We start from the raw sequence: 56115 nt of genomic DNA on the forward strand, positions 1-56115 counted from the left end.
CATCACCACCAACGTGGGGATCAGCGGCTGGGGCAGGGTGTTCGGGGACGACGTGGCGGCGAGCGCGATCGCGGACAGGGTGTGCCACCACTGCCACCTGGTCAAGATAACCGGCAGGTCCTACAGGCTGAAGGACCTGCCGAGGGACGGTCCCGTCAAGCCGTGACCGGAATCGGTGAAAATACGTTAGCGCAACCGGTGAAACCGCCTTTGCGCGAACGGCGCGCCTGTTTAGCGAAACTGGTGAAAAATAGATTGACGCTAACAGGAGTCGCCACTCGACCTCTGACTCGGCGCGAGGCCGAAATAGGCCGTGACCTGCCTTCCGGAACGGAACCTCGTGAAGTCGCCGACCTCGGCCGAGAAGGCCGCGGCCAGCGCGAAGGCGCAGCCCTTGATCGACTGGAGGGCGGCCACCTCCGCGGCGATCGGGCTGGCATCCACGGCGGCCCTGTACTCGGAGAGCAGGTCCGCCCGGGCCTCCGCCGCGGCCTCGACCTCGTTCCTCAGGGCGGCGAGCGTCCGAGCCCCGCCATCGTCCTCCGGCCTGACCTTGTCGAGCCATCTCAGGAAGTCGTAGGTCCAGTACTTCCTCGGGTTGCCGGCGGGCGTGGTGCCGCCGTAGACGAACCCCCGCTTTGCGAGGAAGGCGAGCAGCCGCTGCTTGGCGGTCGCCAGGCGCGCGGTCGCCCCGTCGTAGGCGCCGGCGAGGTCCCTGATGCCTTCGACCTCGGGGGAGGGGACCCATACGGGGGAGATGTCGTGGGCGAGTATCGCCTTGGCCATCCTGGCGGCGTCGTTCCTGTCGTTCTTGGAGGCCGAGTCGGCGGCCGACCTGGGGATCTTCGAGACCGCGGCGACGACGCACTCGACGCCGAGCCCGGCGAGCTCCCTTTGCGGGGCGAAGCCGAGGTAGCCGCTCTCGTAGGCCGCGAGCGACGGCCCGGGGAACCCATCCATCCACCCGGCGATCTCGCCCCAGGGGTTGCCGGGGAACCTCCTCGTCACGGCCTCGCCGGTGTCCGCGTCGAGGGCGCAGACGGTGGTCGACCTCAGGTGGACGTCCATCCCGAACGCGGTAGAATACTTTGGCATGGGAGCCTCCCAACCTCGTTGCGGCGCGGCTGCGCCTATGGCACTTCAACATCATTGTCGCAGCCCCGACCCGCGGTCACGAGCGGGGGCTCCTATCTTTTTAGTGCCCTCGGATTGGGTCATAGTGTCTGTCGTTGCCAAAACATCGGCGTTGCCTTGATCCAAACCTGCCAAAAAGGGACAGGTTTATTTTGGTCGGTATTATCTGGGCAAACGTGGCCGTCTATCGCAATGTAGTCGTTGAGAACGTCCCCAACGACTACATAGTATGAGAGTGGATAATCTCCCGGTTTGAGCCTGCATCCAAGCTCAAAGTGCGAGATTTCCACTCTCATTTGCTATGCGTCCGAAAATCCACGTACGTTTGTTTTCTGCCTACATTTGGAGGAAGAGCTCGTGGAGGCGGGTGTCGTCGTCGAGCTCGGGGTGGAAGGTGACGCCGAGTTGATTGTCTTGACGGGCGGCGATGATGCGGCCATCGACTTCGGCAAGGGCCTTGGCATTGCCGTGCACCTCGACGATGCGGGGTGCACGGATAAACGTTAACGGCACTTCACCGTCGATACCGCCTACCTGCCCCTGGGTGCGAAAACTGCCGAGCTGCCTGCCATAGGCATTGCGCTCAACGAGTATATTCATGGTTGCCAAGCGCGGTGTTCCCTTGTCATCGTGGGCGGCAAGGTCGCGCGCCAACAGAATCAGACCGGCACAAGTTCCCAGTACAGGCATGCCTTCAACAATGCGGGTACGAAAATCCTCGAGCATATCGAGTTCGGCAAGTAGCTTGCCCTGAACGGTGGACTCGCCGCCGGGAAGTACCAGACGGTCAAAGTTCTGCTGCAAATCGGCCGCCTGCCTCAGCTCAATACAGTGTGCGCCCAGCTCGGATAGTCTTGCTTCGTGCTCGGCAAAAGCGCCTTGGACCGCCAGCACGGCGACCGTTTGGTCTGCATAATCGCTCATGGGCGATCCTTTCTGCCGGACTAGCGCCCGCGCTCCTCCATGATAATCTCGATCTCGTCGGCGTTGATGCCCACCATGGCCTCGCCCAGGTCCTCCGAAAGCTCGGCAATGAGTTTGGCATCGGTGAAGTTTGCCACGGCCTTGACGATGGCGGCGGCGCGCTTGGCCGGGTTGCCGCTCTTAAAGATGCCCGATCCCACAAAGACGCCCTCGGCGCCCAGCTGCATCATCAGCGCGGCGTCGGCGGGGGTCGCTACGCCGCCGGCGGCAAAGTTCACGACGGGAAGCTTGCCCGTGGCGTGGACCTCGCGCACCAGCTCGACCGGAACCTGCAGTTGCTTGGCTGCCTCAAAGAGCTCGTCATCGCGCAGGGCAACAACGTCGCGGATCTGCTTTTGGATCTTGCGCATGTGACGCACGGCCTGGACGACATCGCCCGTACCCGGCTCACCCTTGGTGCGAATCATTGTGGCGCCCTCGGCAACACGGCGCAGCGCCTCGCCCAGATCGCGGGCGCCGCAGACAAACGGCACGTCAAACTGGGTCTTGTCGATGTGATAGACGTCGTCGGCAGGGGAGAGAACCTCGGACTCGTCGATGTAATCGATCTCGATGGCCTGCAGGACCTGCGCCTCGACAATATGGCCGATGCGGCACTTGGCCATAACGGGGATGGAGACGGCCTCTTGGATGCCCTTGATCATCTTGGGGTCGCTCATGCGCGAGACGCCGCCTGCGGCACGGATGTCGGCCGGGATGCGCTCGAGTGCCATGACGGCGCAGGCCCCCGCCTCTTCGGCGATGCGTGCCTGCTCGGGCGTGGTGACGTCCATGATGACGCCGCCCTTGAGCATCTGCGCGAGCTCGCGATTGAGTTTGACGCGATCTGCCTTGCTGGTCTGTTCTGCCATGGTTGCTCCCTTGGTTGGCATGTGCATTGCTTGACGGAACATCCTATCGGGGAGCTGGGTATGGCGAAATACTCAGTTTTAGAGATAATAATAAGGCCAGACTAATACCAGATTGAATGACTCAATAAGGTCAGGTGATAAACTCATGCTTGACTACAATTTGGAAAAACGCGGCGAAGCATCGCTCTATGAGTATATTTACCAGCAAATTCGAGATGATATCGTTGCTGGACGCATTGCGGCGGGGGAGCATCTTCCGTCTAAGCGCGCCTTTGCCAATCATCTGGGAATCAGTGTCATTACCATCGAGAATGCATATAGCCAGTTACTTGCCGAGGGCTATATTTGCTCAATGCCGCGTCGTGGCTACTACGCTTGCGAGCTTCCGGATGCACCGGTTTTGGCTTCGGCTGCAGAGGGCATCGACCGGGATGCCGTCTCTGCGGGTTCCGGCGCGCATGATGTCAACGGACAGGTCGAGCGATTCGATGCACTTTCTCCTTCTGCTTTGGAGGCGGCGCGGCTTTGGCAAAGCGCGCTGCGGGCGACGCTGGCATCCGAAGACGAGCGCGAAATCTTTTCGACCGCGCCGGCACAGGGCACCACTCGGCTACGACGCGCAATTGCCCACCATCTGCGCGGGACAAGGGGTATGAATGTCGACCCCAACAACGTTGTTATCGGTGCGGGCGCCCAGCTGCTCGATACCATGTTGGTTCAGTTGCTTGGCGCCGACAAGGTGTATGCCGTTGAGGACCCGGGCTATTTGCGCCTGACGCGCATCTATCAGGCTATGGGTTGCAAAGTTCGACATATCCCGTTGGATGATGAGGGCGTAGACTTGAGCGCTCTGCGGAAAACGGGGACCGATGTCCTTCACCTGATGCCGTCTCATCAGTATCCGACCGGCCTTGTGACGAGCATTGCGCGTCGCTATGCGCTGCTGAGCTGGGCCGCCGAGCGACCAGGTCGATATCTCATCGAAGATGACTTTGATTGCGAGTTTCGTCTGGCCGGCAAGCCGATTCCCGCGCTTACTTCGATCGATGCCGCTCAATCGGTTATCTACACCAACACGTTTTCAAAGAGCCTTTCATCGGCGTTGCGTCTAGCGTACATGGTGTTGCCCGATGAGCTGATGAAGCGGTTTAGGTGCAACCTTGGTTTCTACGCCTCGTCGGTGAGCTCTGTCGACCAGGTCGCTTTGGCTCGTTTGCTGGAATCGGGTGATTACGAGCGACATGTGAACCGCGTGCGCGTTCGTGCTCGTGAGGCGCGTGATGGCCTGGCGGCGCTTGTACGGAATGCGTTTACAGCAGGAGAGGTTTCGATCGAGCATGCAGACGCAGGTCTTTACTGCACCGTGGTTGCGGAGCGGGGAACGGGCGGAAGCTCTTTTGCGCAGGCCCTCACGCGCTCGAGCATCCCTTTTATCGATATCAGTAACTGTTATTGGTGTGCCGATGGCGCATCTGTCCCTGAAAACTCAACTCATATTCTTGTCCAGTATGACGACCTGAGTCCGGAGGTGCTTAATACCCTGGAATCACAGCTAATGGGGCACTCTGTAACCTAAGTGAGTAGACTTTTGGCACTTTGGCGGCCAGACAGTTTTGTAACAAGCTATCTACCTGTGGTTTTGAGAAGTGGGATCATCGGTCTGCTCGGGATGTCCCAAAAAGTCTACTCACTTGCCGCGCAAAGCTTCGCATGAGAAAAAAATGGGGTTTTCAACAGGGCTTCGTCCAGTTCTCGGTAAGCTTTTGGCCAGTTGGGGAGGGCTGTTGAAAACTTTGCAGTTCGTTCGGCGCCATTTTTGGTGCGTTCGCGCCAATGAGAGACCGACTGGGTTGAAATTCGTGCTTTCCTGTGCCTATGAAGGATCTACTTTGTGACATATCGGCTTTTAGGTACTGGCGTTTGCCCCCTCAAGTCCGCGCTTTGTGTCCTCCGCTTCCGCGGCCGGATGAAGACCGGCAGCGATATGACCTCGTCCGCAACCCGACGGCTGCGGTCGCGCTCGGTTTTCCGTTGTATACATTGGTTCGGACGAGAAACAAGCGGACTTGCCCTGCCAACATTAGGCAGCGGCTGTTTCTTGGTGAACTCCCCAGGGAATCCGTGCTGGAAACGGAGCATGGATTTTTGGTCACGTCTCCTCTGCTGACGGCATTTATCATGTCTCGACATCTGACGGATCTCCAACTTCTTCTGGTATTGGCGGAGATGTGCGGCTTGTTTGCGGTATGCGCCCTGCCGGCGGCACTTGAGGTGGAGCTTTCGCGTGCAATTGATTCGGGTGCGATTTCGACAACGTTGGGTTGGGTGCGCTGCCCGTCCGAGGGCGGCACCGCCTCAAATTTATGGCGTCGCGACGCTTTGGTTTTGGATGGGGACCTTGACCGTTTTTGTTCAGATATTTGCGGGATGCGTTACGGCAATCGATTTATGGCGGTATCGTATCTCGTTCCATTGGGTGCCGCCTCGCCTTTTGAGGTCGAGGCGTATTTGTTGCTTGGACTGCCGCGAGCCCTGGGAGGTGAAGGGTTTTGCGGCATAGAGCTCAATGTCAAAGTGGTGCTAAGCACAAGTGCTCGAGCGATTGTAGGAAAGACCCGCGTATATATCGACCTACTTCTTTCCTCGCCGGACGGGAGGCGGCAGGTGGCCATTGAATGTCAGGGAAAGGCCTCGCACGGGCGCGCGGGGGATGGCTTGCGTGACGCTGACCGCATGACGGCGCTTCAAGCCATGGGCTACGACGTGCTTCTCCTGACACACGGACAGATATCCGATGAGGATAGATTCCGTGCAATCGTTAAGGCCGTATGCAGGATGCTCGATGTTGAATATCGCGATAAAAGCTCGGATGAGCAAAGGGCTGAGGCATTACTCCGGTCTGAACTATTCGTTGACTGGACAAAATTGGGAGTAATCGACGGAAAGATGTCCATTGGACACAAAACAGCTCGATCGTGGACGGCGCGGATCTAAGTGAGTAGACTTTTGGCGTGATGGCGACCAGGCCGTTTTGCAACAAGTCATTTACCTGCTGCTTTATAGAGCAATATGGATGGTCTGCTCGGCAAGTTCCAAAAAGTCTACTCACTTAGTTTTTGACGAGAAGTCGATGCCGAAGGTGGCCCTATTTCAGGGCGTTAACGAGTTCATGAGACACGAAAAAAGCCCGAACCATGCGGTTCGGGCCCTTTAAAGTTAGAGATTATCTCTCAGGCGGTTGGCTTAGCCAAAGTAGCGCTTGAGCAGGCCGGCGAAAGCCTTGCCGTGGCGGGCCTCGTCGCGAGCCATCTCGTGCACGGTGTCGTGGATGGCATCGAGGCCAGCGGCCTTGGCACGCTTGGCAAGATCGGTCTTGCCGGCGGTGGCGCCGTTCTCGGCCTCAACGCGCATCTCGAGGTTCTTCTTGGTGGAGTCGGTCACGACCTCGCCCAGGAGCTCGGCGAACTTGGCGGCGTGCTCGGCCTCCTCGTGGGCAGCCTTCTCCCAGTATAGGCCGATCTCGGGATAGCCCTCGCGATGGGCGACGCGAGCCATGGCCAGGTACATACCGACCTCAGAGCACTCGCCCTCAAAGTTGGCGCGCAGGTCGGCAACAATGTCCTCGGAGACGCCCTCCATCTTGGCGACGCCCACGACGTGCTCGGCAGCCCACTCGAGCTTGCCCTCCTCCTGCTTCAGGAAACGAGAACCGGGAACGCCGCACTGGGGGCACTTAAAATCCTCGGGCAGCTGGTCGCCGTCGAACTCTTCCACATAACCGCAAACGGGGCAAACAAATTTCATGATTCGATCCTTTCGATGGATGGCGATGGGGCGCTTGTCCGATCCCGTAAGGGCCCTCTCCGGACGTGCGTCTTGACGAGTTCTATTATCCATAAATGCAACAAAATGTGAAGCCTATTAGGAATGATTTTTGATAAAACAATTTTGAGAGATGAAGATGTTGATTGATTAACGATTGGCAGGCCGCCTGCGACCTCTGATGAGTACAATCGGTCGAACAAATGTTGACCAATCAACAAATGAGGGGTTTCCTTTATGCATCTAGCCCGCCGCTGCGCCTGGTGCCGAACGTATCAAACGGTTTTTCGCATCGCATTGCCGGTGCTGCCCTATACCGAGCCACGCATTCTGGAGCATGCTGAGAGAGCGCCTGCCAGGCCATTATCGGCTTTGGCGGTGGCTCGGCCATGGACTGTGCCAAGGGCGTGGGAGCACGCATCGCGCAGCCAAACAAGCCCATCAACAAGATGCGCGGTCTGCTGCGCGTCCACCGTCTCCTGCCGCTGCTTATTGCGGTTCCCACTACCGCCGGTACGGGAAGCGAAGTCACGCTTGCGGCGGTTATCACCGATAACGAGACGCACTACAAGTACCCCATTAACGACTTTGTGCATATCCCACGCTTTGCGGTGCACGCCCCCGAGTTCACGCGCGGTCTGCCCGCCTCCATTACGGGGCAGACGGGCATGGGCGTCCTGACGCATGCCGTCGAGGCCTTTATCGATTGGGTCGATCGAATGAACGCCGCCTTGGACATTCCCAAATATGTGACGGGCATTCGCCGCTCCGACATTCCCGAGATGGCGGCGCATGCCGATGCCGAGGCCAATCCGCTGTACCCCGTTCCACTTTTGATGGACCGTTTGGAGCTGATGCGCATGTACGAGGTCGTCGCGGGTGGTATGTTTGAGGGCGAGAACTAGGAGGGTCCATGAACACCGAGGAAATTGCACGCATCGTCGGAGACCAGCGCGTCTACTTTAAGACGCACGCCACGTTTGATGTCGATGCTCGACGTCGTGCGCTCGTGAGTTTACGCGATGCGGTGCGGGCCCACGAGGCCGATATTGCCCATGCGCTCAAGACCGATTTGGGAAAGTCGCATGACGAGGCGTATATGTGCGAGATCGGCACGTCGCTTTCCGAGATTCGTCATCAGATCGCACATGTGGCTCGATGGAGCCGTCCGCGCCTGCGTCCGTGCGACCTTGCCAACGCCGTGAGTGTGTGCAAAACGCAAGCCGTGCCCTATGGCGTCACGCTCATCATGGCCCCGTGGAACTACCCGTTTTTGCTAACGCTCGAGCCGCTCGCCGGCGCCCTTGCCGCGGGCAATACTGTGGTCATCAAGCCGAGCGCCTATGCTCCAGCATCGAGTGCGGTGCTCAAGCAGATCTGCGAAGAAGCATTTGATCCGTGCCTGGTGACAGTTGTCGAGGGCGGGCGCGCCGAGAACGAAGCGCTGCTCGATGAGTGCTGGGACAAGATCTTCTTTACCGGTAGCGTTCCGGTCGGCAAGCTCGTCATGGAGCGCGCAAGTAAAAACCTTACGCCCGTGACGCTTGAGCTGGGTGGAAAGAGTCCCTGCATCGTGGATGCGACGGCAAACTTGAAGGTCGCGGCACGGCGTATCGCCTTTGGTAAATGGCTCAACGTGGGGCAGACCTGTGTGGCGCCCGACTACCTGCTGGTCGATACGCGCGTGCACGACGAGTTGCTGGGCCTCATCAAGGAAGAGGTGCGCCGTATGTTTGGCGAGCATCCGCTCGACAACGAGGATTACGGGCATATCGTCAATGCCAAGCATTTTGCGCGCGTGCACGGGCTAATCGATTCCGATAAGGTCGTGCTTGGAGGTGCTGCGCGCGAGGCTTCGCTCAAGATTGAGCCGACAATTTTGGACGGCGTGGCCCCCGATGACGCCGTGATGCAGGAGGAGATTTTCGGTCCCATCTTGCCGGTGCTGACGTTTGAGAGCCTAGACGAGGCCGAGACGTTTATTACGGATCGTCCGACGCCGCTGGCCCTGTATATCTTTAGCCAGGACCGTGAGGTTCAGCAGCGCTTTGTGCGTTACGTGCCCTTTGGTGGCGGTTGCGTCAACGACACGATCATGCATCTGGCTACGAGCCATATGGGCTTTGGCGGCATGGGAGCGAGCGGTATGGGGCAGTACCATGGACGCGAGAGCTTCGATACGTTTAGCCACAAGAAAAGCATCGTGAACAAGGCAACGTGGCTGGACGTGCCATTCCGCTATGCCCCTTACGCAAACTGGAAGCACAAATTCGTGCGCATGTTTGTGCATTAGAATCAGATGACATAGGGACAAACGGTCGAAAAGGCGCAGACAGGATGAATTTGTGTCCGCACGGACCCGTAGACTTCTCGGCAAGGTTAAACGCCGTTTTATCCGGCCGTTAGGGGAGTTGCTATGTACGAGCCTTCACGCGTTCTTCTGTCGTTTCACATTGCGGGATTTCAGTATGCCGACGGCGCTTTGGTCCTAGGAGATCTTAAAGTGGGCGATAAACTGACGCTGTGCGCCGAGCGCGATAATCCCCATGATCCCGAGGCGGTTGCGATCTACTACGGCAACACCAAGCTTGGCTATGTTCCGGGAAACGAGGTCGGTCCGCTGTCCTTGATGATGTATTACGGCCATGAGGACGTATTTGAAGCCCGCGTGCAGCAGGTTGCCCCCGAGCGTAGCCCGTGGCACCAGGTGCGCGTTGGCCTCTATGTGGTGGATGCCCGCTAATCGGTAAGGGAGGCTGCCATGTTTGATGACGATGACCTGTTCGATTTGACGGACGATCAGTTTGAGTGGGATATGCTACTCGACGACGATGAACTGGAGCAGGATCGTAAGATGCGACAGGACAAGAAAACTCAGGGTGATGCGTCGAAAAAGAAAGACAAGCGCCGTCGCGGACTGTTTGGCGAGCTCTTTGGGTAACTGCCGCATCGCTGCGTCTGTATACTTAGCACGAGTTGGACGCGTTGCGAAATGAGGACTGAGACGATGATGTGGTTTACCGCCGACCTGCACCTGGGCGACACGAATATCTTGCACGACATGGACCGACCGTTTGGCTCGGTTGAGGAGATGAACCGCAAGGTCATCGATGCCATCAATGAGTGCGTGGCTGCGGATGACCGCCTCTATATTCTGGGTGACTTTACCTATCGTTTGCCCCTGGCGGAGGCGGTGCGCCTGCGCGAGCGCATCGAATGCCAGAACGTGACGCTCATCCGTGGTAACCATGACGGCGACTGGGAAGATCCCGACGTGCCGCAGATTTGGGAAGACGTGCGTGATTACCTGGAGATTGCCCCCGGCTATGCCAAGGGTCATCGTCTGGTTATGAGCCACTACCCCATGCTCAGCTGGAATGGCAAGGCACGTGGTGCCATCATGCTGCACGGGCATATCCACAGCAGGGGAGACCGCACCAATACGCGCAACCGCGATCGCGAACGTCCTATCTTTCGCTACGATGTCGGCCTCGATGCCAACGAGTACAAGCCCGTAAGCCGTGACCAAATCCTAGGCTTCTTTGGATTGTGATTCTCGAACCGTCACACAAAACGCCACAAAGGGGACGGGCACCTTTGTGGCGGTTCTGGTGCCGTTGCCATTATGGCGGCGGCACCTTTTTTGTCCGCGCAGCGCGGTAGAGTGTAGGCGGTTGAAATTTGCGTCCAGCGAGGAGCTGCTATGAACGAGATCAAGTGCCCGCATTGTGGCGAAGTATTTAAGGTCGATGCATCCGGCTATGCGGATATCGTCAAGCAAGTGCGCAATGCCGAGTTTTCGCGCGACCTGGATGAGCGTGTGAAGGCGGTCCAGCGCGAGGGCGAGCAAGCGCTGGAGCTTGAGCGCTCGCGTTCGATGGCTGCCTTGCAAAAGGCAGAGTCCCAGCGCAACGCTCAGCTTACCGAGCAGAAGAACGCTGCAGCTCAACAGCTGGCACAAGAGGTTGCCAAGCGCGATGCTGAGCTCGCCGAGCTGCGCGCCAAGCTCGAGGGCGCTGCCGCAGAGCGCGAGAGTGCAAGCCAGCGCGCGGCGGTAGAGGCACGAGCCAACGCTCAAAAGGAGAATGCCGAACTCCAGCGCGAGATCGACAATTTGCGTGCGCAGCTGGAGCGCAAAGATGACGAAGCCAAGCTCGTCGAGTCGGCGGCGCGCAATGCCGCTCAAAACGATTTAGCTGCACGTGATGCTCAGATTGCCGAGCTGCAGGCCAGGCTTGCCGCGGCGGACAAGGCCCAGGAGATGGCGCTTGCCGCTGCCGCGGCAGAGTCGCAGCGTGAGCTCGATGCCGCTCGCAGCGAGGCCGAGCGCGCGCTTGCTGACTATCGCGCGAAGGTACAAGAGAGGTTTTCCGCCGCAAAGGCTCAGTCTGAGCGCGAGGCCGAGGGCCTTCGTGCACAGCTTCGTGAGCAAGAACTTTCTGCAAAAATGGAGCTGTCGAAGGCGGTCGCCGCGGCGGAGCGAGAGCGCGATGAGGCGCGTGCCAAACTGACGAGCGAGCTGGCGGTGCGCGATTCTCGCGAGGAACAGGCCAAGGCGGCACACGAGCTCGAGCTTGCGCAGGCCAAGCGCGCGAGCGATGACCTGATTCGCTACAAGGATGAAGAGATCGAGCGCCTTAAGGACATGAAGGTCCGTCTGTCCACCAAGATGGTGGGCGAGTCGCTCGAGCAGCATTGCGAAACCGAGTTTAACCGTCTGCGCATGACGGCATTTCCCAACGCGTACTTCGAGAAGGATAACGATGCGTCCGAGGGTACCAAGGGCGACTTTATCTTCCGCGAGTGCGACGCGAGCGGCAACGAGGTCATTTCGATTATGTTCGAGATGAAAAACGAGAACGACGAGACCGCGACCAAGCATAAAAACGAGGACTTCTTTAAGAAACTCGATCACGATCGTCGCCAGAAAGGCTGTGAGTACGCGGTGCTCTGCACGCTGCTCGAGCCCGAGAGCGAGCTCTATAACGTAGGGATAGTCGACGTGAGCTATCGCTACGAGAAGATGTACGTGATTCGCCCACAGTTTTTCATTCCCATGATCACGCTCCTTCGCAACGCCGCCATGGGCTCACTGCGCTATAAGCAGGAGCTAGCGGAGTACAAACAGCAGAATATCGACGTCACGAACTTCGAAGCCAAGATGGAGAAGTTCAAGAATGATTTCGGTCGCAACTACGAGATCGCGAGTCGCAAGTTCCAAACGGCAATCGATGAGATCGACAAGACGATTAGCCATCTGCAGAAAACCAAGGAGGCATTGCTGTCCTCCGAGAACAATCTGCGCCTAGCCAACAAGAAGGCCGAGGGTCTGACCATCAAACGCCTCACGCGCGGTAATCCCACTATGAAGGCGGCATTTGACGAGGTGGAGACCATGCGAAAGGACGGCGACGCCTAGTCTTTTTCAACGCCGCTATGCAGCTTTGGGGTGCGGGAGAGCAGTCTTCACGTTCCAAAAATATGACAAAACAACCCATGGGCTTCTGCTGTGTTCCGGACCGTGTCGTGCGCGATGCGGTCCTTTTATTGTGTGCTGGTTTCAACACTTTAACGTTAGGCAATTGTTTTTAAATTGCTTCGCAATGTGAGGGGAATCCTCACTTGATTTGCGGTCGATTATCACTTTTAACAGGGAGAATCTTAGCTTCCATTAGAGAAGCCCTCGGTTTGCCAGGGGGGATTTAATGTGTGTGCACCTTGGCGTGAGCGATAGTCTTGCTACCGACAAATGATATGAGAATGGAAGCACTTATGCCGTTTGCGGCAGTTTTTGACCGTTCATGAGCGCCAAACGGTCAAAAAACGCAGGATAATGCCGTTCACGGAATGCAAACGGTCGACTTCTTTCTTTCACGCTTGCGTCAATTTCTAGCATTTCAATCATTGAACGCCATGGGAGTCGACACCTGTGTCCAACAAACGATCGATGATGGAAAGGACTGCTTGCATGGAAACAACCGCAACAGCTCCGGCAGATCGCGCGCTTGCGATCAAAAAGAAGAAGGCGCTTGACGCGAGCTTCTTCAAGAAGGGCATCGCCATCGCGGCGCTCTCCAGCATTATGTACGCGCTATACACCGCTTTCGTTACCGGTGGTCAGCTCTTTGGCGTCTGGGGCAATTGGTTCGGTGCACTCGCATCTACCAGCCTGGTCGTCGTCTTCATCCTGCCTACGATCGCGTCGGGCATCAACGATACCCTGAGCGCCATCTGGGCCACGCTCGTCACCCTCAAGCAGGGCAAGATTGCCGACCTGGGTCGCTGCATCGCCTCCAAGCCCGGCCGCATCGTGATCCTCGCTGCCTTCATTGGCGGCCCCATCGCCTCTGCTGCCTACGTTATCGCGCTTTCCCAGGCCGGCACCCTTGCCGTGCCCATCGCGGCTCTGAACCCCGCAATCGGCGCGATCCTCTCGCGTATCCTCTACAAGCAGCCGCTTGGTCCCCGTGTTATCGCCGGTATTGTGATCTGCGTTATCGCAGGCGTCATGATCGGTAGCACCGGCCTCACCGGCGAGGCTGCTCCGGGCATGGCGCTTGGCCTGGGCCTGGCTCTTCTCGCTGCCCTGTGCTGGGGCATCGAGGGCTGCGTGGGCGGCTACGCCACCTGCATGATCGATTCTCAGATCGCCATCAACATCCGCCAGCTCGTCTCCGGCATTGGCAATCTGGTTATCGTCCTGCCGATCCTCACCCTCGTGTGCGGTGGCACCTTGGCGCAGAGCTACACCTACGTTGCCCAGGCTCTCACCGACGGCTCCTCCGTCATCTTCTTCGCCGTCTCCGGCGCCGCCGCCTACCTCTCCTTCATGAGCTGGTACCGCGCCAACGCCATGTGCGGCACGGCTCTGGGTATGGCCATCAACGGCACGTACACCTTCACCGCTCCTCTTGCCACCTGGATCATCCTCGGCCTAATCATGGGCTTCGACGGCTACGCGCTAGCTCCCATCGCCTGGGTCGCAGCCATCGTTAACCTCATCGGCATCTTCTTGATCGCCGTGAACCCGATGGACCTCTTGAAGAAGGACGGTGAGTAACGTGCTGCCTTTGAACTATGCCATGCTCAAGTACTTTACCTGTCATGACGAGGCTTGCGCCGACGACGTCATGGAGGTCCTCAAGGGTGAGTACTCCTCGTTTAGCGCTTTCACCAAGCCCAAGATGCAGGAGGCCCTGATGACCGCCGAGAAGAACGGTCTGATCAGCGAGTCCCGCTTTGACCTGGACGGTGCGGGTGAGGTCCGTGTCTACTACAGCGCTGACCAAGAGCAGCGCGGCACCATCAATTCCTACATCAAATAGGAAAGGAGCTACCCCATGCGCTATACCGGCGAGGAGGCTATCGGCCTCATTGAGACCCTCGGCATGGTTCCGGCTCTGGAAGCCGCCGACAAGATGCTCAAGGCGGGCGACTGCGAGCTCGTGAGCTACGAGAACGTTGGCTCCACGCTCGTCACCGTCATCGTCAAGGGCGATGTCGCTGCATGCGAGGCCGCTGTCAAGGCAGGCGTCGAGGCCGCATCGGCTATCGGCAAGGTTACGGCGCAAAACGTCATGAAGCGCCCCGTTCCGCCTATTGGCGATGTTGTTTCCGTCCACGACGTAGATTTTTAGGAGGTCCTGATGTCTGAAAGCAAAGGCAACGCATTCGGTGCCATCGAGACCTTCGGCCTCGTGTGGGTTCTTGAGGCGGGCGACGCCATGTGCAAAGCCGGCGATGTGAACCTGATCGGTTACGAGAACACCGCATCCGGTTACATTTCCATCCTCGTCGAGGGTGATGTCTCGGCTGTCGAGGCGGCTGTCCATGCGGGTGTCGAGGCCGTCGAGGCCCTGGGCGCCGAGGTCTACAGCTCGGTTGTCATCCCGCGCCCGCACCCCGACCTGAAGAAGATCACCGACCGCTACCGTCTCGAGAACCTGCTTCCCTACTAAGGAGGTGTGCCATGTCCCTTGTTGACACCGATCTTCGCTCCGTTCAGGAGGCGCGCATCCTGCTGGAGCACGCCGAGGAGTCGAGGGAAGTCCTCGAGGGTTTGCCCGGCACGCTTGTTGACGGTTTTTTGCAGGCACTGCGCGAGCAGTTGCTGCCCAATGCCGCTTCGTATGCCCAGCTGGCAGTAGCCGAAAGCGATTACGGCAACGCTGAGGACGAGCAGGCGCTTATCGAGTGGGTGCTCACCGAGCTTCTGGACGATGTATACGCCCAGGCGCCCACGCAAGAGCTCTACTCGCGCAGCACCACGCATTCCGTCGAGGTGGGCATCTCTAAGGGTACGGTCGTCTCGCTTCTGCCCGACTGGCTGTGCATCCCCACGATGCTTTCGCAGCTCGTGTGTGCCGTTGCGTCCAAGAGTCCGATCATCTTCTCGGCTCGTCAGCGCACGCATGCCACTTGCAAAGCCGTGATCGAGGACGTGCGCAAGATTGCCGTCGAGTGCCACTATCCGTTCGACGCTCTCACGTATCTGGAACTCTATGCCCCTGAGGGCGAGGAGTGGCTGGCAGCGCAGCCGGCCGTTCGCGTGCTGATCGACTCTCGCGAGTGCGAGCATATCCACGTGACCGATGCTACGGGCAAGGATGTGTACTGCGCTTCCATTGGCAACAACCCGGTCTTTGTGGAGCAAACCGCAGACCTGGCCCTGTGCGCCGAGGAGGTTGTGTACGGCAAATCGTTTTGCTATGGCATGCTACCCGGCGCCGAACAGTCGGTTGTGGTCGAGCAAGCCGTGGACGAAGCCTTTAAGACCGAGCTCAAGCACCGTGGCTGCTACTTCCTCTCCGACGAGGAGTGCCAGCGTCTCTATCACGTGTGCTTTCGCGAGGACGGACGCACCTACCGCGAGCTCATCGGCAAATCGGCGTGCGATTTGGCCCGCCGTGCCGATATCGCGGTACCCGCCTCCACGCGCGTGCTTGTGGCGGAGAAGCCCTATGTCTCCGAGCGCAGCTACTTCTCGCGTACCAAGTACGGCCCCGTGTTGTCCTACTACGTGGAGGAGAACTGGCGCGATGCCTGCGAGAAGTGCATCGAGCTGATCTTGAACAGCGGCTCAGGAAACGCGCTTTCGATTTTCTCGCGTGATGGCGAAGTCGTTCGCCAGTTTGTGCTCAAAAAGCCGGTGGGACGCATCCTCGTGAATGTGGGTACCGGCATGGGCGCCACCGGCTGCCGCTCCACGCTGCCCAAGACCCTCACTGTTACCGGCTGGGAAAGCGCGACCACCTCGAATCTGGGCGTGACCTATCGCGACTTTATCCGCCGGCGCCAGGTTGGGTGCAGCCTCGAGTCTTCTGACCTCTCTCTTCTCGAGGAAGCCGGACTCAATCGGGTGCCGGATCGGAAGATCGCCGCACATAAGACTGAACAGCAGCCGGCGGCCGACGTTGCCCCACAGGACAACGAATGGTTTGCCAGCCTGCTTAAAAACATGATCGATTAGAAGAAAAGGAGTACCGATGGATATTCAAGAGTTTGCCAAGCAACTGTCCGATGCCACCAAGGACATGAGCGAAGAGCAGCGCGCCAATGTCCGCGCGATGTTCAGCAAGGTCGCCGACCAGCTTGATCGTCCGCTGGAAAGCGCTGCTGTCCACGCCGAGTGCACCGAGGTGCCCAACGGCCCCACCGAGCGCCATGTTCGCCTGAAGCAGAACTTTCTCAAGCAGGTGCCCTCCATCACCACCTTCCGTGCCCGCGCCGTCACCGAGTTCACCCGCAAGAACCCGGGTATGCCCAAGATCGAGCTGCGCGCCAAGTGCTTCCGCTATTGCTGCGAGACCGCCCCGCTGATCATCCAGGACGACGAGCTTATCGTCGGTAACCCCACGGGTGCTCCGCGCGCTGGCGCCTTCTCGCCCGATATCGCCTGGCGTTGGCTGCGCGATGAGCTCGATACCATCGGCACGCGCGCTCAGGACCCCTTCTACATCTCCGAAGAGGACAAGAAATACATGCGCGAGGAGCTCTTCCCGTTCTGGGAGGGCAAGTCGCTCGACGAGGTCTGCGAGGATCAGTACCGCGAGTGCGGCGGCTGGGAGCTCTCCGGTGAGTCCTTTGTCTCCGACTGCTCCTATCACCAGGTAAACGGCGGCGGCGACTCCAACCCCGGCTACGACGTCATCCTGATGAAGAAGGGCATGCAGGACATCCAGGACGAGGCTCGCGAGCACCTCAAGCATCTCGACTACGCAAACCCCGAGGACTTGGACAAGATTTACTTCTACAAGTCCGTTATCGACACCACCGAGGGCGTTATGATCTACGCCCGTCGTCTGTCCGACTTCGCCTGCCAGAAGGCCCAGGAGTGCAGCGATCCCAAGCGCCGCGCCGAGCTTCTGCAGATCTGCGAGAATCTTAAGAACGTGCCTGCTCACAAGCCGCGCACCTTCTGGGAGGCCGTGCAGTCCGTATGGGTTGTCGAGAGCCTGCTGCCGGTTGAGGAGAACCAGACCGGTATGTCCATCGGCCGCGTCGACCAGTATATGTATCCCTTCTACAAGGCCGACAAAGAGGCTGGCCGCCTGACCGACTATCAGGCCTTCGATATCGCCGGTTGCATGCTCATCAAGATGAGCGAGATGATGTGGGCTACCTCCGAGGACGCTTCTAAGTTCTTCGCTGGATACCAGCCGTTCGTCAACATGACGCTCGGCGGCGTGACCCGCTCCGGTGCCGACGCCACCAACGACCTTACCTACCTGCTGATGGATGCCGTACGTCACGTCAAGATCTACCAGCCTTCCCTGGCTTGCCGTATTCACAACAAGAGCCCCGAGAAGTACCTGCGTAAGATCGTGGACGTCGTTCGCTCCGGCATGGGCTTTCCCGCCTGCCACTTTGACGACACACACATCAAGATGATGCTCGCCAAGGGCGTCTCCGTCGAGGATGCGCGCGACTACTGCATGATGGGCTGCGTCGAGCCGCAGAAGTCCGGCCGCCTGTATCAGTGGACTTCCACCTCCTACACCCAGTGGCCGATCGCTATCGAACTCACACTCAACCATGGCGTGCCCCTGTGGTATGGCAAGCAGGTTACCCCCGATCTGGGCGACCTCGATCAGTTCCACACCTTTGAGGAGTTCGAGGCTGCGGTCAAGAGCACCATCTACTACATCACCAAGTGGACGAGCGTCATGACGGTGATTTCGCAGCGCGTGCACCGCGACATGGCTCCCAAGCCCCTCATGTCCATCATGTTCGAGGGCTGCATGGAGTCTGGTAAGGATGTCTCTGCCGGTGGCGCTATGTACAACTTCGGACCGGGCGTTGTGTGGAGCGGTCTGGCCACTTACGCCGACTCCATGGCTGCCATCAAGAAGCTCGTCTTCGATGACCACAAGTACACACTGTGCGAGCTCAACGAGGGCCTCAAGGCCGATTTCGTGGGCTACGAGAGGATGCGCCAGGACTGCCTGGACGCTCCCAAGTACGGTAACGACGACGACTACGCCGATCAGTTCGCGGCAGACATCGTCTACTTCACCGAGCACATTCACAGCCAGTTCAAGACCCTGTATTCGCGCCTGTCCCACGGCACGCTGTCCATCTCCAACAACACCCCGTTTGGCCAGATGACCGGCGCTTCTGCCAACGGCCGTAAGGCTTGGACGCCGCTGTCCGATGGCATCAGCCCCACCCAGGGTGCCGACCACAACGGTCCTACCGCCATCATCAAGTCGGTCTCCAAGATGAGCAACGACAGCATGAACATCGGCATGGTGCACAACTTCAAGCTCATGGCCGGCCTGCTGGATACCCCCGAGGGAGAAAACGGCCTGGTCACGCTTCTGCGCACGGCCTGCATGTATGGCAACGGCGAGATGCAGTTCAACTACCTGGATAACCAGACGCTGCTCGACGCCCAGGCTCACCCCGAGGAGCATCGCGACCTTGTGGTTCGCGTCGCCGGCTACAGCGCGTTCTTCGTCGAGCTGTGCAAGGACGTTCAGGACGAGATCATCAGCCGCACGATGCTGACCAAGCTCTAAGCACGTAACCACTCAAGCCCAAATGGGCGCAACCCCAACGGAAAGGAGGACGCACATGAGCGAGCAGCTGGAAGAGAGCCTCGAGCGCCGCGCGCGCATCTTCAATACGCAGAAGTACAACATGTACGACGGCCCGGGCATTCGCTCCATCGCGTTCTTCAAGGGATGCCCTCTGCGCTGCAAGTGGTGCTCCAATCCCGAGAGTCAGCATCGTGGTTTTGAGGCCATGTTCAAGCAGACTGCTTGCGTGAACTGCGGGGCGTGCGTCGAGGCGTGCCCCGCAGGGGTTCACCGGCTCGTCAATGGCGAGCATGTGGTGGACCGCACCAAGCAGTGCCTGGGCTGCGGCGCCTGCGAGAAGGCCTGCCTGCAAAAGGCGCTTTCCATCATGGGCGAGGACCGCAAGATCTGCGACCTAGTTTCGTTCATGGACCAGGATGCGGACTTCTACCGTATGTCCGGCGGCGGCGTGACCCTGGGCGGCGGTGAGGTCTTGGCACAGCCCGAGGCCGCCCGCGCCCTGCTTGCGGCCTGCAAGGACCGCGGCTACCACACGGCGATCGAGACATGCGGCTACACCAAGACCGAGACGATTCTTGATATCGCGCGCTACGTTGACCTGTTCTTGTTCGACATCAAACAGATGGACCCGGTCAAGCACAAGCAGTGGACCGGCGTGAACAACGAGCAGATTCTCGCCAACATCCGCGCCCTGCTGGAAAACGGCTTTAACGTGCGCGTGCGCATGCCGCTGCTTCACGGGGTGAACGACGACAAGGCCGAGATAGACGCCATGATCGAGTTCTTCACTCCGTATCGCTACCAGAAGAACTTCGACGGCGTGGACCTGCTCCCGTACCACAAGCTGGGCGTGGGCAAGTACGCGCAGCTTGGTCGCGACTACGAGATCGAAGGCGACCCGTCGCTTTCCGAGGACGACCTCAACCGCATCGAGGGCTGGGTCTCCGAGGCGGACTTCAAGGTCAGCCTCGTTCTGCACTAGGGGTGGGGCATGGAACATCTTCAGCGCATCATCCAAGAGTCGGTCGACGGTAAGGAAGTCGTGTTGGCGCACGTCATCGCGTCTCCCGCGCCGGATATCTACGACCGCATCGGCGTGCCGCATGGCCAATCCATCGGCATCCTCACGCTGTCGCCGGAGGAGACCTCCATTATCGCGGCCGATATCGCCGCGAAGGCGGCTCCGGTGAGCATCGGGTTTCTCGATCGCTTTACCGGTGCTGTGGTGGTCTTGGGCGACGTGCAAAGCGTCGAGACGTCGATGCAGGAGGTCGTTCGCGTTCTTCATGACGGCCTGGGATTTCGTGCCCATGAGGTCACGAGGTCGTGATGGGAGATCGCCTTATGATCATCGGCTTGCCCGGATCGGGTAAGTCGACGATCTCCGATCTGGTGGAGGGGGAGCCCTCCGACCACCAGCATCGGGAAGATTGCTTGTATCGTTCGCGCAGCTTCGAGGTTCCGGGGAGCTATATCGAGAACCACTGGATGCACAGCATCGTGATCATGTTGTCGCAAAACCAGGCTTCTGGGGTGCTCCTTTTGATCGACGGGGCGAGCGGCGAGACGCTCTACTCGAGCGGTTTTGCCCGTGCGTTCAACGAGCCCTGCTTGGGCGTGCTTACCAAGTGCGACCTGCTGAGCGAAGAGGAACGCGAGCAAGGGTTGGCCAGGCTCGTGGATGCTGGCGTCGATATGGCACTTTGCCTTTCGACAACAACCGGCGAGGGCGTGAACGAATTATTGGACTGGGTGCGAAACCTCGCACCCAACGAGTGACCGATAACCAGAAAGGAGGAGACACCTATGTTCTATGTAACCGAAAACGAGCTGCGCGGCGCGTACAACCGGGAACACTTTTCCAGCTATACGCTGCCCGAGGATGCCAAGCTCACCCCGAGCGCCCGTCAGTTCCTCATCGACTTCCATATCGATTTCAATGAGGGCTACGGAGCTGCTTCCGGCACTGCGGGCACCGCTGTGGCCGACCCGGCTCTTGCGGCGGCGCGTGCCGAGAACGCCTTGGCTTCGTTTTATGACGACATCGTCGTCCTGGGCGCTCGCCTGCGCATGCTGGGCCGCAACGCCCTGGGAATCGAAAACGATATCGCCCACGTGTGCGATGCGCTGGGAACCCTGTGGCAAAACCACACTGACCTGGGCGGTCTCCTTTCCGAATGCGAGACCGCAGGCGAGGTGCCGTCGGCACCCGTGCTCCCGCCGCTTTCCGCGGCAGTGCACCCGCTCTACTACGAGATGGCGCTGCTCGATGCCGAGCTTGCTCGCACGCAGCGCTTTTGGGTGCAGGCCGCGAGCGAGATGACGGCCGAGGGCCACGACAGCGTGGATGCGTGGGCGCAAAGCGTCGTTCGCTGCCGCGCGTGCCTGGCTACGTGTTTGGAAAAGGTTGCAAGGGAGGTGCGCCATGGTTGATTTCGACGCCGCCAACACTCGTCTGCAAGATCTGCTCGACCGCGTGGGCAACCCCCGGCTGGTGAGCGCCGACGAGCCCCTGTACTGCGGACTCGACGTGGGCACCGCATTCATCGTGCTCGCCGTGGTCGATGCCGCGGGCGAGGCCGTGGCCTGCGCGTATCGCTTTGCCAGTGTGGTCAAGGACGGCATGGTCGTCGACTACATGGGCGCGGTCGATATCGCGCGCGAGCTCAAAGAGGAGCTCGAACAGCGGCTCGGGCGCGAGCTTGAACCCTGCGCCGTCGCCCTTCCTCCGGGAACCGAGGGCCTCGACGGCGGCGTTGTCAAAAACGTCGCCGAGGGAGCGGGCCTCGACGTGGTTGCCGTCTTTGACGAGCCCACGGCCGCAAATCTGCTCATCGGTGCGCGCGATGGCGCCGTGGTGGATATCGGCGGTGGCACCACCGGCATCTCCGTCATCCAGAACGGCCGCGTGGTGGAGTGCGTTGACGAGTCCACGGGCGGTACGCACTTTTCACTCGTGCTGGCCGGCGCCCGCGGCATGAGCTTTGACGAGGCCGAGCGCTACAAGCGTAACCCTGCCCATCATCGTGAGATCTTCCCTGTCGTCAAGCCCACGATCGATAAGGTGGCGAGCATCATCGCACGCGCCATCGATGGCTATGACGTGTCGGAGATCGTTTTGGTGGGTGGCACGGCCGAGCTTTCGGGCATCGAGGCTCCGGTTGAGAAGGCGCTGGGCATTCCGGTGCACAAGCCCAACCACCCCATGTTCGTAACGCCCTTGGGCATCGCTTTGGGCTGCCAGGCCACTGCCGAGGGTGACCTCGATGCTTGATATCAAGGTCATCAAGGCGCCAGCACCCGGCACGATGGCGATCTTGCGCCAGCGCTCGGGCCGTCGTTGGAGCGAGGAGTACCTGCCGGCGGCCGTGGGCCTCGTGCAGGGAAAGCTCATCGACATGGTGGTTGCGAGCGATATTGCCGAGAAGACGGCGGGCGTCGAGGTCACGGATATCCGTGGGAGTTGCCCACAAAACATGATTCTTCTGGCCATTGCCGGAGACACGGCGGAGGTCATGGAGTGCTTGGAACGCATCAAGGAAGGAGGGAACGGCGCCAATGCTCATCTGTAAGCTCATCGATTCCATCTGGGCGACCCGTAAGTACGAGGAGCTCGACGGTATGAAGTTGATGCGCGTCGAGGTCATCGACGGTCCGGAATCCGGGCGTCGCCTGGTGTGCGTCGATACCATCGGCGCAGGCACCGGCGACCGCGTGCTTGTGGCAACGGGTTCGGCCGCCTACCACTTCATGCGCGAGACCTTTGGTAAGAACGCGCCTGTAGATGCGGCCATCGTAGGAATTATCGACGAAGACGTGAGTCTGTAGGAAAGGAGGAAGAGATGAAACGACTGATCAGTGCAGCAGACGTGAAGGCGGCGGCCAAGAACGGTGGCGTGCTGGCGATCGATGACAACACCATCGTGACTCCGCAAGCCAAAGACGAGGCTGCCGAGCGGGGCGTCGAGCTGGTCTTTGCCGCTGCGCCCGTAGTGGCACAGCACAAGGCCTGCGCGCCCGCGCCCGAGCACCATGAGGCCCCCGCAGCGCCCGCGCCCGAGCACCATGAGGAGTACGAGGCGGCTATGAGTGCCGAGGAGATCGAGCGCCTTATTCGCGGTGCCCTTGATTCCGGCATTTGGAGCGAACAACAGGTCGAGGATCTTCTTGGGCATGCCGTCCCGCTGACCGTGAGCGTTGGCGTGTCCGGTCGTCATGTCCATCTATCCCAGGAGGACCTGGAGGCTCTGTTTGGAGCCGGCTACGAGCTCACTCCCATCAAGGAGCTCTCCCAGCCCGGGCAGTTTGCCGCCAAGGAGACGGTGACGCTTGTGGGTCCCAAGGGCGTTATCGAGCGAGTGCGCGTGCTTGGTCCCGTACGCCCGTCCACTCAGGTTGAGGTGCTGCGCGGCGATACGTTCAAGCTGGGCGTTCCTGCTTGCGTGCGCATGAGCGGTAAGCTCGAGCGCACGCCGGGCGTCACGCTCGCCGGCCCTCACGGCACCGTTGCCCTATCCCAGGGCACCATCGTCGCTGCGCGTCACATCCATATGACGTGCGACGAAGCAGCTCAGCGTGGGCTTCACGACGGCCAGGTCGTGTCGATCGCCTTTGGCGGCGAGCGCGGCGGACGTCTTGACAACGTGGTCGTGCGTGCCAACAACACGAGTGCCCTTGATTGTCATATCGACACCGAAGAGGCAAATGCCTTCGGTATTAAAAACGGTTCTGTTGTAGAGATCATCAAGTAGATCTCTACGAAATAGGAGGTAACAAAAATGGCAAACACTACCCAGGCCCTCGGCATGATCGAGACCCGTGGACTGATCGGCTCCGTCGAGGCCGCCGACGCCATGGTCAAGGCCGCAAACGTCACCCTCGTGGGTAAAGAGGAGATCGGCGGCGGCCTCGTGACCGTCTTCGTCCGCGGCGACGTGGGCGCCGTCAAGGCGGCAACCGACGCGGGCGCAGCCGCCGCCCAGCGCGTGGGCGAGCTCATCTCCGTGCACGTCATCCCGCGCCCCGACGGCTCCGTCGAGTCCATCCTGCCCGGTGCCAAGGCCTAAGTAAGCCATGGCAACGCGTGGATCCGGTACCGGCGGGAGCAAGAAGCTTCAGGAGAACGTCAAGAAGGCAGTTTCCGAGGTGACCGAAGCTCCCGCAAAGGCTCCCGCCGCAAAGAAGGAGCCCATGGCGGCGCCGGCGGCTGCTCAGAAGGAGACCGTGGCAAAGCCCGCGGCGGCAAAGATGTCTGCCGCAAAGAAAACGGCCGCAAAGCCCAAATCGGAACCTGCGACACCTGTACTCAACGAGAACGAGACCAAGGCGCAGCGCGAGGTCGAAGGGCATCCCGCACCGCTCAAGGTCGGGCTTTCCGCAAAGGAAGCACCCGCTACCAAACCTGCAGGCGCGCCTGCACCCAAAGAAACTACTCAGGAGGTAACAAGAATGTCTAACGCTACCCAGGCCCTCGGAATGATCGAGACCCGTGGACTGATCGGCTCCGTCGAGGCCGCCGACGCCATGGTCAAGGCCGCAAACGTCACCCTCGTCGGCAAGGAGCGCGTCGGCGGCGGCCTCGTGACCGTCTTCGTCCGCGGCGACGTGGGCGCCGTCAAGGCGGCAACCGACGCGGGCGCAGCCGCCGCCCAGCGCGTGGGCGAGCTCATCTCCGTGCACGTCATCCCGCGCCCCGACGGCTCCGTCGAGTCCATCCTGCCCGGCGGCGCCGCGTAATCGCGCGCCCGCAAAAGGCTAACCCATTCGATTGGGGCCGCCCATGCGTGTCCGCGGCCCCAATCGGGATGCCTGGCACTCTTTGTGCCGCCTGTTGTCACGTCCCCTCGCTGCGAATGCCTGCGCGCCTGCCGCCATTAGCGTCTGGGCGGGCACGCCGGCCATTTACGGCTTTTGCACCACTACATGCGGGCACACGCCTGCACCTTTAAGGAGGAACCATGTCTAACGCTACCCAGGCCCTCGGAATGATCGAGACCCGTGGACTGATCGGCTCCGTCGAGGCCGCCGACGCCATGGTCAAGGCCGCAAACGTCACCCTCGTCGGCAAGGAGCGCGTCGGCGGCGGCCTCGTGACCGTCTTCGTCCGCGGCGACGTGGGCGCCGTCAAGGCGGCAACCGACGCGGGCGCAGCCGCCGCCCAGCGCGTGGGCGAGCTCATCTCCGTGCACGTCATCCCGCGCCCCGACGGCTCCGTCGAGTCCATCCTGCCCGGCGGCGCCGCGTAATCGCGCGTCCGCACGAGCTGTTTTATCCGATTGATTCGAAAGGAGTCTCATGCAGGACTACGATTTCGATCTTCAGAGTATCCAGGCGGTTCGCGACCTCGCCCGCAAGGGTAAGATCGCTGCGAACCAGCTTGCTCATTACGACGAGGAACAGATCGACCGCATCCTCCGTAACATGGTGAAGGTTGCCGAGGAAAACGCCCAGGTGCTCGCCAGCATGGCTGTCGAGGAGACGGGCTTTGGCAAGGTTTGCGACAAGGTGTACAAGAACCATATCGCCAGCGCCTTGCTCTATGAGGAGATCCGCGACAAGAAGACCATCGGCGTTATCGACGCCGACGAGAAGAACCAGGTCATCTCCATCGCCGAGCCGGTTGGTCTGCTGATGGGCATCGTTCCCTCCACCAACCCCACCTCTACGGTCATCTACAAGGCGATGATCGCCCTCAAGGCGCGTAACGCTATCGTCTTTTCGCCACATCCCGCTGCCGCCAAGTGCACGGGCATGGCCATCCAGCTCATGAACCAGGCAGCTGTCGAGGCGGGTGCCCCCGAGAACGTGATTCAGGGCATCACGCTTTCTTCCATGGCTGCCACCAACGAGCTCATGCATGCTCCCGAAGTTGCCATGATCATCGCTACCGGCGGCCCCGGCATGGTCAAGGCTGCCTACAGCTCCGGCAAGCCCGCGCTGGGCGTGGGTGCTGGCAACTCGCCTGCCTATATCGAGCGCAGCGCCAACGTGCACGATGCTGTCCGTCGCATCCTTGCTTCCAAGACGTTTGACTACGGCACGATCTGCGCTTCCGAGCAGAGCATCATCTGCGAGACCTGCAACCGCGATACCGTGATGGCCGAGTTCCGTGCTCAGGGCGGCTACTTCATGAGCGAGGAGGAGTGCAAGAAGGTTTGCGCTCTGCTTTTCCGCAACGGTCACTCCATGAGCCCCAAGTTCGTGGGCCACAGCCCGCAGTCGATCGCGCAGGCGGCTGGTATCACGATCCCCGAGGGCACTCGTGTGCTTATTGGCGAGCAGCACGGCGTGGGCGATGCCTGGCCGCTGTCCTACGAGAAGCTCACCACTGTTTTGGGCTTCTATACCGTCTCCAACTGGGAAGAGGCCTGCGAGCTCGCCATCGAGCTGCTGCAAAATGGCATCGGTCACACCATGAGCATCCACACCACCGATAAGGACATGGTACGCAAGTTCTCCGTCAAGCCGGCTTCCCGCATTCTGGTGAACACCGGTGGATCCCAGGGCGGTACGGGTGTCATCACCGGTCTTGACGTCGCGCTCACACTGGGCTGTGGCACCTGGGGCGGCAGCTCCGTTTCCGAGAACGTGGGCCCGCAGCATCTCATCAACGTGAAGCGCGTGGTCAATGGCCTGGTCGAGCCTGACGAGGTTGTGGCTCACGACGAGCTGTTTGCCAAGTGGCATCCCGACCTGGCAGCACATCATACCGAGGCTGCAGCTTCCAGTGCCGGTTGCTGTGATGCCGCGTCCGGCACGGGCTGCGGCGACTCGAAGCCCCATCCGGTCTCGGGTATCAGCTACTCGGTGGGTTGCAACTGCACCGACGTGTCTCCCGACGCCCTTGCTGGTGCCAAACCCAACGACGTTATCGACGCCGACGAGCTCCAGAAGATGATTCATGAGCTCACGAATGCCTTCAAGGGCATCTAGTTTCTCTTGTAGCCAAACGCGCGGAAGCGGGGTGAAGTTGTGACAGGTCTTGAGCTTTCTCGTTCATATTACGAGCTTTACGCTCCAACCCTATTCGAAGGGCTACCGAGCGACGTTCGTTACCGCGCCGCGCTGGGTCTCGTTGGAGAGGGATCGGAATGTCTGGGCTTTGACGACGAGATTTCGCACGACCACGACTTTGGTCCCGGCTTCTGCGTGTGGCTTTCTACCGATGTGTATGAGGAGTGGGGGTCGGAGCTTCAGCGCCGCTACGACCTTTTGCCTGTAAGTTTTAAAGGTTTTACGCGCCAGCAGACGCAGGTGGCGGGCAGGCGCGTGGGGGTCTTTGAGACGCAGGCGTTCTACCGTCTCTACACCGGTCTTTCTCGTGCGCCGCAGTGTGCAAAGGAGTGGCTCGCCATTCCCGAGCAGCTCCTCGCTCAGGTTACCGCCGGCGAGGTTTTTGCTGATCCGAGTGGCGAGTTCTCCATTTTGCGTGCGGTGTACCAGGGATTTTATCCAGACGAGGTCATGCGTAAGAAGTTTGCTGCCCACTGCGCCTCCATGGCTCAAGCGGGCCAGTACAACCTTCCGCGCTGCCTTAAGCGCAAAGACGCCGTCGCTGCCCAGGCGGCGCGCAGTGAGTTTTTGACAAGCGTCATGGCGGCGTTTCATCTTCTTGCGCATACGTACATGCCGTACTACAAGTGGGCGTATCGCTCGCTTGCCGAGCGTGCGTGCGCGTGCGCGCCGGTGCTCGATGCCGTGCGCTCTATCGCCGCGGCGCCGGTGGAGCAGGTGGACCAAGATGATGTCGAAGCGCTTTGCCAGACGGTTGGTGCATCTGCTCACTTGGTCGGCTGGACGTCGTGCGGCAGTGACTTTTTGCTCGATGTCGCCTTGGACATCCAGGGCTCGTTGAGCGATCCGTATCTTGCTGCCTGTCCGCTTGCGGCCGGCGGATACCGATAGGGGGTTGGCATTGGGAGATTGCAGGACGTCATGCTCCGCACTTCGACAAGGTATGTCGGCGTTTTTCAATATGCCGGCGGTCGAGAAGTTGCTCGAAGACAAGGGCCTTGCTCATGCGGAAATCTCTGCACTGCAGGAGCTCGTGCAGCTTGAATGGATACATTTCGACACCGTTCAGGGTATGAGCGGACGCGCCGCCTGCCAAGACGACGCGGTTGGGTTCTTTGTTCATCGCGTTGCCCAGTACCTGAGTTTTCCTCGTGAGTCCATCATGGCTGTGCGCGATGACGTGGTGGCTGCCGATGCGGCGGGCCGCAACGTGATTCGCGAGAAGTACGCACGCATGATGGAGGCGACCGATCCCGTGGCGTTTGCGCGCGATTGGTCGGGGCGTCTGGAGGCTCCTTCACCGGTTAAACGCTGTGTACTCGACGAGATCGAGGGTACGCTGCGAAGAATGCTCGATATCGCACAGAGCGAACTTCCCGCGACGGCGCAGCATGTGAGGGGATCGATAACGCAGCCAAAGCTCATCTCTTCGATTGGTTATTATGTCTGTGAGATTCAAAGCTATTCACTGTCTACACTCAGGTGTTTGCGTGACGGGTTGCGGCGCCAACTGAGCGACCACGTGAATCCCGTTTTGGATACCTATGTGAATGCCGTACTCATTCAACGTGTTCTGGAGGCGTAAAGATGACTCGCGTGAGCGATGACGAGCTGCACAGCGGTCAGCTTTTGGGTATTGGCGAGGCAAGCCGGCTGTGCGGCATCACGCCTCGTGCGCTGCGTCATTACGACAAGCTCAATCTTCTCCAACCCGATTGCATAGGGGATAATAAATACCGCTATTACTCGCTCGAGACGATTTTACGCATCCCCATCATCAACTATCTCAAGATGATGGGCTTTTCACTCGATGAGGTCTCTGAGCTGTTCGAGACCAAGAGTTTCGACAAGATCAAGGAGATGTTCGGCGCCCATGCCGACGCCTGCACGCGCGAAATGACGCGCCTCGAGGAGTGCCGTCACACCATTCAGGATTGGATGGGACTTATCGACGAGGCTAATTTTGTCCTTTCGGTCAAGCCCAAGGACGTGAGCCTTAAGTACTTCTCTGCCCAGGAGTTTTTGGCCATGCCCTATCACTTTTGGGGAAACTACGCCGACGCTATTATCAACCTCGATTTCGCCTCGTTTGTCGAGGAGCACGACAACGTGATTACCGGTCCGGTGATCTTGCACCACAGCAACTTCGATGCGTGTTGTGAACCCGAGCATGCTCAAGAGCATTCCGAGGTTACGGTCGTGCAGCATGCGCTGCGTCCCATCGCCGAGGAGAATCGCATGAGGGTGGAGAGCGGCATGTACCTTTCCACGTATCATACGGGTCCGTTCGAGAATATCGGCGAGGCGCATCGCCGTGTGCGCGATTACGCGCGCGAAAACGGCTTCAAACCGGCCGATGGCGTGTTCGAACGCTTTGTGACCGACTACTGGACCACCTACAACCAAGATCTTTTCGTCGCCGAAGTCCTTTTACCTATTGAGCGGTAGTGACGCGACGACTCACACGTAAATTTCGAAAGGGGCTCTCATGCAGGGCTTTAAGATCATGACCGAATTGTTTTTTGGGCCGCAGGCCATCAATCATCTTGAGGGCCTGACCTATCGCAACGTGCTGATCGTCACCGATGGCTTTTTGGAGTCGTCGGGCATGGTCGCCAAGATGGCTCAGCACTTGCCCGCGGGTGCGCGCTATCAGACGTATTCCGACGTTAAGCCCGACCCGAGCCAGGAGCTTGTCGATGCGGGCGTGACCGTGGTGGAGCGCGTGCGGCCGGATATGGTTATCGCGTTTGGTGGCGGCTCGTGCATCGACGCGACGAAGGCGATTTTGTATTTTGCCCATGAGCACGGTATGGCCAAGCCGTATTTCTTGGCCATCCCCACCACGGCGGGCACGGGCTCGGAGGTTACCAACTTTGCCGTCATCACGCGCGGTGAGAACAAGGTTGTACTGATCGACGACTTTCTGGCTCCCGACGGCGCTCTGCTCGAGGCCGACTTTACCAAGACCGTGCCGGCAAAGATTACGGCAGATACCGGCCTTGACGTGTTGACGCACGCTATCGAGGCATATGTCTCGAACGCTGCCACGCCGTTTGCCGACGCACTTGCCGTGAAGGCTGCTTCCATCGTGTTTGAGGACTTGCCGATAGTCTATCGCGACGGCCTTGCCATGCGCAGCCGCACGCGAATGATCGAGGCGTCGTGCTCCGCGGGCATCGCTTTCACCAACGCCGGTCTGGGTATCAATCACTCGCTGGCACATGCCCTGGGCGGGCGCTTCCATGTGGCCCACGGCCGTTTGAATGCCATCTTGCTGCCCTATGTGATGCGTTTCCATATGAGCGAGTCCAAGTATCGCGAGCCATATGACCGTCTGGCTCACGATTTGGGTATGGCCGATGCCGACGAGCTTCTTGCCCGCGTGCTTGAGCTACGCGAGTGCCTGGGTGTCGAGAATGCCCTGTCCGACCTTCCGCAGTTTGAGTCGGCGGTGTTCGAGACCGAGCTCTCCGGCATCGCCGAGGCAGCCCAGCACGACCGCTGTACGCCGTCCAACCCACGTGCCGTATCCAAGCAGGACTTGGTCAACATCGCCCGCGATGCCTACTGCGGCCGCATGTGATAAAAGTCCACAAGTTTATTTTGTCATGTTTTGCGCCGGGGGCACGTTGATATCCCCCCCGGCGCTATTTGTTTTCGTGTAGGCGAGCCGGTCACCGCGCTTTGCATGAGGACTAGCCCTCGAGCAGGTCTTCGATAAAGCCGACGCGGTAGTTTTTGAAGATGACTTCACCGCCGTCTTGCGTGGCGTCCAGATCGACATCGCCCATGATGCCAAAGTCGTGGTCGCCGTCCTCGTCGGCAAAGATCTGGTGCACGTGCCATACGTGCGCGGTCTTCTCGTCGGACTCATCGATGGAAAACATCGCGGCGCTGCGGGCATCTCCGTCGGTGAGGATTTCCTCGTGCTGCTCATGGTAGGCATCGAGGGCCTTTTGCCAGCGGATCTCGCTCATGCCCCAGTCGTTGTCGAGCTCGCCCAGGTCGCGAACGTGCTCACGGGCGGCAAGGGTCACGCGGCGGAAGAGCGCATTGCGCACCAGCAGCGTGCAGCCGCGGCGGTCCGCCACGACCTCGTCGATGCCCTGTGGCGGCACGGCATCGAGGGCTGCCGGGTTGCCGGCGTTCTCCCACTCGTCCACCAGGCTCGAGTCCACCGAGCGCACCACAAAGCCCAGCCACGAGATAATGTCGCACAGGCGCTCGTCGCGCTTCTCGATGGGTACGGTGCGGTCGAGCGAACGGTAGGCCTCTGCCAGGTAGCGAAGCAAAATGCCCTCGGAGCGGGCGATGCCGAGCTTTTGAATGTAGCCCTTAAAATCGCTCGCGCTTTCCAGCATATCGCGCAGGACACTCTTGGGAGAGAGCTGGTAGTCGTTTGCCCAGGGCACTTCCTGGCAGTACTTGTCAAAAGCGGCGTCGAGCAAATCCTCGAGCGGCTTTTCGTACGTGACGTCTTGAATGCGCTCCAAGCGTTCCTCATACTCGATGCCGTCGGCCTTCATCTCGGCCATAGCGCGATCGCGTGCGGCGCGCTCCTGTGCACGCAATACCTGCTTGGGGTCCTCGAGCGTGGCCTCGACCATCGAGATGAGGTCCATGGTATAGGTCTCACTTTCGGGGTCGAGCAGCTCCAGCGCGGCAAGCAAAAACGGCGAGAGCGGCTGGTCGAGCGCAAAGTCCTCGGGCAGGTCGACCGTCAGCGCGTAGTCGATGTCCGGCGCGGCGTCAGCCGGAGCGTCGGGTGCGGGCGGCACCTCGGTGCGCACGACGACGCCGGAGTCGATGAGCGTGGCGAAGATCTCGTCGGCGCGAACCTCGAGCTTGGCCTTTTCTTCGGGGGTCTGCAGGCTTGTCTCGATGAGGTCGTGTACGCGGGCTCGGGCATTGCCGCCCTGCTCGACCACACTAATCACCATAGAGTGCGTGATGCGCAGGCGTGGCTTGAGTGTTTCGGGTTGCGTCTCGATCAGGCGCTCAAAAGTTTGCTTGTTCCATGAGACAAAGCCCTCGGGGGCCTTTTTCTTTTTAATCTTACGGAGTTTTTTGGGGTCGTCGCCCGCCTTGGCCATAAGCTTGGCATTCTCGATCTCGTGCTCAGGTGCCTCGGCGATTACCATGCCCTCGGTATCGAAGCCCGAGCGACCGGCGCGACCGGCAATTTGATGGAACTCTCGGGCGCGCAGACGACGCATCTTGTAACCATCGAACTTGGTGAGCGCGGTGAGCACCACGGTGTGGATGGGCACGTTGATGCCGACGCCGAGCGTGTCGGTACCGCAGATGACGGGCAGCAGGCCCTGCTGCGCCAAGCGCTCGACCAGCAGGCGATAGCGCGGCAACATGCCAGCATGGTGCACGCCGACGCCGCATCCAAGCAGGCGCTTGAGAATCTTGCCAAAGGCCGTGGAGAAGCTCGTTCCCTTTGCCGCTTCTTTGATGGCCTCGCGCTGCTCCTTGCTGGCGATGCCAAAATTGGCGAGCGACTGTGCCGTCGCAAGGGCGGCATCCTGGCTAAAGTGCACGATATAGAGCGGGGCCTCGCCGCGGCGCATCGCGAGCTCGACCGTGCCCTCGAGGGAGGTCGTCACATAGTCGTAGCTCAGCGGAACAGGACGCGGGGCATCGACAACCAAGTCGCAAGCAGCGCCGGTGTGCTCCTCGAGCGAGGCGGCGATGGCGGTGACATCGCCGAGCGTGGCGCTCATGAGCATAAACTGCGTGTGGGGCAGGGTGAGCAGCGGTACCTGCCAGGCCCAGCCGCGGTCGGGGTCGGCAAAGTAGTGGAACTCGTCCATGGCCACGCAGCCCACGTCGGCGCCCTCGCCCTCGCGCAGCGCATCGTTGGCAAGGATTTCGGCCGTGCAGCAGATGACGGGCGCCTTGGTATTGATATGCGTATCGCCGGTGATCATGCCGACGTTATCGCGGCCGAGTACCTGTACCAGGTCGAAGAACTTTTCGCTGACCAGGGCTTTGATGGGGGCCGTGTAATAGCAGCGCTTGCCCTGAGCCATGCCCATAAAGAGCATGCCCAGTGCGACGAGCGATTTACCCGATCCGGTCGGTGTGCCTAAAATGACGTGATCGCCGGCGGCCAGGTCCATGAGGGCCTCTTCTTGGTGATCCCACAGCTCAATGCCACGGTCGCTCGTCCATTCAAAGAAGCGTTCGAAGGCCTGATCGGGCGTGAGCCATGGTTCGGGCTCGCTGCCGTCCTCGGGCTCCCACCAGGTGGGAGAGAGCGCGCCGAGCGAGCCAAACTCGGCTTCGGTTCCCGTGCCGCCCGAGAACGAGCTGGCGGCGCCGGCACCGGAGACGGTGCTGGCGGCGGTATCTGTCGTGGTCTGTGCCATGTGTTTGCTTTCTCTCGCGATTGTCCGCCAACTATTATGGCGTAGCGTCGCATCGATGCGTTCGCAGGCAAGAAAATGCAGGAAATGGGCGTTCTGCCCAGCTGTTTGGTGCAGTTGCCAGCTAAGTGAGTAGACTTTTTGCAATATCGCGAGCACATGGCTTTTGCGCAAAGGCTCTACCTGCGGTTTTAGTATTGGTTATGCGGGTTGTGCTTGGCTATTGCAAAAAAGTCTACTCACTTAGATTTGAGGGTCGTTTGCTGGCGCCTATTTGCGCTTGTTTGCCGCAGCCGCGACCATCAGAGGCCCCTGGGACTCCTGCGGTAAGCGCTTCTTGCCCTTGCGGGCGCGGTTTTTAAAGTTCTCGACGGCCTCTTCCATGCCGAGGGGCACGTAGGTGAGCTCATCGAGATTGTCGGGCAGGTAGCACGCAAGGCTTTGCTCCTGCGCGCGGCCCGCCGTGAGCTGTTCATTGCTGGGCAGCGCGTCGGGAGTGGCGCAAATGCCATAGACGGCGGCACCCATCTCGCGCGTGCGGCGCTCGTATTCGGTCTCGGGATGCTCGGGATGGTCGCGGCGAACGTCGTCACTTACCCATAGTGTGTCGTAGCCGGCCGCGGCAAACTGCCCCAGGGCGTAGTCGCGCAATGGCTTGCTGTCGGTGCGCAGCGTGACGGTGGCGCCGGCTGAAAAAAGCGGGCGGTAGAGCATCAGATGGTCGACATGGACGAGTCGTTTTTTGGCGTACTTAGCCTTAGGCTGCGGCGTGGGAAAGTTGACGGTGATGGCATCGAGCTCGCCTGTGGCAAACAGCTGCGGCAACGATGCGGCGCCTCGGGGCAGGACGAGTGCGTTGGCCAGTTCCTGCTCGCAGATTTTCTGTGCGGCATAGGCGATGCAGATGGGCTCCTGGTCCATGCCGATAAAGAGCGTGTTTGGCTCGTGGGCCGCGCGCTCTACAAGGTACGATCCCTTGCCGCAGCCAAGATCCAGGTGAAGGTGTTCGAAAGACTTGCTGCCTGCGGGCGCACAGGCCTCGCGCCAATCTCCGGCATAGATTTCAGGGTTCGTCTCAATCGCATCGGCGTAGCGCTCCAGGCGCTCTTCGAGCACAAAGTTCTTAGGCGTGCGAACGTGGACGGCTCCCATGAGGCTCCTTGGTCATAAGTATGGAACGCATAGCTGCGCGTTCCGTCAATGGGTTGAAAAAAGGGTAGGCATAGCTTGCCCGAAAGATGCGGTGCGGCTCGTCGGCGGCTCGTCGGTGCCTACAGGCGCTTGAGAATCACGTAGCGGTTGAGCTCGCCACTGCGACCGTCGGCATGGAAGCGCTCAAGCTCGCGTACGGGGACCTCGCCGCTCTTGTAGAACGTGCGAACGCCGCGCACCAGGTCGGTGATCTGCTGATCGTCAAAGTGATGGCAATAGCGGTAGGCGTGGCGGTCGTTTTGCCAGCCAATGAGGTGGTCGCCGGCTTCAAACTGCGCTGAATCGTAACCCTCAAACGGCGGGGTGAGCTCGGCGCGGGCCTCGGCGCGAACGGCCTTGCGCGCCATGCGCTCGTCGTTCATAAACTCCCAAAAGCTAATGGCGATGATGCCGCCCGGGCGCGTCTGCCGCACCAGGGCGTCGAGCACGCGTACGCGGTACTCGCACGACGGCACGTGGTGCATAAAGCCAAAACAGACCGAGATGTCGGCGAGCGGGGCGTCGAAAAGCGCGTCGGGCGCCTCGGCGGGGTTGAGCTTCATGAGGGCATCGAGCACGTCGAGTTCCTGGAAGTGCAGGTTGGGAATGCGCAGGGCGTGACCGTGCGCATCGATAGCCAGGTCTTGGCACGAGTCGACGCCATAGAACTCAAACGGGCAGCTGGCGTCTGCCGAGGAGTTTGCGCCGTCGACGCCCTTGGCGGCAAGTGCGCCGCCGGCGGCAAAGTTCTCGAATCGCATATTGCCGCAGGCGAGATCGAAGACGCGGACGGGATGCTCGATTGTGGCGACGTCGAGCTGCCCGAGCGCGATATCCATGGTGCGCACCCAGCCGGGCCACGGGGCCTGACGCGTATCGGAAAAGGAGGCGGAGTGCTCGCGATAGAACGTGTTGTTGAGCTGGATGAGCGATGAGGCGAAATCGCGGTTCACGGCGCGGAACTCCCTCCGTTGGCGGTGCGGAATTAACAGTACGACCATACTACCGTTAACGCCGCAACGGGGACAACCAAGCTACGTGTCATTGCTTTGTTTGGACACATTTCCGCAGCTCATATGCACCCGCAACCGCCGGTTGTCAAAAATCTCACTAGAATAGGTGGCATGCTTTTGGCGGTGGCGGATAGATTTTTAACTGTGCAAGGCGCCTTAAGAACATAAACGGTCCGGCGGCACGGCTGGCATCACATAGGAGGAACCATGAATGTAGAAACTGCGCAGCGGCTCGCCGACCTTCGCCGCAGCAAAGGCTTTAGTCAAGAAGGGCTGGCACGAAAGCTGGGACTGTCGCGCCAAGCGGTCAGTAAATGGGAGCGCGCGGAGAGCTCGCCCGATACCGAGAACCTGATCTCGCTCGCCAAACTCTATGGCGTGAGCCTGGACGAGCTCCTCAATCCGAGCGACGAGATCGAGGACGATATCGAGTTTGAGAACGAGGACCGCGCCCGTCAGCGCGAGGCCGAGGCCGCGGAGCGCGCCCGCACCCATGAGGCGGCGGCACGTGCCACCGAGGCGGCAACACAGGCGAGTGATGCTGCGGCTAAGGCGGCGCAAGCGGCAAGCTGGAGTGCGCAGGCCGCCAATGCCGCTACGGCGCAGGCGACGAGTGGCGGCGCAGTTGGCTCGACTCCGGTGAAGGGCCCGTTCCAGTCGTTCCCGTATTGGGCCGTGTGCTGGCTGCTGTTCTTTTTGCTGATGTTCCCGTTTGGTGCCGGCCCCTTTGCTGCGCTCATCTTCTTTACGATCCCTATCTATCACTGGGTGGCGCGTGCGCTCGATGGCGATTGGGCACGCGGGGATATTCAGGTTGGTCCGGCACCGGTGACAGCTAGGGCTCAGAATGTTTCCGCTGCGGTTGATACTGACGTGGCTACCGCGACCACCGCTGAGCCGATTGCCAAAGAGGGTGATGAATGATGAAGCTTTCGCATGAATCCAAGGTACGCTTGGGCGTTGGCATCGGAGCGTTTGTACTGATTATCGGGCTTGTGTTTGGCGTTTCGCGGCTATTGGCTCATTCCGATATGGTGCGTACGACCGGTATTCTATCTGGCCATTTGTCTGATTTTGACGATATGTTTGACGAGGACGATTCCTTGAATAGCGGTAACTATTCCGCTCTGCCTCAGCAACTTTCGAGTGCGACTTTTGATGCCGATGAGTTCCGCTACCTCGATTTCGATATCAATGCGGCTTCGGTGGACGTCAAGGTTGTTGATGGCAACAAGGCTCGCGTTATAGAGCGGGGGCGCGTTGCCGAGGGTATGGATGCCTCCAAGGCCGCGACGCAAAACATCGCATCCGTCGAGGACTCGACGCTCAAGGTTTCCCAGTTTGGAAGTGATGACGGTAAGGCAATCGATCGCTCAGTTACGGTTGAGCTGCCACGCCGTGTTGCCGAACATCTGAAGGGAGTCAACGCGCACGTGGGCTCGGGTGATCTGCAGATTGCCGGTGTCATCTGTGATGGTTTCGACCTTTTCCTGGGTGCGGGAGATGTAGAGTTTTCGGGCAGCGTGACCGATGCGCTCAGCGCTGAGGTCGGTTCGGGCGATGCGACGTTCGAGCTTTACCAGGCCCCCGCGAAGTCGATGGACGTGAGTGTGGGCTCTGGCGATGTGGAGATGACGGTTCCGAACTCGACGGGCTTTAAGGCGAGCGTCACCTTGGGCAGCGGCGACTTCGAGAGCGATTTCCTTCCGCTTGGCTACGACGGCGAGACCATTTTGAATCTTGAATTCGACAACGGGGATAAGTCTGCCACGTATCGTTTTGAGGTCGGTTCGGGTGACATGTCGTTTGATCCGGAGTGATGGCTGCGGGCTGGTCCGCAAGCATAGATGCTTAGACGCGCTCTTTGATGGAGGCGCCGGGGCCGTGACGGGCTCCGGCGCCTTTGCCTTTACAATGGGGGCATGGAACAGATTATCTTGAACATACTTGAGGCCCTGCGTTGCGGCGAGGCCGTAGACGACAAGGCGCTCGTCAAACTGATACATGCCGAGGCGCGCCGTGAGGGTGCCGACAAGCGCGATCTGGCCAAGCGCCGTCTGCTGCCGTTCTACCAGCGGGTTAAACGTGAGGATCCGGCTCGTTGGGCTGCGTGGAATGTCGATTCCGATCTGGAACGTCAACTGCTGCAGGTGCTACGCATGAAGCCGCGCCGCACGGCTTCGGGCGTAGCGACCATTACCGTCATCACCAAGCCGTGGCCGTGCTCGGGCGATTGCCTGTTTTGCCCCAACGACCTGCGTATGCCCAAAAGCTATTTGCATGCCGAGCCCGCGTGCGCCCGTGCGGAGCAAAATTGCTTCGATCCGTATCTGCAGGTGAGCGCTCGTCTGACCGCGCTTTCGCAGATGGGGCATGCGACCGATAAGATTGAGCTCATTGTGCTCGGTGGCACCTGGAGCGACTATCCGCAAGGGTATCAGACATGGTTTATGTCGGAGCTCTTCCGTGCGCTCAATGACGATGCCGTCGCCGGCGTGGCGGCCAACCCCATGTTGGCGCGTCCGGGCATCAGCCGTGCTGAGGCGGGGCGTCTGCTCGACGATGCACCCGCCGATGCGCTGCCGCCGGTGGTGTCGGAGCGCCGCGAGCGCTATCGGGCTGCCGGCATTGCGACAGACGAGGCCGAGCTCGCTGCCGGCGTTGCCGACGAACAGGAGCGTGTGGATGCTGCCGTGGGCGGCTATAACCGTGCGGTGCGTCGTTTGTACGGCCCCGGTACGCCGTGGGGCGAGGTCACCGAGTGGCAGACGGCAACGATGGAGGAGCTCGAGCGTCAGCAGCGCATCAACGAGACGGCGAAGCATCGCGTGGTGGGACTCGTTATCGAGACGCGCCCCGATGCCGTAACGCCGCAGGCGCTTACGCTCATCCGCCGCCTGGGCTGCACCAAGATCCAGATGGGCATCCAGAGCCTCGACCAGTACCTGCTCGATATCAACGAGCGTCGCATTTCGGTGGGGCAAATCGAGCGGGCGTTTTCGCTTGCGCGCCTGTTTGGCTTTAAGATCCACGCGCATTTTATGCTCAACTTGCTGGGTGCCACACCCGAGGGGGACAAGCGCGACTACGAGCGCTTTATGACCGAGGGGGCCTTTATGCCCGACGAGGTCAAGGTCTACCCGTGCGCGCTCATCGAGGGTTCGCGTCTGGTGGGCTGCTACGAGCGCGGCGAATGGCGCCCCTATACCGAGGAGGAGCTGCTCGACGTGCTAGCCGATGACATCGTGGTGACGCCGCCGTTCTGCCGTATCAGCCGCATGATCCGCGATTTTAGCTCCGACGACATTATGGTGGGCAACAAGAAGCCCAACCTGCGTCAGCTCGTCGAGAACCGCCTGGCTGCTCGGGGTGACGGTGCGACGGTGCGTGAGATTCGCTATCGCGAGATCAGCACGGCGGGTGCCGACTTGGATGAGCTGACCCTTGACGAGGATGTAGCGTACGAGACGCCGGTGACGCACGAGCGCTTTTTGCAGTGGGTGACGCCGCAGGGCAAGATTGCGGGCTTTTTGCGCCTGTCGCTGCCCGACCATTCGTTTGTTGCCGCGCATGCGGACGAGTTGCCGACGACGCCGGACGAGGCGATGATTCGCGAGGTGCACGTGTACGGCATGGCGGCGCGCGTGGGCGACCAGGGCCAGGCGGCGCAGCATCACGGGTTGGGGCGTTTGCTCGTAGAGCGTGCGTGCGAGATTGCCCGGGATGCGGGGTATGCGCGCATCAACGTGATCAGCGCGATTGGCACGCGCGAGTACTATCGCCATCTTGGATTTTATGACCATGGCCTTTATCTGCAAAAGGAGCTCTAGATGAACAAGCCGAGTGTTTCTGCCGGCGTTGTTGCCGGCGTTGCTCTGGGAGCCGCGGCGCTGGGCGCGGCTGCCGTCGCTGTTCGCGCTGCCTGCCTGCAGGTCGCGCGAACCCGCAATGGATTGGCGCGTGTGAAACGCGTGCACGATGAGGGCGGCGATGAAGTCCGCGTATTGGTGCAAGGCGGTGTCTACCAAAGCGCGAGTTACGTCGGCGAGCGCTGGGCGGAGCCCGTCTTTGCGTATTATCGCGCGTTTGACGACGTGTTTGAGGCCGAGGATGCGATGCGTGACGTTTATGGTCACGGTATCAGCCGTATGCTTATGCTAGGTGGCGGCGGGTTTGCCTATCCCAAATTTGCGTTGATGTCGCACGAGGGCCTGCGCATGGACGTTATCGAGTATGACGGAGAGATTACGCGCCTGGCGCGCCGCTGGTTCTACCTAGACGAGCTAGAGCGCGCGGCGGGCGATCGCCTGCGGGTGATAACCGCTGAGGCTCGCTCGTATCTGGGTGTGACGAGTGTGGGCCATCGTCGCTACGACGTGGTCGTGAGCGATTGCTTTGGCGGTGCCGAGCCCGTACGCGAGCTGGCGACGGTTGAGGCGTTGCGTTTAGTGCGGGGCAGCCTGAACCCCGGGGGTATCTACGTTGCCAATATCGTGAGCGCAAACGAGGGGAGCGATGTAACGTTCCTGCGCGACTGCGCTGCCACGGCACTCGAGATATTCGCCTACGCCTGGGTGGTCCCCTGTGGCGATACAGAGTTCGGCGGCGAGGAAAACTACCTGCTCATCGCCAGCGACGGGAACCATGCCTTTGCCGAAGCCGTGCCCTTTGACGCCGACTTCCTCGGCGCCGTCCTTCACGACTAGCGCGTCTTTCTGCGACCAGTCTTTCTGGGACGGGGCTTTTTAGCTGCTTTCGGATGCCGGCTCGCTCCACATCGGGAGCAGTCAATTTGGGACGGGGCTATTTTAGCTATCCCTGCCACTAATCGGCCAAACCTTTCGCTTTACCTGCAAGGGCAGCTAAAATAGCCCCGTCCCAAATTGACTGCTCATATAGTCAGCCCCGTTTTAGGCGTGGTCGCGCCAGCTGCGGACACGCTGCTTCATGCCATCTATGTCGAGTACGCCTTCGGCAAAGCCCTTACGCACGAGCTCTTCGGGAACGAACTCATCGTAACGATCAAAGTAAGGCACCTCGCCGGGATAGACGAGCTCGATGGGATCGAAGTCCTTCTCGGCCTCGGCGGCGAGTACCTCAAAGAACGTCTCTTCGTCGGCCTTCATCTTAAACTGCATAAAGTACGGGCGCGACGGGTCGAGTCCGCGAAGGCCCAGCTCCGCGGCACATTTAATCTTGAGCATGCGCTCGAGCGCCAAAAAGGCATAGCTGCCCAGCCAGGGGAAGAGCACCCAGGTGTCGCCGCCCAGATTAATGAGTGGCCTAGTGCCCGCACCCGAAATCTCGGCCGTATGGCGAGCCTGCGCCAGACGGGCTCGCGCGTTGCCCATAAGGTACGGATACGCGGCATGTTCGTTGAGCGCTTTACGCATGCGCTCGAGTACATGCGTGTTGATGTCGCCGGGGCAGTCGCCAAAGTAAGCCGGTACACGGCCCTTGACCTGCGTGGCAAAGACGGTATGGCGCTTCCAGTCCACTTCCTCGACAATCCAGCAGTGCCCGGCGATGGCGATGCGTTCACCGGGCGGTGGGGGATTGACGATCGTGCCCAGCTCGGCCGACTCGCTGCGGACGGTGAACTCCTCGTTTTCCTGGAACACGGCGTAGAACTTAAAATTGTTGATGATGCGCTCGCCCGCGAGGCCCACGATGAGTCCGCCGCCCTCGGTGACCTGGATATGGTCGATCTTAATGAGGTGACGCAGCAGCACGCGATAGTCATCGGCTGAGACGCGGTGGAAATAACTGAGCGTGAGCACGCGCTGGGCAAGTTCTGCCGGCGTGAGCTCTCCGGTGCTGGCAAGCGTCGACATAGTCTGGTGATAGAGCAGACTGTAGGGGAGTCGATCGAGCTCGGGCGGCTCGACCCACTTTTCCTCGCGATAGAGTTGTACGAGTGCGATGCCCTGCAGGAGCTTCCACGGAATGGTTTCGGGCATCATCGTACGCGGCTCGGGCTCTTCCTCGCGCATGACAAACCACATCTCGGGCGGAAGGTCGCGGCGTCCCGTGCGGCCCATTCGCTGCAAAAAGGAACTGACGGTAAATGGCGCATCGATCTGAAATGCACGCTCCAGACGGCCGATATCGATGCCAAGCTCAAGCGTAGAGGTGGTGACGGTCGTCTGTGCCTGCTCCTCATCGCGCATGAGCTCTTCTGCCGTCTCGCGCAACGATGCCGAAAGATTGCCGTGATGGATGAGGAAACGGTCAGGCTCGTGTCGGCTCTCGCAGTAGCTGCGCAGAATGGAACATACGGCCTCTGCCTCCTCGCGCGAATTGGCAAAGACCAGACACTTGCGCCCGCGGGTGTGTTCGAAGATATAGCCCATGCCGGGATCGGCGTTGTCGGGTGCGGTGTCGGTGGGGTTGAGGAGCGCTTGCTCGGCGGCCCGGGGGATGTCGACTTCGCCCTCGGGGGCCGAAGAAGTGCAGCGGTTCCCGGAGCTAGCCTTACCCTGTGCCCGTTCGCGACGTTGACGGCGCTCCTCCTGTGTGGGCTGTCCGCTGTGGCTCGCGCCTTGGGTGTCGGCCGGCAGCGCCGTGGGTGCCGCTGCCTCAATGCACTCGGAGGCAAGCACTTCGGCCTCTTGAGGACCCATGCTCTCGAATCCCCGCTGCTGTGCCTGGGGACCCGAGTTGTAGAAGTGCTCCATGGAGATGCGCCACACGCGGCGCGGTTCCTCAAAACGGGGGATAACGCAGTCACGTCCCGTTCCCTGTGAGAGAAAAGCGCCCGTGCGCTCGGGGTCGCCGATGGTGGCCGAAAGGCCAATGCGTCGAGGCTGCACGCCGGCCATGCGCGAGAGTCGCTCGATAAGGCAGAGCGTCTGCCCGCCACGGTCGCCGCGCATGAGCGAGTGGACCTCGTCGATGACCACATAGCGCAGGTCGCAAAACATGCGCGGGATCGCCATGTGCTTATGGATCAGGAGCGCCTCGAGTGACTCGGGCGTAATCTGCAAGATGCCGCTCGGCTTTTTGATGAGCTTAGCCTTGTGCGACTGCGAGACATCGCCATGCCAGTGCCAGACAGGGATATCGGCCTCTTCGCAAAGGTCGTTAAGGCGGACGAACTGATCATTGATGAGCGCCTTGAGGGGGCCGATGTAGAGGGCGCCCACGCTCGCGGGCGGCCTCTCCCAAAACTCGGTCAGGATGGGAAAGAAGGCCGCCTCGGTTTTGCCGGAAGCCGTGGATGCCGTCAGGAGCACATTGTCTTGTGTGTTAAAGATGGCATCTGCCGCCGCAACCTGAATGGAGCGGAGACTCTCCCAATCGTGGGAGTAGATGAAGTCTTGGATAAACGGGGCGTAGCGGTCAAAGGCGTTCACGGGGCCTCCTTTCAAAAGCGAATCTCTCAACGCGGCGGGCAATGGCTTGCTGCATGACTGCTTCAATGTTTGCCCAGATAAAACCTGCCAAAATAAACCTGTCCCTTTTTGGCAGGTTAGATGGCGAATTCGGCGAAGTTGCGGTCGGCGCCTGCGGTGCCGGTGTCGTCTGTTGCGGCTGCTGGCGCGTCACCGCCGACGCTTTGCAGCAGCTCGGCCACGTTGGCGTCGGGGTTTTGGCATAGGATGTCGAGCAGCTCGATAAAGTCACGAATGACTTCGCGCGGCGTCAGATGCGTGTCGGCTCCCACGCGACCGAACTCAATCTTGAGGAAGTCCACCAGGTCGCTCTCGGTAAGCGTGGGCGTCCAGCCAAAGTAGCCGGCGTGAATTTGCATGAGTTTTTCGATCAGCACCAGCAACTCTTCGTAGGTGAGTGGCTGCAGACGGATGATGGGCGCGAGCATGTCCTTAAGGTCCTCGCGTGCAAAGCGGCCCTGAGCGAGTCGGCTGCGCAGGGCCTCGTAGGAGAACACGCCGCGGCGGCGGTCTTCGATGGAGGTTGGCGTGCCGCCCATGATCATGCCCAGGTACTGCGCCTTTCCCTGGAGCGTGTCGTTGTACATGGTCAGGATCTTCTCGTAGTTGTATTGGCGCGTGATCGCGTTGGGAATCTTATACAGATTCACGAGTTCGTCGATGAGCACCAGCATGCCCTTGTAGCCGCTGCAGACCAAAAAGCGCGCAATGAGCTTAACGTAGTCGTACCAGTCGTCATCGCTGATGATGGTTGAGGAACCCAGTTCGGCGCGAGCCTCGCTCTTGGTGCGGTATTCGCCGCGGATCCATTTGGTTACGCGGCTCATGGCCTCTTCATCGCCCTCGGATACGGCCGTGCGGTAGCGGCGGAGCATGCGGGCGAAGTCGAAGCCGTGGACCATCTCCTCGAGCGGGGCCAGTTGGGCATTGACGACCGACTCGTCGACGTCGGCACACGAGGCGACCCAGCGATCCAGAATAAGGTTGAGCGCACCGCCCTCGGGGCGCGTCTTGGTCGATATGTTGCGGATGAGCTCACGGTAGGTGGCAAGGCCCTGCCCCTGACCGCCCTGCAGGCGGCGCTCGGGCGACAGGTCGGCATCGGCGACGACGAACCCCTCGCCCATGGCGTGCGTGCGGATGGTCTGGAGCAAAAAGCTCTTGCCTGCGCCGTAGCGACCGACCAGAAACCGGAAGCTCGCGCCACCGTCGGCGATGAGACTCAAATCGGTGAGCAGGGCGCGGATCTCGACCTCGCGCCCTACGGTGATATAGGGAAGGCCGATGCGCGGGACCACACCGCCCTTGAGTGAGTTGAGAATGACGGCAGCGACGCGCTTGGGCACGCGGGGTGCTGCGGATGCGGTATCACTCATGGTCTAGGTATCCTCTCACGTCTGCTTCGTAATCCTCGATAATTTGCGGTCCTGCCGCGCCGAACTCGATAACGGTGTCTCCCACCAGGTCAAAGAGCGTCTCGTTGATGCTGTCGACGAGCATATCCTCGCTCTGGCCCGACCTCTCCACTGCCGATGTCGCTTGCGCTGTGTTTTGCTCGAGGAGCGCGCGAAGAAAGGCATCTTCGGCGGGCGCGAGTTTGTTCGTAGCTTCGGCAGACGCGGGCGTTACGGGTGCGGGCGCAGACACGAGGAGCGGTGCCATGACGCCAAGCTCTTCGGCGGAGACAGTCGGCTCGTCGGGTTCGTCTTGCTGAATGGTCATCTCGCCAGGTTCGGCAGTTATGCCGGGCGCAGACTCGCGGCCCGGCTGCTCGATAAGCGTTGCCTCGGCTTCCACGGGCGTGCCGTCCTCGCGCTCCTCATCAATCAAAAGCGCTTCACGCGTTTGCGCGGCGGCGCTCCGAATGTGCCCCAGCTGGCTCAAATCGATATCGATCTTGACGGGCTGGTGTGCGGCATCCCACGAAAGCCATGCCACGATCTCGTCATCGATGATTTTGGCCAGATATTTGGGGACCTTCTCCTCCTTCAGGGGGTGGGCGGGGGCTAGGGCCAGGCGCAGACGTTGGTCGCAGGCGCGCATCATCTCACCAAGCTTGCTGCTCTTTTGCCTGCTGCCGTGAATTCGCATGCATTCCCAAAAACCGTTTTGGCAGCGGTAGATATGGATGGGGTCAAGACGGTATTCGCAGTCCTCGTGGCGCTCGGGCGCAAAGAACACGGCCGAGGCAAACATGGTATAGGGCATGGCCGTCTCCTCTCCAAACAAGCTCGCCACGATACCGGTCTTTCGATGCGTGTCATAGTAGCGCGCCGTGCGGACGTACACGGCACATGCCACGTGGCGTAGGTCGCGATGGTGGCTGCGATCGAGTCTAGAGTTATCGAGGTTATACGTGGAGAGGGCGTTGATAGCGGCCATGAGTCGCTCCTCGCCCGCCTCGTCGGGCGGGAGGGGGAGCGTAGGCTCGGAGGTCTTACGACGCGCAGGCGGCAGATCCGACGGCGTCGGTGAAGATGCAAGGTCTCGAGCCGCGCGCCGCAGCTCGATAAGGGCGTTATCGAACATGACGGTTTTAGAGTCGCGAAGCAGTTTGGGGTCGAGCCCGTGGAAAACGGCGTAATCTTGCAACCACACGCGTGCAAACCGGTCGATGCCGGGCTCGAAGGCACGATAGGCGTTCCAAAAGGCCTTGATCTTGCTAAAGCCATCGAGTGGGTCATCTACGCCAATGCCGCAGATCAGCTCATAGAGATACAGGAAGGCAAAGGACGTAGACGTTTCCTCGACAGTTCCGCGGCGCACTTGGGCACGCCAGGTAAAGTAGCCGCGCAACTGTCGATCGCTCATGGCATTGTAGGTGGGAAAGTACGACTTAAAGGTGCCGTTGTAGGGACAATCGTCCTCGAAGTCGGCCATCAGCAGGCCTTGGCGGTAAAAGAGCTCCGCCTCCGATAGCCAACGTCCCGCGCCGCCTTTGGGATCATCTTGCCAGCGCGATATCTCGCGCATCTTGCGGTACTGGTCGGGGAGGAAGTTCTGCATCTGTCGACCGGTCTTGAGAATCGGCTCGTCAGCATAGATTTCGTTTGAGAAGCGGGCGGACTGATGGGTCCGGGCCTCGGCCATAATGCGCTCGATGAGCATCTTGACGTCCTGGTCGGCCACCGCTTCTCCTCTCCTAACGCAGCTTCGGTGACCTCATATCATAGCACAGCATCAAACAGGTGTTCGAGAAACCGCTACGTAGATAGATTTAGAACAAGAGGGCGTAGATGACCGCCACGACGACGGAGGGGAGCATGTTGGCCGTGCGGAAGGTCTGAGGTCGAATAAGGTTAACCCCAACACAGAAGATGAGCATAGAGCCCACAAGCGAAAGGCTGTCGAGGGCTGCGGTGGTCATGATGGGGGAGAGTGAGCCGGCAAAAAGCGTGATCGTGCCCTGGAATACGGCAACGGGCAGGGCCGAGAAGATGCAGCCGCGGCCAAGCGAGGCCGTCATGGTGCAGACGATGATGCAGTCCAGCGCGCCCTTCAGGGCAAGCGTGGACCAGTCGCCGAGCAGACCGTCCTGAATCGATCCTACGATGGCCATGGCACCGATACACACGGTGAGCGATGCCGAGACAAAGGCGTTGGTGAACTCGTTGTCGCCTTCGCTGCCGGTTTTGCGCTTGAGCCATTCGCCGAGGTTCTCGATGGCGGCCTCCAGGTTGATGGCCTCGCCGATGAGCGAACCGAGGGCAAATGAGACGATAAGCATGGTGGTGCCGGTGGTCGCCAACGCCTCTCCATCGATAACGAGCATCTTTTGCATGGTGCCGCCCAGGCCGATAAACAGAACACACAACCCCGACGCCTTCATGAGCGTGTCTTGGATGCGAGATGTAATGAAGTGCCCGCCCATAAGGCCAAGCAGACCGCCCGCGATCAAAAGCGCGACGTTGATGATCGTTCCTAAACCCGGCATGAACCCTCCTGTAATTGATGCCAACGCGGCAATCGTAGCAGAACGGGGAGGGGCGCTCAGTATCCGAGCCAAGCGACGGTTAGCGGTCTAGGACAGGATGGGGCTAAAGTCGAAGCGCAGCGTCATGAGGTGCTGTGGGGATTCGATGGCTGCGGCAATGATGTCGGCATCTCGTGCGCGATCGAACCCTTCAAGTTCCATTTGATAGGGGACGTCTTCTTGGATACCGATGCGACGAGGAACCAAAAGCTTGGTTCCGTCGAATTCTTCGGTTCGCGTTCCGTCTGCTGCAACGGAATAAAGGTGTAACTTGGCGGTCGTTGTGGCATCAAGTGCCGAGATGGCTTGGATATCGTTCGATGCGCTCTTAGCTCCCACTGCTGTAAGTGCCGTAGGCGCGACGACTTCGCCCGAAGGCAAAAAGACGAGCTCGACGGTGTTGGGGAATGCGATGAGGATATTTTTGCGGCGGGGCGCATTGGCAGCGACTGGCTCAATGCTTGCAGCATCGACGGTTTCCGTGTGGTCGAGCGCGACCATCATGCAACAGTTGCCTTCGTCGACACCTGGGGGAGCGGCAAAGTCCAGGCCGTCTTTCGGTTGGGAATCGCCTAGTTCGGTGGCGCTGCCGCTTGGCTTCTCGAGAGGAACCGCAGCGTTGTCTTCTGATGATGCATCGTCAACATGTGCCGGTGCGTCTGCGACCTCGTCTTTGGGGGATTTGTCATTATCGCTCGATATAGGAGCGGCAATCTCGACGGACCCCACTCCGTGCCATGTCATTTGGAGCAGCGCCGGATCGGCGAGAATGCGCTGCACGCCCGGCTCCTGGGCATCGATATTGATGGGGGCGGGTTCTGATCCGCGCGTGAGGTTAAGCGAGCCCTTCTGCCTGGTGCTTTGAGCCTTTTGGTCGTCCGCGTCGCCAGCGTAGAACAGCAAAGGCGCATCTCCCGTTGCGATGGCTTCGGTGTCCGCCTTGGTCAGCCGCAGCGACGCCGTAAAGGAGATGATGGGCTGCGCGCCATCGACATTCGAGGGAACGCAGCCCAGGCATACACCCCCTTCTTCTTCATGGGCCGCGCTGTCGAAGACGACCTTTGCCCCGTTCGCCGAGTCATCGACCGAGGCAATATCGATGCGCAGCTCTAAGTCGCATGGATCGCCATCGGCGTCGACTGCAGCCGATTTCCATGTGCAGATGGCGCAACCTGTCTGGGGGCCGTTCTCCTTGTCCGGTCGCTTGATATCCACGACTATCGAGTCGACCGCATTGCGGTGAAGGCATCCCGAGGTTCGGACCGTGGCATGTGCGAGCGAAAAACGTTGGCAGGCGACGATACCCGACGAATTCGCCGCGGGGTTCAGAGCTTGCGGTAAGGAGCTTGCCGTGGCGGGCGTCGCCCAAGCGGCGAGAGGCGTACCGCTCGCCAGTGCGCTGCAGAGCGCGGCAACGGGCAAAAGGTTTTTGGGTGCCATGGTTCTCCTATCTATTCCGCGTACTCCGGTCGTGCTTGGCTATTGGTTGCGTTTGATGTGCAGGCCAAGGCACGTCAGTCCTGCTCCCACCGTGGCGACGCCTACCGCAATGAGTTGCCGGGTGTCGCTCGTCTGGACGAGCGGCTCGTGACGGCTGCCGCGATTAAGGCCCGAAAGATCGACGGTCACTTCTGTGGCCGCTTGCGCTTGCTCTTGTTGAGCAAAGGCCATTGCGGGTGCGGACGCTAAGATGCTGACGATGGCGGCCAGTGCAATCGCCTTAGGACGTGGCGTGCGCACCGGGCTCGACCGTCCAGGTGATGCTTGCCACTTGATCTCCCGTACCGGTGGCGTGGTAGATGTCACGCGTGACGCGGGCGACGTGGCCACTCACATTGAGCCTAATTTTGTCCGTTCCGTCGCCAATGTCCTTGTACTTCATGTCGAAGCTTGCGTCTTTGGAAAGATCGAGGCCCGTAGTCTGAGTCGCCGAGCTGGCATCCTTTTCTGCCGTATCGGGGCCAACCTTAAAATCGATGGAGTTCTGGGCCGAGCCCGTCTTTGCGTCTGCAACGATTGTCCAGTCGTTCTTGGCCGTGACCTTCATGTTGGTGACGTGGATGCCATATGCCGAGAGGTTGTCGATGGTAATTGTCTCGTCGGAGGGTCCTACAAGCGTTCCGTCGGCTTTGGCGGCAAAGGGGATGACCGTTGGCGCCTTAAACGAAACATTGCTAATGTCGGCCTTCACCGTCACATCGGTGGTTCCAACGCGCACCTCTGCCATGGCCGCCGTTGGCGCGGCGCCCATCGCAAGTGCGAGCGTAAGCCCTGCGCCCACGGCGAGTGCCCTGGCTCCGCTCAGATTCATGGGTGTGTTCATAATCGATCCTTTCTGCTCGTCACGGACTGTTTCCGTGATGGTTGGACGAATGGGGACAGGGTGCTGCCCCTGCGAGCGCGTCGGCCACTAGCCTTCTGCCTGTGCCACCCGCACTTTGACGCGCGTCGGATTGCCGTGGGTGTCGTAGGTCTTGGCATCGAGTGCCTGAATCTCGATATATGCCTCGCCTTCTTGGATATCGCCGGCGGGGCAGGTCTCAACCGTCTTGCCGGCTTCGACCACACCGGACTCATAGATGGTCTCGTCGTTTTGAATCACGCGGAAGCGCTGGGGAAACTTGTTGTCTTGGACGTTTTGCACGTTGACGCGCAACTTGCCGCCTTCCTGCAACTGTGCGACCGGCGCGACCGAGATCGTCATCATGTTGTTGCGGACGATGGCGTCGAGCTCATCCTGGATTTCTTGGCGCGATTTACCTTCTGCCGTCGTGACTGAGGCGCCCGCTTCGGGCACGGGCTGCGACTGCCAGGCGTATAGCCCTACGGCGATGAGGGCGCAGACGACAGCCAGGCAGGCAACGACGAGTTTCTTGCGACGCCCCAGTCCTGCAAGGCGGGGTGGCTTCTTCGCACTCATGCGGCGTCCTTGGTGGTGTAGACACGTGCGAACGTGGACGGGTCCGCTCCAAAGAGCATGTGAAGCATCAGGCGGCGCGAGTAGATGAGCTCGTCGAAGTCGTGAGGGAGCTCGATGTTGTGGATACGCGCGATGTGGTGGGCGAGCGCCGAGAACGACTCGGGGTCGCAGATCACATCGGTGGTGACGTGGTAGACCTCCGTACCTGGAAATGCATCTTCGTCGAAAGGCAAGAGATAGGGGTCGTCATCGACTTCGATGGCGAAACCGTATTGGGGCCAGTAATATGCCATGGAAACCTCCCTGCTCTGGGGCCAAAACTCCTATTGGTTTGGCTGTCGATGCCGACCGTATCAGCCGCAACTTGCCCAATAACTAACCAGTTGCTTGACGAGCCGATATCTCCGCAGGTAAAAGCATGTGAAAAAAATCTCAACTATTTTTGACTGATAAATGCACATGTTGTGGCTGCGCGGCAACGTGTGGCAAAAGCGTCGCTTGTCTCGAAAATTCCACCGTTCGCCGAATTGCGCGAACGTTAAAAACGTCAATTATGGAGACGGTCTCGAACATGTCGGTGAAACGATGCGGTAACATTTCCCTGCAAACACTGTAGTTAGCTAAAGGGGGAGTTCGCGTGTCTGCAACCATCAAACCCTTCACCGACGAGTTCGAAGAGTATGGTCGCGATGAGTCTCGCACATCGGGCGAGGCCTCGAGCATCTCGTTTCCGACAACGGAGGACGAGGTCCGCGCCATTATGGAAAAGCTCCATGCCGAGCGTGTCCCGGTGACGGTTCAGGGCGCCCGGACCGGTCTTGCCGCCGGCGCCGTGCCTCATGGCGGTCACATTCTCAATACTTCCCGCATGAATCGCTACCTAGGCATTCGCCGCGATGAGCAGGGCCGCTTTCTTTTGCGCGTGGCGCCCGGCGTCGTGCTGTCTGAGCTGCGCAAGCAACTGGGCAAGAAAGTGCTGCCGACTGCCGGCTGGGACCAGGCATCGCTTGAGGCCTACGAGGAGTTCCAGGAAGCTCCCGAGCAATTCTTTCCTACCGATCCCACCGAGGCATCTGCCTGCCTGGGCGGTATGGCGGCATGCAACGCTTCCGGCGCCCGTAGCTACGCTTACGGCCCCATGCGCCCTCGCGTCACGGGCCTTCATGTCGTGCTGACCGATGGCGACCTGCTCGAGCTTCACCGTGGCGAGGTTTTTGCACAGGGTCGTCGCCTTTCGCTCGTCACGGTGCAGGGCCGCACGCTCGAGCTCGACCTTCCCGACTACACCATGCCCAAGACCAAAAATGCTTCGGGCTATTTCGTTGCTGACGATATGGATGCCATCGATCTGTTTATCGGTGCGTGTGGCACACTCGGCGTCATCACCGAGCTCGAGATTGCCCTGCAGGCGGCGCCTGCGGTCGTTTGGGGCGTGAGCTGCTTCTTTGACAGCGAAGACAAGGCCGTGTCCTTCACCGATTCTGTACGTCCCGTCCTGTCCCACGCGGCTGCCATCGAATATTTCGATGCGGGCGCCCTGGATATCCTGCGTCGTCAGCGTGAGCAGTCGACCGCGTTCGCCTCGCTGCCGGCGCTCGACAAAGACGCCAAGGTCTGTGTCTACGTGGAGCTCGACTGCGACGACGAAGCCCAGGCGACTGAGGAGCTGTATCACTTGGGGTGGGTACTGGAGCTTGCGGGCGGCAGCGACGATGCGACATGGGTCGCGCGCACCGAGGTCGATCGCGAGTGTCAGCGATTCTTCCGCCATGCGGTGCCCGAGAGCGTCAACATGCTCATCGACGAGCGTCGCCGCACGGACCCCACCATTACCAAGCTGGGGTCGGATATGTCGGTGCCCAACGCACGCTTGGCCGATGTCATCGCCCTTTATCGCCGCACGTTGGCCGAAAGTGGGCTTGAATCTGCCGCCTGGGGGCACATCGGTAACAACCATCTGCATGTGAACATTCTGCCGCGCGATGCGCAAGATTACCGCCGCGGCGGAGAGCTCTTTGCCCAGTGGGCTTCCGAGGTCACGGCCATGGGCGGCGCCGTCTCCGCCGAACACGGCGTCGGCAAGATCAAGGCGGGCTTCTTGGAGACGATGTACGGTCACGAGGCCATGGTCGAGTCGGCGCGGCTCAAGCTCCAGCTCGATCCTGCCGGGCAGTTGGGCCGCGGTAACCTGTTTTCGGAGAAGCTCTTGGATGAGCTCGTCCAGAAAGGGGGCGCGTGAAGATGAGCGATTTCCATATGGTGGTGTGCGTCAAGGCGGTGCCGGGCAGCACCGAGGTCAAGATGGACCCCAAGACCAATACCATCGTGCGCGATGGCAAGCAGGCGGTCATTAATCCCTTTGACGCGAGCGCTTTGGAATGCGCGCTGGCGCTGAAGGACGACTTTATCGGCTTTGGCATGGACGTGCGCGTAACGGTGGTGTCGATGGGCATCCCCGCGACTGAATCGCTATTGCGCGACTGCATCGCCCGAGGCGCCGATGACGCACTGCTGCTAACCGATCGCGCCTTTGCAGGTGCCGATACCCTGGCAACCACCTATGCCCTCAAGTGTGGCATCGAGGCGCTCGACGAGGACTTCGACCTGCTCATCTGCGGCAAGATGGCGGTGGACGGCGATACGGCCCAGATTGGTCCCGAGCTTGCCGGTGCCTTCGAGATTCCCTGCGTGACCGACGTGAGCTGCGTGCAGAGTGCGGGCTTTACGACCTGTGGTTCACTGGCGCTTGTTCACGGCTGCGATGCCGGCGAGGAGACGGTCTATCTTGAGATGCCGTGCGCGATGACGACTGCCAAGGAGATTGGCCAACTGCGTATGCCGAGTATCGCCGGTATTCGTGCGGCCGAGGAGGCGGACGTGCGCGTGGTCAACGCTGCCGACGTGAACGCCGACCCCGCGCGCTGCGGTCTTGCCGGCTCGCCGACACAGGTCGTGCGATCGTTTGTGCCCGACCGCGACCAAACGTGCGAGGCCGTTGACGGAACGGCGTCCGAGCAGGCGGCGAAACTTGCCAAGATTATCGAGGGGATGGCATAGATGAGCGGACTGATTATCGATAGCGAAGCCTGTATCGGCTGTGGTCGCTGCGTTCGCGCCTGTGCCTCGGGCGGCATCGTAGTGGAAGGCGAGCGGCCCAACCGTTGCGCCCGCGTAACCGACGGCTGCATCCTATGCGGCGGGTGCGTCGACGCTTGCCCCGTCAATGCCATTTCGATCGAGCGCGACGAGGCCGCCGGCGCGGTTGACCTCGATGCATATCGAGACATTTGGGTATTCGCGCAGACCGACGAGCACGATACGGTGGCTCCCGTTGCCTTCGAGCTCATGGGCAAGGGCCGCGAGCTTGCGGATACACGCGGCTGTCGCCTGGTGGCGCTGGTCGGCATGGGCCCCGAGGGTTCTCTCGGTGACCTGGAGCATCTGGTTTGCGCCGGTGCGGACGAGGTCCTGATCTGTCGCGACGAGCGTCTGCGCCAGAACGATGTGGAGGTCTATGCTCGCCTCATCTGCGATTTGGTGGCAGAGCGCAAGCCCGAGGCCATTCTGTACGGAGCGACCGCCTTTGGCCGCGAACTGGCACCCGGCGTTGCCGTGCGTTTGCAGACGGGCCTTACGGCTGACTGCACCGTGCTTTCGATGGATACGGAGACGGGGCTGCTGCAACAGACGCGTCCGGCGTTTGGCGGCAACCTGATGGCCACCATCGTCTGCCCCAATCATCGTCCCCAGATGGCAACGGTGCGCCCCGGCATCTTTAAGGCGCCCGACTTTGACTACGGCCGCTCCGGCACGATCACCCAGATAGCACTTGCGGATGATGCTAAGGCTCGTGTCGAGATCTCGATTCCCGCCGAGGAGTGGGGACAGCAGGCTTCAATCGCCGATGCCGAGCGCCTGGTCGTGGTAGGTCGCGGCATTGGTTCCAAGAAAAACCTGCCGCTGATGCGAAGGCTCGCCGAGGCTCTGGGAGCCGAGCTTGGCTGCACGCGACCCGTTGTGGAGGCCGGCTGGTTGGAGTATCGCCATCAGATTGGCCAGACGGGCGTATCGGTTTCGCCCAAGATTCTTGTGAGTATCGGTGTTTCGGGCGCCATCCAGCATCTTGCCGGCATCGGTGGGGCGGAATGCATCATCGCCATCAACGAGGACCCGGATGCCCCCATCTTTGGTGCTGCCCAGTACAAGGTTGTCGGTGATGCCGTCGAGGTCGTCGAGGAGCTGCTAGCCCAGCTTGAGCGCTAGGCGCGCGCCAGCCAGTCGCGCATCTCTTCCTTAAGACGGCTCCAGGTTGCCTGTGTGGCGGGGTCGGTAAAGGGCTGCGTAATACCAAAGGGCGCGTCGAGCAGGCGGTAGATATCGCCCTGCTCGCGCGCCAGCGCGCGGCTCGCCGGATAGACGAGCTCAAACATAAAGCAGATGAGTCCTACCAGGTAGTCCGCGGGCTCGTCGCGTTCATCACGTGCGACGCAGCGGTGCTCGTCAAAGGCGGCCAACGTCGGCGCCGAGAAGTGGCTGGCGAGAAATGCGTCCTCATCCACCTTGAGGATGGTGTCGACGGTGCTGTCGGCGATGGTGCGCATAATGTCGATTTTGTCGCCATCGCGCACGATATCGCAGAAGCACCGTGTACGCTCGTCGAGTTGTGCCGGCAGGCGAAAGTCACTGTGATAGGCGATGCTCGCGCGGATGAGCTCGTCTTCTGCCGGGCTGTCGATAAAGTCGCGGATACTTGTTGCCGCGGGCGCGTCTGCAGGGTTTTTGCCAAAAAGGACCTCGAGGCCCAACTTCGCATGGCTCATGCTCTCGGCATCCTTAAACGTGTCCCAGCGTCGCAGCTGCTCAAAGCGGCCCATATCGTGCAACAGCCCACAAAGCCACGCCAGGTCAATGTCCTGTGGTGCCCAGTCCTGCTTGCGTGCCACGGCATCGCATGCCTCGGCAACGTGGTACGTATGCTCGATTTTGAGCGCGATACGCGGATTGGCGGCATCGTAGGCATCGGTGTAGGTCCTGAAGGCCGCGATTGCCCCCGTTCGATCGATAGCTGTCATAACGACTTCCTAAAAAGCTATGTCTTTCTGTGTCTTTCGATCCGGTGGCAATTGTAGGTGAACTCGGTTGCCGCCGGACGATGATTCTGCCATGTCGTCGAATGCGGCTCGGAAAGCTTGTCGGGACGAGGAACGCTATGGTGCTCAAAATCGTTAAAACCGTCTGGCCGGTGATGCTTGCCTATGTTGCGATAGGCGCGCCGTTGTCGATGTCCCCACCGCTATTGCGGGTTTCGTCTGCACATCGCTCTTTATTTGCCTGCTCTTTTCGCAGCGGCTGTCGGCGTCGTTGCGGTGGCAATCAAGACAAAGTCGATGTTGTGGTGCTGCGTCTCGGGTATCGGGCTCTATATCGTTTTGAGCCTCGTATAGGAGTGGGGTGCGTTTACCGTCCGGGCCCCACGAATCGGATTTCTCACCGAGCCGGTCTGCTTCTTCTGGTACCATGGTCAAACTTTACTGTAGCAAAGCATGACGTGGGCTTTTGTTCTGCGTCGGCGGAAATGGGGGTTTCATGGCACAGGAAGCGATCGCCAACGAGCAAAAGAAATTCAAAGTACCGCGCATTCCGGGTGACATCATGATCTACCCGATGATCGTCGGCCTTTTGCTCAATACCTTCTGCCCGCAGGTCTTCGAGATCGGCGGCTTCTTTACCGCCGCCTGCCGCGGCGGTTCCAATACCATCGTCGCCGCGATCCTGTTGTTCGTGGGTGCCGGCATCAGCTTTAAGTCCACGCCGGGTGCCATCAAGACCGGCATCGTCGTACTGATTCCTAAGCTTGTGGTGGCAGCCGTGCTGGGCTTGAGCGTTGCGTATTTCTTTAATGACAACTTTTTGGGCCTGAGCTCGGTTTCCATCATCGGCGGCATTACGTTTTGCAACATGGCGCTCTACACGGGCATCATGGGCGAGTTTGGCGACGAGTCCGAGCAGGGCGCCGTGGGCATCCTGTTCTTCACGGCGGGCCCTGCGGTTACCATGATCATTCTTGGTGTCTCTGGTCTTGCCAACATTCCCGTTGGCACCATCATCGGTTCCATTCTGCCGCTCGTGATTGGCATGGTTTTGGGCAACCTCTTCCCGTTCATCAAGAACCTGCTGGTTCCCGGCACCAATCCTGCGATCGCCGTCATCGGATTTCAGCTCGGTGCGTCTATGAGCCTGTCGAGCTTTATCACCGGCGGCATTTCCGGCATCTTGCTGGGCCTTGTCACGTTGTTTGTCGTCGGTCCCATCACCTTTGCGTTCGAGCGCCTGTGCGGCGGTAACGGCAAAGCCGCCGTGGCTTGTTCCACCATCGCCGGCACGGCTATGACCACGCCGGTT

At 60.2% G+C, this 56115-nt stretch carries 56 protein-coding genes (1 of these 56 only partly in view); 40 read left to right on the top strand and 16 right to left on the bottom strand.

What is annotated here, in order from left to right:
• Positions 1-13 precede the first annotated feature (13 nt).
• On the top strand, positions 14-166 hold the full coding sequence (locus ACTNB2_RS05790) for an ATP-binding protein (protein WP_441044879.1): 153 nt from the start codon (positions 14-16) through the stop codon (positions 164-166).
• 95 nt (positions 167-261) lie between these two features.
• Here the strand turns inward: ACTNB2_RS05790 and ACTNB2_RS05795 are convergent, their stop codons facing one another.
• From ACTNB2_RS05795 to pdxS, 3 genes are all read right to left on the bottom strand, one after another.
• The gene (locus ACTNB2_RS05795) at positions 262-1095 is read right to left on the bottom strand and encodes an IS110 family transposase (protein ID WP_441042190.1); all 834 of its coding nucleotides are present in this window, start codon (positions 1093-1095) and stop codon (positions 262-264) included.
• Between the two features lie 375 nt (positions 1096-1470).
• On the bottom strand, positions 1471-2058 hold the full coding sequence (gene pdxT / locus ACTNB2_RS05800) for a pyridoxal 5'-phosphate synthase glutaminase subunit PdxT (RefSeq protein WP_441042189.1): 588 nt from the start codon (positions 2056-2058) through the stop codon (positions 1471-1473).
• Positions 2059-2078: 20 nt separating this feature from the next.
• Entirely contained in the window at positions 2079-2969 is an 891-nt protein-coding gene (gene pdxS, locus ACTNB2_RS05805; RefSeq protein ID WP_154517081.1) for a pyridoxal 5'-phosphate synthase lyase subunit PdxS, read from the bottom strand.
• 145 nt (positions 2970-3114) lie between these two features.
• Between pdxS and pdxR the strand changes: the two genes are divergently transcribed.
• Positions 3115-4545: a MocR-like pyridoxine biosynthesis transcription factor PdxR gene (pdxR, locus tag ACTNB2_RS05810; protein WP_441042187.1), complete on the top strand. Its 1431-nt coding sequence runs from the start codon at positions 3115-3117 to the stop codon at positions 4543-4545.
• Positions 4546-5090: 545 nt separating this feature from the next.
• Positions 5091-5963, top strand: a complete 873-nt coding sequence (locus ACTNB2_RS05815; RefSeq protein WP_441042185.1) for a hypothetical protein — start codon at positions 5091-5093, stop codon at positions 5961-5963.
• A 249-nt stretch (positions 5964-6212) separates the two neighbouring features.
• Here ACTNB2_RS05815 and ACTNB2_RS05820 read toward each other — a convergent pair whose 3' ends face one another.
• Positions 6213-6773 (bottom strand): ferritin family protein, encoded by a 561-nt coding sequence (locus ACTNB2_RS05820; protein ID WP_154517090.1) that lies wholly within the window; start codon positions 6771-6773, stop codon positions 6213-6215.
• A 407-nt stretch (positions 6774-7180) separates the two neighbouring features.
• On the opposite strand from ACTNB2_RS05820, the gene ACTNB2_RS05825 reads away from it, so the two are divergent.
• The 28 genes from ACTNB2_RS05825 (at position 7181) to ACTNB2_RS05960 (ending at position 30431) form a co-directional block, all read left to right on the top strand.
• Positions 7181-7696: an iron-containing alcohol dehydrogenase gene (locus tag ACTNB2_RS05825; RefSeq protein ID WP_441042183.1), complete on the top strand. Its 516-nt coding sequence runs from the start codon at positions 7181-7183 to the stop codon at positions 7694-7696.
• Positions 7697-7704: 8 nt separating this feature from the next.
• The gene (locus tag ACTNB2_RS05830; RefSeq protein ID WP_441044878.1) at positions 7705-9084 is read left to right on the top strand and encodes an aldehyde dehydrogenase; all 1380 of its coding nucleotides are present in this window, start codon (positions 7705-7707) and stop codon (positions 9082-9084) included.
• Positions 9085-9207: 123 nt separating this feature from the next.
• Positions 9208-9534, top strand: coding sequence for an HIRAN domain-containing protein (locus ACTNB2_RS05835; protein ID WP_055250700.1), 327 nt, complete (start codon positions 9208-9210; stop codon positions 9532-9534).
• Between the two features lie 18 nt (positions 9535-9552).
• Positions 9553-9732: a hypothetical protein gene (locus ACTNB2_RS05840; protein ID WP_441044877.1), complete on the top strand. Its 180-nt coding sequence runs from the start codon at positions 9553-9555 to the stop codon at positions 9730-9732.
• A gap of 66 nt (positions 9733-9798) precedes the next feature.
• The gene (locus ACTNB2_RS05845; RefSeq protein WP_441044876.1) at positions 9799-10344 is read left to right on the top strand and encodes a metallophosphoesterase; all 546 of its coding nucleotides are present in this window, start codon (positions 9799-9801) and stop codon (positions 10342-10344) included.
• A gap of 150 nt (positions 10345-10494) precedes the next feature.
• Positions 10495-12210, top strand: a complete 1716-nt coding sequence (locus ACTNB2_RS05850) for a DUF2130 domain-containing protein (RefSeq protein ID WP_441044875.1) — start codon at positions 10495-10497, stop codon at positions 12208-12210.
• Positions 12211-12759: 549 nt separating this feature from the next.
• Positions 12760-13851 (top strand): hypothetical protein, encoded by a 1092-nt coding sequence (locus ACTNB2_RS05855; RefSeq protein WP_441042177.1) that lies wholly within the window; start codon positions 12760-12762, stop codon positions 13849-13851.
• 1 nt (position 13852) lies between these two features.
• Complete coding sequence (locus ACTNB2_RS05860; protein ID WP_161161717.1) at positions 13853-14116, top strand: hypothetical protein; 264 nt, start codon at positions 13853-13855, stop codon at positions 14114-14116.
• 15 nt (positions 14117-14131) lie between these two features.
• Positions 14132-14428, top strand: coding sequence for a BMC domain-containing protein (locus ACTNB2_RS05865; protein WP_022387079.1), 297 nt, complete (start codon positions 14132-14134; stop codon positions 14426-14428).
• A gap of 9 nt (positions 14429-14437) precedes the next feature.
• A complete protein-coding gene (locus tag ACTNB2_RS05870; RefSeq protein ID WP_022387080.1) occupies positions 14438-14749 on the top strand; it encodes a BMC domain-containing protein in 312 nt (103 codons plus the stop codon).
• An 11-nt stretch (positions 14750-14760) separates the two neighbouring features.
• On the top strand, positions 14761-16260 hold the full coding sequence (locus ACTNB2_RS05875) for an aldehyde dehydrogenase (RefSeq protein WP_441042174.1): 1500 nt from the start codon (positions 14761-14763) through the stop codon (positions 16258-16260).
• A gap of 16 nt (positions 16261-16276) precedes the next feature.
• The gene (gene cutC / locus ACTNB2_RS05880; protein ID WP_441042172.1) at positions 16277-18811 is read left to right on the top strand and encodes a choline trimethylamine-lyase; all 2535 of its coding nucleotides are present in this window, start codon (positions 16277-16279) and stop codon (positions 18809-18811) included.
• 55 nt (positions 18812-18866) lie between these two features.
• Positions 18867-19814 (top strand): choline TMA-lyase-activating enzyme, encoded by a 948-nt coding sequence (gene cutD, locus ACTNB2_RS05885; RefSeq protein ID WP_441042170.1) that lies wholly within the window; start codon positions 18867-18869, stop codon positions 19812-19814.
• Positions 19815-19823: 9 nt separating this feature from the next.
• On the top strand, positions 19824-20162 hold the full coding sequence (locus tag ACTNB2_RS05890; protein WP_022387084.1) for a BMC domain-containing protein: 339 nt from the start codon (positions 19824-19826) through the stop codon (positions 20160-20162).
• 14 nt (positions 20163-20176) lie between these two features.
• On the top strand, positions 20177-20611 hold the full coding sequence (locus ACTNB2_RS05895) for a EutP/PduV family microcompartment system protein (RefSeq protein WP_441044874.1): 435 nt from the start codon (positions 20177-20179) through the stop codon (positions 20609-20611).
• Between the two features lie 27 nt (positions 20612-20638).
• Positions 20639-21265, top strand: a complete 627-nt coding sequence (locus ACTNB2_RS05900; RefSeq protein ID WP_441042167.1) for a hypothetical protein — start codon at positions 20639-20641, stop codon at positions 21263-21265.
• Positions 21258-22106 carry an ethanolamine utilization protein EutJ gene (gene eutJ, locus ACTNB2_RS05905; RefSeq protein WP_441042165.1) on the top strand — a complete coding sequence of 283 codons (849 nt, stop codon included), beginning with the start codon at positions 21258-21260 and terminating at the stop codon, positions 22104-22106. Before ACTNB2_RS05900 ends, eutJ begins: the two co-directional genes overlap by 8 nt.
• Positions 22099-22404: a BMC domain-containing protein gene (locus ACTNB2_RS05910; RefSeq protein WP_441042163.1), complete on the top strand. Its 306-nt coding sequence runs from the start codon at positions 22099-22101 to the stop codon at positions 22402-22404. Before eutJ ends, ACTNB2_RS05910 begins: the two co-directional genes overlap by 8 nt.
• The gene (locus ACTNB2_RS05915; RefSeq protein ID WP_441042161.1) at positions 22391-22660 is read left to right on the top strand and encodes a EutN/CcmL family microcompartment protein; all 270 of its coding nucleotides are present in this window, start codon (positions 22391-22393) and stop codon (positions 22658-22660) included. The genes ACTNB2_RS05910 and ACTNB2_RS05915 overlap by 14 nt, the downstream gene beginning before the upstream one ends.
• A 14-nt stretch (positions 22661-22674) precedes the next feature.
• Positions 22675-23583, top strand: a complete 909-nt coding sequence (gene pduL, locus ACTNB2_RS05920; RefSeq protein WP_441042159.1) for a phosphate propanoyltransferase — start codon at positions 22675-22677, stop codon at positions 23581-23583.
• Between the two features lie 27 nt (positions 23584-23610).
• Positions 23611-23898, top strand: a complete 288-nt coding sequence (locus ACTNB2_RS05925) for a BMC domain-containing protein (protein WP_075844449.1) — start codon at positions 23611-23613, stop codon at positions 23896-23898.
• Between the two features lie 382 nt (positions 23899-24280).
• Entirely contained in the window at positions 24281-24568 is a 288-nt protein-coding gene (locus ACTNB2_RS05930) for a BMC domain-containing protein (RefSeq protein WP_075844702.1), read from the top strand.
• 221 nt (positions 24569-24789) lie between these two features.
• Positions 24790-25077, top strand: a complete 288-nt coding sequence (locus ACTNB2_RS05935; RefSeq protein WP_075844702.1) for a BMC domain-containing protein — start codon at positions 24790-24792, stop codon at positions 25075-25077.
• 49 nt (positions 25078-25126) lie between these two features.
• Positions 25127-26764, top strand: a complete 1638-nt coding sequence (locus ACTNB2_RS05940) for an acetaldehyde dehydrogenase (acetylating) (RefSeq protein WP_441042156.1) — start codon at positions 25127-25129, stop codon at positions 26762-26764.
• A 39-nt stretch (positions 26765-26803) separates the two neighbouring features.
• On the top strand, positions 26804-27736 hold the full coding sequence (locus ACTNB2_RS05945) for a DUF4037 domain-containing protein (RefSeq protein WP_441042154.1): 933 nt from the start codon (positions 26804-26806) through the stop codon (positions 27734-27736).
• Between the two features lie 52 nt (positions 27737-27788).
• A complete protein-coding gene (locus ACTNB2_RS05950; RefSeq protein WP_441042152.1) occupies positions 27789-28430 on the top strand; it encodes a DUF4125 family protein in 642 nt (213 codons plus the stop codon).
• A gap of 2 nt (positions 28431-28432) precedes the next feature.
• Positions 28433-29293 (top strand): MerR family transcriptional regulator, encoded by an 861-nt coding sequence (locus tag ACTNB2_RS05955; RefSeq protein WP_441042150.1) that lies wholly within the window; start codon positions 28433-28435, stop codon positions 29291-29293.
• Between the two features lie 40 nt (positions 29294-29333).
• On the top strand, positions 29334-30431 hold the full coding sequence (locus ACTNB2_RS05960) for a 1-propanol dehydrogenase PduQ (protein WP_441042148.1): 1098 nt from the start codon (positions 29334-29336) through the stop codon (positions 30429-30431).
• A 112-nt stretch (positions 30432-30543) separates the two neighbouring features.
• Here ACTNB2_RS05960 and ACTNB2_RS05965 read toward each other — a convergent pair whose 3' ends face one another.
• From ACTNB2_RS05965 to ACTNB2_RS05975, 3 genes are all read right to left on the bottom strand, one after another.
• Positions 30544-33225, bottom strand: a complete 2682-nt coding sequence (locus ACTNB2_RS05965) for a DEAD/DEAH box helicase (RefSeq protein WP_441044872.1) — start codon at positions 33223-33225, stop codon at positions 30544-30546.
• Positions 33226-33492: 267 nt separating this feature from the next.
• Positions 33493-34374 carry a tRNA (guanine(46)-N(7))-methyltransferase TrmB gene (gene trmB, locus ACTNB2_RS05970; protein WP_441044871.1) on the bottom strand — a complete coding sequence of 294 codons (882 nt, stop codon included), beginning with the start codon at positions 34372-34374 and terminating at the stop codon, positions 33493-33495.
• A gap of 119 nt (positions 34375-34493) precedes the next feature.
• On the bottom strand, positions 34494-35366 hold the full coding sequence (locus tag ACTNB2_RS05975) for a class I SAM-dependent methyltransferase (RefSeq protein WP_441044870.1): 873 nt from the start codon (positions 35364-35366) through the stop codon (positions 34494-34496).
• Between the two features lie 267 nt (positions 35367-35633).
• Between ACTNB2_RS05975 and ACTNB2_RS05980 the strand changes: the two genes are divergently transcribed.
• The 4 genes from ACTNB2_RS05980 (at position 35634) to ACTNB2_RS05995 (ending at position 40132) form a co-directional block, all read left to right on the top strand.
• Complete coding sequence (locus ACTNB2_RS05980; RefSeq protein WP_441044869.1) at positions 35634-36350, top strand: helix-turn-helix domain-containing protein; 717 nt, start codon at positions 35634-35636, stop codon at positions 36348-36350.
• Positions 36350-37246 (top strand): DUF4097 family beta strand repeat-containing protein, encoded by an 897-nt coding sequence (locus tag ACTNB2_RS05985; protein WP_441044868.1) that lies wholly within the window; start codon positions 36350-36352, stop codon positions 37244-37246. The genes ACTNB2_RS05980 and ACTNB2_RS05985 overlap by 1 nt, the downstream gene beginning before the upstream one ends.
• Positions 37247-37348: 102 nt before the next feature.
• The gene (locus ACTNB2_RS05990) at positions 37349-39256 is read left to right on the top strand and encodes an elongator complex protein 3 (RefSeq protein WP_441044867.1); all 1908 of its coding nucleotides are present in this window, start codon (positions 37349-37351) and stop codon (positions 39254-39256) included.
• Positions 39257-40132, top strand: coding sequence for a spermidine synthase (locus ACTNB2_RS05995; protein ID WP_441042135.1), 876 nt, complete (start codon positions 39257-39259; stop codon positions 40130-40132).
• Between the two features lie 204 nt (positions 40133-40336).
• Here ACTNB2_RS05995 and ACTNB2_RS06000 read toward each other — a convergent pair whose 3' ends face one another.
• From ACTNB2_RS06000 to ACTNB2_RS06020, 5 genes are all read right to left on the bottom strand, one after another.
• Positions 40337-42781 (bottom strand): DEAD/DEAH box helicase, encoded by a 2445-nt coding sequence (locus ACTNB2_RS06000; RefSeq protein ID WP_441042133.1) that lies wholly within the window; start codon positions 42779-42781, stop codon positions 40337-40339.
• A gap of 116 nt (positions 42782-42897) precedes the next feature.
• Entirely contained in the window at positions 42898-44196 is a 1299-nt protein-coding gene (locus tag ACTNB2_RS06005; RefSeq protein WP_441042131.1) for an ATP-binding protein, read from the bottom strand.
• Positions 44189-45949, bottom strand: coding sequence for a TerB N-terminal domain-containing protein (locus tag ACTNB2_RS06010; RefSeq protein ID WP_441042129.1), 1761 nt, complete (start codon positions 45947-45949; stop codon positions 44189-44191). Before ACTNB2_RS06010 ends, ACTNB2_RS06005 begins: the two co-directional genes overlap by 8 nt.
• 88 nt (positions 45950-46037) lie before the next feature.
• Positions 46038-46754, bottom strand: a complete 717-nt coding sequence (locus ACTNB2_RS06015) for a DUF554 domain-containing protein (protein WP_441042127.1) — start codon at positions 46752-46754, stop codon at positions 46038-46040.
• 87 nt (positions 46755-46841) lie between these two features.
• A complete protein-coding gene (locus ACTNB2_RS06020) occupies positions 46842-48233 on the bottom strand; it encodes a hypothetical protein (protein ID WP_441042126.1) in 1392 nt (463 codons plus the stop codon).
• A 42-nt stretch (positions 48234-48275) separates the two neighbouring features.
• Between ACTNB2_RS06020 and ACTNB2_RS06025 the strand changes: the two genes are divergently transcribed.
• Positions 48276-48482, top strand: coding sequence for a hypothetical protein (locus ACTNB2_RS06025; RefSeq protein ID WP_441042124.1), 207 nt, complete (start codon positions 48276-48278; stop codon positions 48480-48482).
• A 31-nt stretch (positions 48483-48513) separates the two neighbouring features.
• Here the strand turns inward: ACTNB2_RS06025 and ACTNB2_RS06030 are convergent, their stop codons facing one another.
• The 3 genes from ACTNB2_RS06030 to ACTNB2_RS06040 all read right to left on the bottom strand — a co-directional run bounded on the left by ACTNB2_RS06030 (position 48514) and on the right by ACTNB2_RS06040 (position 50006).
• Complete coding sequence (locus ACTNB2_RS06030; RefSeq protein ID WP_427719603.1) at positions 48514-49116, bottom strand: hypothetical protein; 603 nt, start codon at positions 49114-49116, stop codon at positions 48514-48516.
• A gap of 87 nt (positions 49117-49203) precedes the next feature.
• Positions 49204-49713 carry a hypothetical protein gene (locus tag ACTNB2_RS06035; protein ID WP_154517144.1) on the bottom strand — a complete coding sequence of 170 codons (510 nt, stop codon included), beginning with the start codon at positions 49711-49713 and terminating at the stop codon, positions 49204-49206.
• Positions 49710-50006: a hypothetical protein gene (locus ACTNB2_RS06040; protein WP_154517147.1), complete on the bottom strand. Its 297-nt coding sequence runs from the start codon at positions 50004-50006 to the stop codon at positions 49710-49712. Before ACTNB2_RS06040 ends, ACTNB2_RS06035 begins: the two co-directional genes overlap by 4 nt.
• A gap of 344 nt (positions 50007-50350) precedes the next feature.
• On the opposite strand from ACTNB2_RS06040, the gene ACTNB2_RS06045 reads away from it, so the two are divergent.
• Genes ACTNB2_RS06045 through ACTNB2_RS06055 form a run of 3 tightly spaced genes read left to right on the top strand, consistent with a single transcriptional unit; the run spans position 50351 to position 53976 of the window.
• A complete protein-coding gene (locus ACTNB2_RS06045) occupies positions 50351-51952 on the top strand; it encodes an FAD-binding oxidoreductase (protein ID WP_441044866.1) in 1602 nt (533 codons plus the stop codon).
• A 2-nt stretch (positions 51953-51954) separates the two neighbouring features.
• On the top strand, positions 51955-52770 hold the full coding sequence (locus ACTNB2_RS06050; protein WP_154517150.1) for an electron transfer flavoprotein subunit beta/FixA family protein: 816 nt from the start codon (positions 51955-51957) through the stop codon (positions 52768-52770).
• Positions 52771-53976, top strand: coding sequence for an FAD-binding protein (locus ACTNB2_RS06055; RefSeq protein WP_441042119.1), 1206 nt, complete (start codon positions 52771-52773; stop codon positions 53974-53976). It begins immediately after the preceding gene.
• Here ACTNB2_RS06055 and ACTNB2_RS06060 read toward each other — a convergent pair.
• On the bottom strand, positions 53973-54785 hold the full coding sequence (locus tag ACTNB2_RS06060; protein WP_441042117.1) for an HD domain-containing protein: 813 nt from the start codon (positions 54783-54785) through the stop codon (positions 53973-53975). The genes ACTNB2_RS06055 and ACTNB2_RS06060 overlap by 4 nt on opposite strands.
• 514 nt (positions 54786-55299) lie before the next feature.
• Between ACTNB2_RS06060 and ACTNB2_RS06065 the strand changes: the two genes are divergently transcribed.
• A protein-coding gene (locus ACTNB2_RS06065; protein ID WP_427719609.1) for a 2-keto-3-deoxygluconate permease crosses the window boundary here: on the top strand, positions 55300-56115 show its 5' portion. It continues 207 nt past the right edge of the window; the window shows 816 of its 1023 coding nt (coding positions 1-816); it begins with the start codon at positions 55300-55302; its stop codon lies beyond the right edge, outside the window.

Source organism: Collinsella sp. HCP28S3_G2, assembly GCF_052065125.1.
Lineage (GTDB): Bacteria > Actinomycetota > Coriobacteriia > Coriobacteriales > Coriobacteriaceae > Collinsella.

Excerpts from the sequence above, each read along its gene's own strand:
- ACTNB2_RS05955 (WP_441042150.1), top strand. The coding sequence starts at position 28,433 with ATGACTCGCGTGAGCGATGACGAGCTGCACAGCGGTCAGCTTTTGGGT.
- ACTNB2_RS05965 (WP_441044872.1), bottom strand. The coding sequence starts at position 33,225 with ATGGCACAGACCACGACAGATACCGCCGCCAGCACCGTCTCCGGTGCC.
- trmB (WP_441044871.1), bottom strand. The coding sequence starts at position 34,374 with ATGGGAGCCGTCCACGTTCGCACGCCTAAGAACTTTGTGCTCGAAGAG.
- ACTNB2_RS05925 (WP_075844449.1), top strand. The coding sequence starts at position 23,611 with ATGGCAAACACTACCCAGGCCCTCGGCATGATCGAGACCCGTGGACTG.
- cutC (WP_441042172.1), top strand. The coding sequence starts at position 16,277 with ATGGATATTCAAGAGTTTGCCAAGCAACTGTCCGATGCCACCAAGGAC.
- ACTNB2_RS05895 (WP_441044874.1), top strand. The coding sequence starts at position 20,177 with ATGATCATCGGCTTGCCCGGATCGGGTAAGTCGACGATCTCCGATCTG.
- ACTNB2_RS05835 (WP_055250700.1), top strand. The coding sequence starts at position 9,208 with ATGTACGAGCCTTCACGCGTTCTTCTGTCGTTTCACATTGCGGGATTT.
- ACTNB2_RS05865 (WP_022387079.1), top strand. The coding sequence starts at position 14,132 with ATGCGCTATACCGGCGAGGAGGCTATCGGCCTCATTGAGACCCTCGGC.
- pdxT (WP_441042189.1), bottom strand. The coding sequence starts at position 2,058 with ATGAGCGATTATGCAGACCAAACGGTCGCCGTGCTGGCGGTCCAAGGC.
- ACTNB2_RS06040 (WP_154517147.1), bottom strand. The coding sequence starts at position 50,006 with ATGGCATATTACTGGCCCCAATACGGTTTCGCCATCGAAGTCGATGAC.
- ACTNB2_RS05910 (WP_441042163.1), top strand. The coding sequence starts at position 22,099 with ATGCTTGATATCAAGGTCATCAAGGCGCCAGCACCCGGCACGATGGCG.
- ACTNB2_RS06030 (WP_427719603.1), bottom strand. The coding sequence starts at position 49,116 with ATGAACACACCCATGAATCTGAGCGGAGCCAGGGCACTCGCCGTGGGC.
- ACTNB2_RS06020 (WP_441042126.1), bottom strand. The coding sequence starts at position 48,233 with ATGGCACCCAAAAACCTTTTGCCCGTTGCCGCGCTCTGCAGCGCACTG.
- ACTNB2_RS05850 (WP_441044875.1), top strand. The coding sequence starts at position 10,495 with ATGAACGAGATCAAGTGCCCGCATTGTGGCGAAGTATTTAAGGTCGAT.
- ACTNB2_RS05890 (WP_022387084.1), top strand. The coding sequence starts at position 19,824 with ATGGAACATCTTCAGCGCATCATCCAAGAGTCGGTCGACGGTAAGGAA.
- ACTNB2_RS05830 (WP_441044878.1), top strand. The coding sequence starts at position 7,705 with ATGAACACCGAGGAAATTGCACGCATCGTCGGAGACCAGCGCGTCTAC.
- ACTNB2_RS05990 (WP_441044867.1), top strand. The coding sequence starts at position 37,349 with ATGGAACAGATTATCTTGAACATACTTGAGGCCCTGCGTTGCGGCGAG.
- ACTNB2_RS06050 (WP_154517150.1), top strand. The coding sequence starts at position 51,955 with ATGAGCGATTTCCATATGGTGGTGTGCGTCAAGGCGGTGCCGGGCAGC.
- ACTNB2_RS05995 (WP_441042135.1), top strand. The coding sequence starts at position 39,257 with ATGAACAAGCCGAGTGTTTCTGCCGGCGTTGTTGCCGGCGTTGCTCTG.
- ACTNB2_RS05935 (WP_075844702.1), top strand. The coding sequence starts at position 24,790 with ATGTCTAACGCTACCCAGGCCCTCGGAATGATCGAGACCCGTGGACTG.
- ACTNB2_RS06055 (WP_441042119.1), top strand. The coding sequence starts at position 52,771 with ATGAGCGGACTGATTATCGATAGCGAAGCCTGTATCGGCTGTGGTCGC.
- eutJ (WP_441042165.1), top strand. The coding sequence starts at position 21,258 with ATGGTTGATTTCGACGCCGCCAACACTCGTCTGCAAGATCTGCTCGAC.
- ACTNB2_RS05870 (WP_022387080.1), top strand. The coding sequence starts at position 14,438 with ATGTCTGAAAGCAAAGGCAACGCATTCGGTGCCATCGAGACCTTCGGC.
- ACTNB2_RS05985 (WP_441044868.1), top strand. The coding sequence starts at position 36,350 with ATGAAGCTTTCGCATGAATCCAAGGTACGCTTGGGCGTTGGCATCGGA.
- ACTNB2_RS06015 (WP_441042127.1), bottom strand. The coding sequence starts at position 46,754 with ATGCCGGGTTTAGGAACGATCATCAACGTCGCGCTTTTGATCGCGGGC.
- ACTNB2_RS05825 (WP_441042183.1), top strand. The coding sequence starts at position 7,181 with ATGGACTGTGCCAAGGGCGTGGGAGCACGCATCGCGCAGCCAAACAAG.
- ACTNB2_RS06035 (WP_154517144.1), bottom strand. The coding sequence starts at position 49,713 with ATGAGTGCGAAGAAGCCACCCCGCCTTGCAGGACTGGGGCGTCGCAAG.
- ACTNB2_RS05840 (WP_441044877.1), top strand. The coding sequence starts at position 9,553 with ATGTTTGATGACGATGACCTGTTCGATTTGACGGACGATCAGTTTGAG.
- ACTNB2_RS05960 (WP_441042148.1), top strand. The coding sequence starts at position 29,334 with ATGCAGGGCTTTAAGATCATGACCGAATTGTTTTTTGGGCCGCAGGCC.
- ACTNB2_RS05980 (WP_441044869.1), top strand. The coding sequence starts at position 35,634 with ATGAATGTAGAAACTGCGCAGCGGCTCGCCGACCTTCGCCGCAGCAAA.
- ACTNB2_RS05915 (WP_441042161.1), top strand. The coding sequence starts at position 22,391 with ATGCTCATCTGTAAGCTCATCGATTCCATCTGGGCGACCCGTAAGTAC.
- ACTNB2_RS05855 (WP_441042177.1), top strand. The coding sequence starts at position 12,760 with ATGGAAACAACCGCAACAGCTCCGGCAGATCGCGCGCTTGCGATCAAA.
- ACTNB2_RS05795 (WP_441042190.1), bottom strand. The coding sequence starts at position 1,095 with ATGCCAAAGTATTCTACCGCGTTCGGGATGGACGTCCACCTGAGGTCG.
- ACTNB2_RS05875 (WP_441042174.1), top strand. The coding sequence starts at position 14,761 with ATGTCCCTTGTTGACACCGATCTTCGCTCCGTTCAGGAGGCGCGCATC.
- cutD (WP_441042170.1), top strand. The coding sequence starts at position 18,867 with ATGAGCGAGCAGCTGGAAGAGAGCCTCGAGCGCCGCGCGCGCATCTTC.
- ACTNB2_RS05950 (WP_441042152.1), top strand. The coding sequence starts at position 27,789 with ATGTCGGCGTTTTTCAATATGCCGGCGGTCGAGAAGTTGCTCGAAGAC.
- ACTNB2_RS05940 (WP_441042156.1), top strand. The coding sequence starts at position 25,127 with ATGCAGGACTACGATTTCGATCTTCAGAGTATCCAGGCGGTTCGCGAC.
- pdxR (WP_441042187.1), top strand. The coding sequence starts at position 3,115 with ATGCTTGACTACAATTTGGAAAAACGCGGCGAAGCATCGCTCTATGAG.
- ACTNB2_RS05900 (WP_441042167.1), top strand. The coding sequence starts at position 20,639 with ATGTTCTATGTAACCGAAAACGAGCTGCGCGGCGCGTACAACCGGGAA.
- ACTNB2_RS06060 (WP_441042117.1), bottom strand. The coding sequence starts at position 54,785 with ATGACAGCTATCGATCGAACGGGGGCAATCGCGGCCTTCAGGACCTAC.
- ACTNB2_RS05930 (WP_075844702.1), top strand. The coding sequence starts at position 24,281 with ATGTCTAACGCTACCCAGGCCCTCGGAATGATCGAGACCCGTGGACTG.
- pduL (WP_441042159.1), top strand. The coding sequence starts at position 22,675 with ATGAAACGACTGATCAGTGCAGCAGACGTGAAGGCGGCGGCCAAGAAC.
- ACTNB2_RS05845 (WP_441044876.1), top strand. The coding sequence starts at position 9,799 with ATGATGTGGTTTACCGCCGACCTGCACCTGGGCGACACGAATATCTTG.
- ACTNB2_RS06005 (WP_441042131.1), bottom strand. The coding sequence starts at position 44,196 with ATGAGTGATACCGCATCCGCAGCACCCCGCGTGCCCAAGCGCGTCGCT.
- ACTNB2_RS05820 (WP_154517090.1), bottom strand. The coding sequence starts at position 6,773 with ATGAAATTTGTTTGCCCCGTTTGCGGTTATGTGGAAGAGTTCGACGGC.
- pdxS (WP_154517081.1), bottom strand. The coding sequence starts at position 2,969 with ATGGCAGAACAGACCAGCAAGGCAGATCGCGTCAAACTCAATCGCGAG.